The sequence below is a fragment of the Acrocarpospora catenulata genome (assembly GCF_018476525.1).
GTDB classification, from domain to species: domain Bacteria; phylum Actinomycetota; class Actinomycetes; order Streptosporangiales; family Streptosporangiaceae; genus Acrocarpospora; species Acrocarpospora catenulata.
Genome location: NZ_JAHCST010000026.1, coordinates 1 through 56,423, shown reverse-complemented (window position 1 = coordinate 56,423; position 56,423 = coordinate 1). Strand labels below are relative to the sequence as shown.

The 56,423-nt window shown below is 70.7% G+C and carries 55 protein-coding genes, 1 rRNA gene and 1 pseudogene (1 of these 57 running past the window's edge); 19 read left to right on the top strand and 38 right to left on the bottom strand.

Translation table 11 applies throughout. The features are described 5' to 3' along the window. Together KIP79_RS25105 and KIP79_RS25100 are read left to right on the top strand one after the other, a co-directional pair. Positions 1-734, top strand: partial view of a tripartite tricarboxylate transporter permease gene (locus tag KIP79_RS25105; RefSeq protein WP_214107362.1) — the final stretch only. It extends 751 nt beyond the left edge of the window; only the last 734 of its 1,485 coding nucleotides appear in the window; its start codon lies beyond the left edge, outside the window; the stop codon is at positions 732-734. Between the two features lie 51 nt (positions 735-785). Further along, positions 786-1,442: a hypothetical protein gene (locus KIP79_RS25100; protein ID WP_214107361.1), complete on the top strand. Its 657-nt coding sequence runs from the start codon at positions 786-788 to the stop codon at positions 1,440-1,442. Here the strand turns inward: KIP79_RS25100 and KIP79_RS25095 are convergent, their stop codons facing one another. Beyond that, positions 1,443-2,306 (bottom strand): hypothetical protein, encoded by an 864-nt coding sequence (locus KIP79_RS25095; protein ID WP_214107360.1) that lies wholly within the window; start codon positions 2,304-2,306, stop codon positions 1,443-1,445. A 46-nt stretch (positions 2,307-2,352) separates the two neighbouring features. Here KIP79_RS25095 and KIP79_RS25090 point away from each other — a divergent pair, with 46 nt between their 5' ends. From KIP79_RS25090 to KIP79_RS47320, 3 genes and pseudogenes are all read left to right on the top strand, one after another. After that, the gene (locus KIP79_RS25090) at positions 2,353-2,709 is read left to right on the top strand and encodes a hypothetical protein (RefSeq protein ID WP_214107359.1); all 357 of its coding nucleotides are present in this window, start codon (positions 2,353-2,355) and stop codon (positions 2,707-2,709) included. After that, positions 2,709-3,218 carry a GNAT family N-acetyltransferase gene (locus tag KIP79_RS25085; RefSeq protein WP_214107358.1) on the top strand — a complete coding sequence of 170 codons (510 nt, stop codon included), beginning with the start codon at positions 2,709-2,711 and terminating at the stop codon, positions 3,216-3,218. Before KIP79_RS25090 ends, KIP79_RS25085 begins: the two co-directional genes overlap by 1 nt. 36 nt (positions 3,219-3,254) lie before the next feature. Further along, a pseudogene (locus KIP79_RS47320) lies at positions 3,255-3,701 on the top strand (Clp protease N-terminal domain-containing protein); the annotation flags it as partial. A gap of 237 nt (positions 3,702-3,938) precedes the next feature. Here KIP79_RS47320 and KIP79_RS25075 read toward each other — a convergent pair. Next, positions 3,939-4,973, bottom strand: coding sequence for a GNAT family N-acetyltransferase (locus tag KIP79_RS25075; RefSeq protein WP_214107356.1), 1,035 nt, complete (start codon positions 4,971-4,973; stop codon positions 3,939-3,941). A 168-nt stretch (positions 4,974-5,141) separates the two neighbouring features. Here KIP79_RS25075 and KIP79_RS25070 point away from each other — a divergent pair, with 168 nt between their 5' ends. Then, on the top strand, positions 5,142-6,533 hold the full coding sequence (locus tag KIP79_RS25070) for an NAD(P)/FAD-dependent oxidoreductase (RefSeq protein WP_214107355.1): 1,392 nt from the start codon (positions 5,142-5,144) through the stop codon (positions 6,531-6,533). Further along, the gene (locus tag KIP79_RS25065) at positions 6,534-8,132 is read left to right on the top strand and encodes an amidohydrolase (protein WP_214107354.1); all 1,599 of its coding nucleotides are present in this window, start codon (positions 6,534-6,536) and stop codon (positions 8,130-8,132) included. 50 nt (positions 8,133-8,182) lie between these two features. Here the strand turns inward: KIP79_RS25065 and KIP79_RS25060 are convergent, their stop codons facing one another. The 11 genes from KIP79_RS25060 to uvrA all read right to left on the bottom strand — a co-directional run bounded on the left by KIP79_RS25060 (position 8,183) and on the right by uvrA (position 20,539). Next, positions 8,183-8,530: an RNA polymerase-binding protein RbpA gene (locus KIP79_RS25060; RefSeq protein WP_214107353.1), complete on the bottom strand. Its 348-nt coding sequence runs from the start codon at positions 8,528-8,530 to the stop codon at positions 8,183-8,185. A 70-nt stretch (positions 8,531-8,600) separates the two neighbouring features. Beyond that, positions 8,601-8,831 (bottom strand): preprotein translocase subunit SecG, encoded by a 231-nt coding sequence (secG, locus tag KIP79_RS25055; RefSeq protein ID WP_214107352.1) that lies wholly within the window; start codon positions 8,829-8,831, stop codon positions 8,601-8,603. A 107-nt stretch (positions 8,832-8,938) separates the two neighbouring features. Continuing rightward, on the bottom strand, positions 8,939-9,718 hold the full coding sequence (gene tpiA / locus KIP79_RS25050) for a triose-phosphate isomerase (RefSeq protein WP_214107351.1): 780 nt from the start codon (positions 9,716-9,718) through the stop codon (positions 8,939-8,941). Beyond that, positions 9,708-10,907, bottom strand: coding sequence for a phosphoglycerate kinase (locus KIP79_RS25045; protein WP_214107350.1), 1,200 nt, complete (start codon positions 10,905-10,907; stop codon positions 9,708-9,710). The genes tpiA and KIP79_RS25045 overlap by 11 nt, the downstream gene beginning before the upstream one ends. Beyond that, entirely contained in the window at positions 10,907-11,911 is a 1,005-nt protein-coding gene (gap, locus tag KIP79_RS25040; protein WP_214107349.1) for a type I glyceraldehyde-3-phosphate dehydrogenase, read from the bottom strand. Before gap ends, KIP79_RS25045 begins: the two co-directional genes overlap by 1 nt. A 180-nt stretch (positions 11,912-12,091) precedes the next feature. Next, entirely contained in the window at positions 12,092-13,072 is a 981-nt protein-coding gene (gene whiA / locus KIP79_RS25035; protein ID WP_155351629.1) for a DNA-binding protein WhiA, read from the bottom strand. Positions 13,073-13,171: 99 nt separating this feature from the next. Next, positions 13,172-14,116 (bottom strand): gluconeogenesis factor YvcK family protein, encoded by a 945-nt coding sequence (locus KIP79_RS25030; protein ID WP_308169878.1) that lies wholly within the window; start codon positions 14,114-14,116, stop codon positions 13,172-13,174. Next, the gene (gene rapZ / locus KIP79_RS25025) at positions 14,113-15,000 is read right to left on the bottom strand and encodes an RNase adapter RapZ (protein ID WP_214107348.1); all 888 of its coding nucleotides are present in this window, start codon (positions 14,998-15,000) and stop codon (positions 14,113-14,115) included. Before rapZ ends, KIP79_RS25030 begins: the two co-directional genes overlap by 4 nt. Beyond that, positions 15,000-16,898, bottom strand: coding sequence for an excinuclease ABC subunit UvrC (gene uvrC / locus KIP79_RS25020; RefSeq protein WP_214107347.1), 1,899 nt, complete (start codon positions 16,896-16,898; stop codon positions 15,000-15,002). The genes rapZ and uvrC overlap by 1 nt, the downstream gene beginning before the upstream one ends. 111 nt (positions 16,899-17,009) lie before the next feature. Continuing rightward, positions 17,010-17,564 carry a Rieske (2Fe-2S) protein gene (locus KIP79_RS25015; RefSeq protein WP_250213782.1) on the bottom strand — a complete coding sequence of 185 codons (555 nt, stop codon included), beginning with the start codon at positions 17,562-17,564 and terminating at the stop codon, positions 17,010-17,012. A 134-nt stretch (positions 17,565-17,698) separates the two neighbouring features. Next, positions 17,699-20,539 carry an excinuclease ABC subunit UvrA gene (gene uvrA / locus KIP79_RS25010; RefSeq protein ID WP_214107345.1) on the bottom strand — a complete coding sequence of 947 codons (2,841 nt, stop codon included), beginning with the start codon at positions 20,537-20,539 and terminating at the stop codon, positions 17,699-17,701. Positions 20,540-20,735: 196 nt separating this feature from the next. Here uvrA and KIP79_RS25005 point away from each other — a divergent pair, with 196 nt between their 5' ends. The 3 genes from KIP79_RS25005 (at position 20,736) to KIP79_RS24995 (ending at position 23,025) form a co-directional block, all read left to right on the top strand. Beyond that, entirely contained in the window at positions 20,736-21,512 is a 777-nt protein-coding gene (locus tag KIP79_RS25005) for a maleylpyruvate isomerase family mycothiol-dependent enzyme (protein ID WP_214107344.1), read from the top strand. A 190-nt stretch (positions 21,513-21,702) separates the two neighbouring features. Next, the gene (locus KIP79_RS25000) at positions 21,703-22,272 is read left to right on the top strand and encodes a hypothetical protein (RefSeq protein ID WP_214107343.1); all 570 of its coding nucleotides are present in this window, start codon (positions 21,703-21,705) and stop codon (positions 22,270-22,272) included. A gap of 114 nt (positions 22,273-22,386) precedes the next feature. Continuing rightward, a complete protein-coding gene (locus tag KIP79_RS24995) occupies positions 22,387-23,025 on the top strand; it encodes an MBL fold metallo-hydrolase (protein ID WP_214107342.1) in 639 nt (212 codons plus the stop codon). A gap of 49 nt (positions 23,026-23,074) precedes the next feature. Here KIP79_RS24995 and pssA read toward each other — a convergent pair whose 3' ends face one another. The 13 genes from pssA to KIP79_RS24930 all read right to left on the bottom strand — a co-directional run bounded on the left by pssA (position 23,075) and on the right by KIP79_RS24930 (position 36,845). Beyond that, positions 23,075-23,911 (bottom strand): CDP-diacylglycerol--serine O-phosphatidyltransferase, encoded by an 837-nt coding sequence (gene pssA, locus KIP79_RS24990; protein WP_250213781.1) that lies wholly within the window; start codon positions 23,909-23,911, stop codon positions 23,075-23,077. Next, the gene (locus KIP79_RS24985) at positions 23,898-24,536 is read right to left on the bottom strand and encodes a phosphatidylserine decarboxylase (RefSeq protein WP_308169877.1); all 639 of its coding nucleotides are present in this window, start codon (positions 24,534-24,536) and stop codon (positions 23,898-23,900) included. Before KIP79_RS24985 ends, pssA begins: the two co-directional genes overlap by 14 nt. A gap of 159 nt (positions 24,537-24,695) precedes the next feature. Continuing rightward, positions 24,696-25,673 (bottom strand): TerC family protein, encoded by a 978-nt coding sequence (locus tag KIP79_RS24980; protein WP_372453666.1) that lies wholly within the window; start codon positions 25,671-25,673, stop codon positions 24,696-24,698. A 234-nt stretch (positions 25,674-25,907) separates the two neighbouring features. Further along, entirely contained in the window at positions 25,908-26,972 is a 1,065-nt protein-coding gene (locus tag KIP79_RS24975) for a glycosyltransferase (protein ID WP_214107341.1), read from the bottom strand. Beyond that, entirely contained in the window at positions 26,969-28,564 is a 1,596-nt protein-coding gene (murJ, locus tag KIP79_RS24970; RefSeq protein WP_214107340.1) for a murein biosynthesis integral membrane protein MurJ, read from the bottom strand. Before murJ ends, KIP79_RS24975 begins: the two co-directional genes overlap by 4 nt. 1 nt (position 28,565) lies before the next feature. After that, positions 28,566-29,432, bottom strand: a complete 867-nt coding sequence (locus tag KIP79_RS24965) for a hypothetical protein (RefSeq protein WP_214107339.1) — start codon at positions 29,430-29,432, stop codon at positions 28,566-28,568. A 26-nt stretch (positions 29,433-29,458) separates the two neighbouring features. After that, complete coding sequence (locus tag KIP79_RS24960; RefSeq protein WP_214107338.1) at positions 29,459-30,436, bottom strand: copper transporter; 978 nt, start codon at positions 30,434-30,436, stop codon at positions 29,459-29,461. Beyond that, on the bottom strand, positions 30,433-31,629 hold the full coding sequence (gene steA / locus KIP79_RS24955) for a putative cytokinetic ring protein SteA (RefSeq protein ID WP_214107337.1): 1,197 nt from the start codon (positions 31,627-31,629) through the stop codon (positions 30,433-30,435). Before steA ends, KIP79_RS24960 begins: the two co-directional genes overlap by 4 nt. An 88-nt stretch (positions 31,630-31,717) precedes the next feature. Further along, on the bottom strand, positions 31,718-33,436 hold the full coding sequence (gene recN, locus KIP79_RS24950; protein ID WP_214107336.1) for a DNA repair protein RecN: 1,719 nt from the start codon (positions 33,434-33,436) through the stop codon (positions 31,718-31,720). Between the two features lie 113 nt (positions 33,437-33,549). Beyond that, positions 33,550-34,458 (bottom strand): NAD kinase, encoded by a 909-nt coding sequence (locus KIP79_RS24945; protein WP_214107335.1) that lies wholly within the window; start codon positions 34,456-34,458, stop codon positions 33,550-33,552. After that, the gene (locus tag KIP79_RS24940; RefSeq protein ID WP_214107334.1) at positions 34,455-35,273 is read right to left on the bottom strand and encodes a TlyA family RNA methyltransferase; all 819 of its coding nucleotides are present in this window, start codon (positions 35,271-35,273) and stop codon (positions 34,455-34,457) included. The genes KIP79_RS24945 and KIP79_RS24940 overlap by 4 nt, the downstream gene beginning before the upstream one ends. A gap of 52 nt (positions 35,274-35,325) precedes the next feature. Further along, positions 35,326-35,832 (bottom strand): hypothetical protein, encoded by a 507-nt coding sequence (locus KIP79_RS24935; RefSeq protein WP_214107333.1) that lies wholly within the window; start codon positions 35,830-35,832, stop codon positions 35,326-35,328. After that, complete coding sequence (locus tag KIP79_RS24930; RefSeq protein ID WP_214107332.1) at positions 35,829-36,845, bottom strand: phasin family protein; 1,017 nt, start codon at positions 36,843-36,845, stop codon at positions 35,829-35,831. The genes KIP79_RS24935 and KIP79_RS24930 overlap by 4 nt, the downstream gene beginning before the upstream one ends. Positions 36,846-36,967: 122 nt before the next feature. Here KIP79_RS24930 and KIP79_RS24925 point away from each other — a divergent pair, with 122 nt between their 5' ends. Beyond that, the gene (locus tag KIP79_RS24925; protein ID WP_214107331.1) at positions 36,968-37,315 is read left to right on the top strand and encodes an SCP2 sterol-binding domain-containing protein; all 348 of its coding nucleotides are present in this window, start codon (positions 36,968-36,970) and stop codon (positions 37,313-37,315) included. Between the two features lie 57 nt (positions 37,316-37,372). Here the strand turns inward: KIP79_RS24925 and KIP79_RS24920 are convergent, their stop codons facing one another. Then, entirely contained in the window at positions 37,373-38,368 is a 996-nt protein-coding gene (locus KIP79_RS24920) for an HAD-IIA family hydrolase (RefSeq protein WP_214107330.1), read from the bottom strand. Beyond that, the gene (locus tag KIP79_RS24915) at positions 38,365-38,784 is read right to left on the bottom strand and encodes a tetratricopeptide repeat protein (RefSeq protein ID WP_214107329.1); all 420 of its coding nucleotides are present in this window, start codon (positions 38,782-38,784) and stop codon (positions 38,365-38,367) included. The genes KIP79_RS24920 and KIP79_RS24915 overlap by 4 nt, the downstream gene beginning before the upstream one ends. Before the next feature lie 87 nt (positions 38,785-38,871). Between KIP79_RS24915 and KIP79_RS24910 the strand changes: the two genes are divergently transcribed. Further along, the gene (locus KIP79_RS24910; protein WP_250213780.1) at positions 38,872-40,113 is read left to right on the top strand and encodes a DUF1015 family protein; all 1,242 of its coding nucleotides are present in this window, start codon (positions 38,872-38,874) and stop codon (positions 40,111-40,113) included. 93 nt (positions 40,114-40,206) lie between these two features. Further along, on the top strand, positions 40,207-41,151 hold the full coding sequence (locus KIP79_RS24905; protein ID WP_308169876.1) for an MBL fold metallo-hydrolase: 945 nt from the start codon (positions 40,207-40,209) through the stop codon (positions 41,149-41,151). A 13-nt stretch (positions 41,152-41,164) separates the two neighbouring features. Here KIP79_RS24905 and KIP79_RS24900 read toward each other — a convergent pair whose 3' ends face one another. From KIP79_RS24900 to KIP79_RS49630, 4 genes are all read right to left on the bottom strand, one after another. Then, positions 41,165-42,724: an acyl-CoA synthetase gene (locus tag KIP79_RS24900; protein WP_214107327.1), complete on the bottom strand. Its 1,560-nt coding sequence runs from the start codon at positions 42,722-42,724 to the stop codon at positions 41,165-41,167. Between the two features lie 12 nt (positions 42,725-42,736). After that, positions 42,737-44,077 carry an MFS transporter gene (locus KIP79_RS24895; protein ID WP_250213779.1) on the bottom strand — a complete coding sequence of 447 codons (1,341 nt, stop codon included), beginning with the start codon at positions 44,075-44,077 and terminating at the stop codon, positions 42,737-42,739. A 145-nt stretch (positions 44,078-44,222) separates the two neighbouring features. Further along, on the bottom strand, positions 44,223-44,591 hold the full coding sequence (locus tag KIP79_RS49635; protein ID WP_308169875.1) for an amidohydrolase family protein: 369 nt from the start codon (positions 44,589-44,591) through the stop codon (positions 44,223-44,225). Further along, positions 44,540-44,884: an amidohydrolase family protein gene (locus KIP79_RS49630; protein ID WP_308169874.1), complete on the bottom strand. Its 345-nt coding sequence runs from the start codon at positions 44,882-44,884 to the stop codon at positions 44,540-44,542. The genes KIP79_RS49635 and KIP79_RS49630 overlap by 52 nt, the downstream gene beginning before the upstream one ends. A gap of 84 nt (positions 44,885-44,968) precedes the next feature. Here KIP79_RS49630 and KIP79_RS24885 point away from each other — a divergent pair, with 84 nt between their 5' ends. Further along, the gene (locus KIP79_RS24885) at positions 44,969-45,802 is read left to right on the top strand and encodes a PaaX family transcriptional regulator (RefSeq protein ID WP_308169873.1); all 834 of its coding nucleotides are present in this window, start codon (positions 44,969-44,971) and stop codon (positions 45,800-45,802) included. 75 nt (positions 45,803-45,877) lie between these two features. Here the strand turns inward: KIP79_RS24885 and KIP79_RS49625 are convergent, their stop codons facing one another. Next, a complete protein-coding gene (locus KIP79_RS49625; RefSeq protein WP_214107325.1) occupies positions 45,878-47,176 on the bottom strand; it encodes an extracellular catalytic domain type 1 short-chain-length polyhydroxyalkanoate depolymerase in 1,299 nt (432 codons plus the stop codon). Positions 47,177-47,429: 253 nt separating this feature from the next. On the opposite strand from KIP79_RS49625, the gene KIP79_RS24875 reads away from it, so the two are divergent. Continuing rightward, positions 47,430-47,897, top strand: a complete 468-nt coding sequence (locus tag KIP79_RS24875; RefSeq protein ID WP_308169872.1) for a MarR family winged helix-turn-helix transcriptional regulator — start codon at positions 47,430-47,432, stop codon at positions 47,895-47,897. A 118-nt stretch (positions 47,898-48,015) separates the two neighbouring features. On the opposite strand, the gene KIP79_RS24870 is transcribed toward KIP79_RS24875, so the two are convergent. Beyond that, a complete protein-coding gene (locus tag KIP79_RS24870; protein WP_214107324.1) occupies positions 48,016-49,086 on the bottom strand; it encodes a tetratricopeptide repeat protein in 1,071 nt (356 codons plus the stop codon). Here KIP79_RS24870 and KIP79_RS24865 point away from each other — a divergent pair. Next, positions 49,075-50,562, top strand: a complete 1,488-nt coding sequence (locus KIP79_RS24865; protein ID WP_214107323.1) for a hypothetical protein — start codon at positions 49,075-49,077, stop codon at positions 50,560-50,562. The genes KIP79_RS24870 and KIP79_RS24865 overlap by 12 nt on opposite strands. A 320-nt stretch (positions 50,563-50,882) precedes the next feature. Here the strand turns inward: KIP79_RS24865 and KIP79_RS24860 are convergent, their stop codons facing one another. Then, entirely contained in the window at positions 50,883-51,890 is a 1,008-nt protein-coding gene (locus KIP79_RS24860) for a class I SAM-dependent methyltransferase (protein WP_214107322.1), read from the bottom strand. Positions 51,891-52,023: 133 nt separating this feature from the next. Between KIP79_RS24860 and KIP79_RS24855 the strand changes: the two genes are divergently transcribed. Then, complete coding sequence (locus KIP79_RS24855; RefSeq protein WP_214107321.1) at positions 52,024-52,704, top strand: winged helix-turn-helix transcriptional regulator; 681 nt, start codon at positions 52,024-52,026, stop codon at positions 52,702-52,704. On the opposite strand, the gene KIP79_RS24850 is transcribed toward KIP79_RS24855, so the two are convergent. Next, the gene (locus tag KIP79_RS24850) at positions 52,650-53,087 is read right to left on the bottom strand and encodes a MerR family transcriptional regulator (protein WP_214107320.1); all 438 of its coding nucleotides are present in this window, start codon (positions 53,085-53,087) and stop codon (positions 52,650-52,652) included. The genes KIP79_RS24855 and KIP79_RS24850 overlap by 55 nt on opposite strands. 169 nt (positions 53,088-53,256) lie before the next feature. Here KIP79_RS24850 and KIP79_RS24845 point away from each other — a divergent pair, with 169 nt between their 5' ends. Together KIP79_RS24845 and KIP79_RS24840 are read left to right on the top strand one after the other, a co-directional pair. Next, positions 53,257-54,201 carry an NAD-dependent epimerase/dehydratase family protein gene (locus tag KIP79_RS24845; RefSeq protein WP_214107319.1) on the top strand — a complete coding sequence of 315 codons (945 nt, stop codon included), beginning with the start codon at positions 53,257-53,259 and terminating at the stop codon, positions 54,199-54,201. Positions 54,202-54,207: 6 nt separating this feature from the next. Next, positions 54,208-55,104 carry an RNA polymerase sigma-70 factor gene (locus KIP79_RS24840; RefSeq protein ID WP_214107318.1) on the top strand — a complete coding sequence of 299 codons (897 nt, stop codon included), beginning with the start codon at positions 54,208-54,210 and terminating at the stop codon, positions 55,102-55,104. Positions 55,105-55,570: 466 nt separating this feature from the next. Here the strand turns inward: KIP79_RS24840 and KIP79_RS49620 are convergent, their stop codons facing one another. Together KIP79_RS49620 and rrf are read right to left on the bottom strand one after the other, a co-directional pair. Then, positions 55,571-55,873, bottom strand: coding sequence for a mycothiol transferase (locus tag KIP79_RS49620; RefSeq protein ID WP_214107317.1), 303 nt, complete (start codon positions 55,871-55,873; stop codon positions 55,571-55,573). Between the two features lie 434 nt (positions 55,874-56,307). Then, a 5S ribosomal RNA gene (rrf, locus tag KIP79_RS24830) occupies positions 56,308-56,423 on the bottom strand.

Sequence of the window (56,423 nt, the reverse complement as noted above, 5' to 3'; positions counted from 1 at the left end):
CCCCCTGGCTGCGCGGCACCGCCCTCGGCTTCCCCTTCGGCGCTCTTCCGGGCGGCGGCGCCGAGATCCCCACCTTCCTCTCGTACGCCGCCGAGAAGCGCCTGGCCAAGGGCCCTGCCAAGGAGGAGTTCGGCAAGGGCGCCATCGAGGGCGTCGCCGGTCCTGAGGCCGCCAACAACGCCTCCGCCGCCGGCACCCTGGTCCCCCTGCTCACCCTCGGCCTGCCCACCTCCGCCACCGCCGCCATCATGCTGGCCGCCTTCCAGCAGTACGGCCTGCAACCCGGCCCCCAGCTCTTCGACCACAACCCGGCCCTGGTCTGGGGCATGGTCGCCTCCCTGTTCATCGGCAACACCATGCTCCTGGTCCTCAACCTGCCCCTGGCCCCGCTCTGGGCCCAGGTGCTCCGGGTCCCCCGCCCCTACCTGTACGCCGGGATCGTGCTGTTCGCCGCCCTGGGCGTCTACGCCCTGAACAACTCCTGGATCGACCTGATCCTGCTCTACCTGCTGGGCCTGCTCGGCTTCGCGATGCGCCGCTTCGGCCTTCCGGTGGCCCCCGCGGTCATCGGCCTGATCCTGGGCCCGATGGCCGAAATCCAGCTCCGCCGCGCCCTGGCCATCGGCGCCGGCGACGTCACCGTCCTGGTCACCAGCCCGGTCGCCGCCGTCCTGCTCTCCTGCTCCGCGCTGGCCCTGTTCATCCCTCTGCTCAGAAGGCTACGAAGCCGATGAAACTCCCGTATCAATAGACTCAGAAGGCACTGCTCACTATTGTCGCACCTCGTGATCAAACGACTGATCTTGGTTCCGGCCGTCACCGCCCTGACCGTTCTCTGCCAGTTCGCGCCCGCGGCGGCGGCCCCCGTCTATCCGCCCCTCACCACGGCCGAGATCAAGGCCGCCCTGCTCACGACTGCGAACCTCGGCTCCGGGTACAAGGCCAAGCGGGCCCGGACCTCGCTGACCATCCCCGTCAAGTCGGGGTTCTCGGACGCGGCGTGCAACAAGGCGCTCAAGGCCTACGACACGATCACCAAGGGCCGTCCGACGACCACGGTCAACTTCCTGGACGACGCGCACTTCAGCGCGCTCGGCCAGTCGATCCTCACGGGCACCCCCGCCCGCCTGAACGCCGTCGCCAACGGCGCGAAGGCCATCGCGCTCTCCTGTCACGGCCGCAGCCCGGCGGACGCGTCCGTCGGCACCGCGATCACCAGGAAGTCCGCGCCCAAGCTCGGCGACAGCACCATCGCGTTCCGGATGACCGGTATCCCCGAGTTCGAGGGCGTCACCTACCACGGGATCTTCATCCGGTACCGCTCCGCCCTGGTCGTCATCCAGCACGTCAGCAAGGACGACGGCGGGGACTGGCCGCTGACGCTCGCCACCGCCAAGAAGGCCGCCGCCAAGCTGAAGGCGGTCTACGCCAAGCGCGGCTGACTACTCAGAAGGTCCAGGTGAAGCCGCCTGTCGGGCGGCGGTGTCGGCGTGGGTGCGGGCGGCCTCGGCGGCGCGGCGGGAGCGGGACTCGTCCCGGGCCGCGGTGTCGGCGCGTTTGGCCGCCGCCGTGAGTTTCTCCCGCGCTCCGGCGAGCCTGATCTGCAGCTCGGCCAGCTCGGTCTCCAGTCCGGTCACCTCCTCCGCCCGCCGATCCCTGTCCCGCGCCGCCGAGGCCAGTTCCGCCGCCCAGTCCGCGTGGGCGGCCTCCGCCTCCACAGCGGTGCGCTCGGCCGCGGCGGCGGCTTCGGTCAGTTCGCGCCTGCGGCGTTCGCGCGCCTCGGCGAGGTCGGGGGTGCGTCTGGGCCGGGGGGCCGCCGGTGCCGTACGGGCGACGGGGGCCGGAGTGAAGCCACTGTAGGCCAGGGCCGTGGTGAGGGTCGCGTCGCGGAGCAGGTCGGCCGCGGCGGGGTCGACCACAGCGGCGTCCAGCGTCTGCTCCACCTCGGTGAGGGCGCCCAGCGGCTGGCCGTTGCGGGCGGCGAGGTCGGCGACCAGGCGGGCCACCCGGGAGGTGAGCGCGGCGCGCCGGGACGACAGCGCCGACAGGGCCTTGGCGTCGTGGTTCTCCCACGCCTGGCGGAGATCCTCGCCGAGTGTCAGGAGTTCGGCCAGTTCGGGGGGATCCTCCCGGACGAGCTGGTTGACCGCCCAGGCGACCACGGTGGGGCGCCGTAGCTTGCCGATCTCCTTGGCCAGGGCGGGGTCACCGGCCGTTTTCGCCTGCTTGGCCAGGGCGGTTCTGGCGGCGACGAACTCGCCGGGCGGCAGGCCGTACAGGGTGCGGGTGGCGTCATCGAGATCCACGCCCGACATATACCCACTCGCGATATATCTCTGGCAGATTGAGGGTATGGCGGAACCTTCCTTTCCCCGTGAGGACCTGCGTGCCACCGTGGCGGCCCGGCGCGATCTCGGGCCCGAGTACGAGTCGGCCCTCACCGAGTCCTTCCTGGACCGCGTCGAGGCCACCATCGCGGCCCGGGTCGCCGCCGAGGCCGACCAGCGCATGCCCAACGCCAAGGAGCGGGCCCGCGAGGAGCGCGCGGACAGCAACCGCGCCCTCGGCCTGGCCCTCGGCTCGCTCGGCATCGCCGTCCCGCTGACCGCCGCGACCGCGTACACCGCGGGCATGCCCGGCCTGATCGTGACCTGGGGCGGCATCGTCATGGTCAACCTGGCCTACGCGCTCGGGCGGCGCCGCCGCTGATGCCCGTGCTCACGGGCGACGGGCTGACCCTGCGTCCTATCCACGCCGAGGACGCGCCCTGGTTGCTCGGGCACTGGAGCGACCCGGACGTGCGGCGGTTCCTGTTCGACGGGGAGCCGGTCGACGAGCGGCTGGTCCTGGAGATCGTCGCCGACAGCGAGGAGGACTTCAGGGCCTACGGCTACGGTCTCTGGCTGGTCCTCCTCGAAAGCACCCCTGTCGGGGTCTGCGGTTTGCGGGCGACCGACGACGCCCAGGCCGAGCTCCTTTACAGTGTAGATCCGAAGTACTGGGGGCAGGGCGTGGCCGATGCGGCGGTCCGTACCGTCCTGGACTACGGTCTCGGCACGCTGCGCCTCCCGGAGGTGATCGCCGAGCTGGACGAGGGCAACCAGGCCTCCGAACGGGTGGCCAGGGCGGCGGGCATGATGTTCCAGCGGGAGCACCCGGGACCGCACGGCATTCTCAAGCGGTTTGTGCTGAGCGCGGCGGGCGATTCTGACGCATAGTGGGAGACGTGACTCCCCGGTGATGGAGGTCCCCCCGTGTTCGAGCGTTTCACCGATCGTGCCCGCCGTGTCGTGGTGCTGGCCCAGGAGGAGGCCCGCCTGCTGCGGCATGACTACATCGGGACCGAGCACATCCTGCTCGGCCTGCTCCGCGAGCAGGACGGGGTGGCCGCGCTGGCCCTGCGGGAGCTCAGCATCGATCTGGAGGCGGTTCGGGAGCAGGTGCGGGAGAGGGTCGGCACCGGCAGGAACGAGCCGCAGGGGCACATCCCGTTCACTCCCCGGGCCAAGAAGGTGCTGGAGTTCTCGCTGCGCGAGGCGCTCCACCTGAGCCACAACTACATCGGCACCGAGCACATCCTGCTCGGTCTGATGCGGGAGGGCGGGGGCGTGGCCGCCCAGGTGCTGGAGGCCCAGGGCGCCGAGCCGACGGCCGTGCGGAGCCAGGTGATGCGGCTGCTCCTCCAGGAGCGGGGCCCCGACGATGTCCCGGCCTCCCGCTTCGATCCGATCACCGAGACGATCAGCCGCCGGGTCTCCGGGTTCACCGGCCAACTGGACAAGATCCAGGAGATGCTGGAGTCGCTCCACCGCCGGCTGGACGCGATGGGCGCCCCGCCCGACCCCGGGGTCCAGGAGCCTCCGGCGGAGCAGGCGAGCTGATCATCCTGGTTCAGGGCCCCCTGAGCTGCCCCGAACCAGGATGGCTCAGCGGCGAGGTCACGTCGGGGAGACCTCGGCCATCACCCCTACGGCGATCCGTGCCTCCAGCACACCGGGGTCCTCGGTGTACCCGAGCACAGCGCCCAGGGAGATCAAAAGTCTACGCATCCGGATGTTATCGGACAGAAGGGTCGCGCGAACCTCCGCGTAGCCGAGATCCCGCGCCTCCGTCAGCAGCATGCGCGCCAGCGCGGTGCCAAGACCGCGCCCCTGCCAGCGGTCTTCCACCAGGAAGGCGACCTCGGCGATGCCGGGATCGGGGGTGAACATCAGCGTGGCGAGACCCACCACCTGCCCGTCCCGCCCCGCCACCAGCGAGTGCCCCCGGTTGCGGTCGCAGAGCCGGTCGAAGACGCGCGGCGGCAGCGACGGCATCGAGGTGAAGTAGCGGAACCTGCGGGACTCCGGCGAGCAGCGCTCGTGCAGGTCGCGCACGGCCTCCCGGTAGAGCAGGTTGAGCGGCTTGACCTGCACCTCCACCCCGTCCGAGAGGCGTACGGAACGTTCGGTGGCGACCGGGTCGGCGGGCGGCTGGGCCAGCCGGACCAGCGCGGCGGCGCGGGCGGCCTCGGTGAGCGTGAACGGCAGGCCGCCGCGGCGCAGCTGGATGGCCCGCCGGGGCGCCACCGGCACGGTCAGCAGCGTGGGGTCGGGCAGCTCGCCCGGGCCGCGGACGCCGAACACCCAGCGGGCGCTGTCGGCGCGGAGCAGCTCGCGCAGGATCTCGGGCAGCCGCCACGGCATCGCGCGCAACCGCGAGGCCAGCAGCAGCACCCGGGTGGGCTCGTCGGTGAGCTCGTGCGCGGTGGCCGGGACCACCTGCACCCGCCGTCCCCCCGCGGCCTCCAGCGCCTCCTTCACGGCCTCCGGCGCGGCGGGGATGTCGGCGACGAACTCGTCCACCGTGCCGTCGGTGTCGGGCTGGACGGAGAGCCCCAGTATGTTCCCGCCCTTTTCGGCCAGTGCCTGCGCCAGCGAGGCCAACCGGCCCGGCCGCTCGTCCACCGTGGTCCGGATCCGCAAGAATCCCATTCGTCAAGCTCCCTCCGTCTGCGTCCTAGATTGCCGCAGAACTGTTACACGGGGGTGAGCCAGTCGTTTCGGCGACAACAACTACGCTTCTCGCGGTGAGTGGAGATGTTCACCGCGAGTTTCGTCGCCTGATGCGGAACCAGTGACGGATAGAGCAGGATTAGGGCCATGAATGCTCCGCTCACGCCTGGTTTCGTCAACGGTGAAGTGTCCTTTTGGTACAGAGAACAGGGCATACCGACACCGGCCGCGCCGCTCCCCGGTGACCGGCAGGCGGACGTCGCGATCGTGGGCGGCGGGTACACCGGCCTCTGGACCGCCTACTACCTGAAGAAGGCCGACCCCGCGCTCCGCGTCGCCGTGCTGGAGAAGGAGTTCGCCGGGTTCGGCGCCTCAGGACGGAACGGCGGCTGGCTGGCGGGCCTGCTCCCGGGCAGCCCCGCCCGGTACGCGCACCGCCACGGCGCCGAGGCCGCCATCAGGTTCCAGCGCGCGATGTTCGACGGCGTGGACGAGGTACTCAGGGTGGCCGCGACCGAGGGCATCGACGCGGACCTGGTCAAGGGCGGCCTGTTCAACGTGGCCCGCACCCCCGCCCAGGCGGCAAGGCTCCGCGCCGAGGTGGCCGAGCAGCGCGCCTGGGGCTGGACGCCCGGGGACGTGGACCTGCTCACCACGGACGAGATGAACGCCCGCCTGCGGGTCGCCGGGGCCCTGGCGGCCTCCTGGAGCCCGCACTGCGCCCGCGTGCAGCCGGCGAAACTGGCCAGAGGGCTGGCGAGAGCGGTACGTGACCTGGGCGTTGAGATCTACGAGGGCACGCCGGTCACCACCATCGCCCCGGGGCGGGCGATCACCCCCACCGGGACCGTACGGGCCGAGATCGTGTTGCGCTGCACCGAGGGCTTCACCGCCGAGGTTCCGGGACACCACAGGGACTGGCTCCCGATGAACAGCTCGATGATCGTCACCGAGCCGCTGACCTGCTGGGACGAGATCGGCTGGGACGGCCGCGAGCTGCTCGGCGACATGGCGCACTACTACATGTACGCCCAGCGCACCGCCGACGACCGCATCGCCTTCGGCGGCAGGGGCCGCCCCTACCTGTACGGCTCCCGCGTCGACGACCGCGGCCACACCCACGACTGGACGGTGGCCGCGCTCTGGCAGCTGCTCACCGCGTTCTTCCCGGCGGCGGCCGGAGCCAGGGTGGACCACGCCTGGTCGGGCGTGCTGGGAGTGCCACGCGACTGGTGCGCCACGGTCGGCCTGGACCGGGCGAGCGGGCTCGGCTGGGCGGGCGGCTACACCGGCCACGGCGTGGCCGCCGCCAACCTGGCCGGGCGCACGCTGAGCGATCTGGCCCTCGGCCGGGACACCCCGCACACCGCGCTGCCCTGGGTGGACCGGCGGGTCCGGCGCTGGGAGCCGGAACCCCTGCGGTGGCTGGGGGTGCACGCGATGTACCGTCTCTACCGGTTCGCCGACGCCCGAGAGGCGTCCGGCACGCCGCGCACGTCCGTACTCGCCCGCATCGCCGACATGATCACAGGACACTGAATGACCGACTTGTTGTTCCGCGGAGGCCGCGCCTTCACCCCGGACGGCTTCGCCGAAGCGGTGCTGGTCCGCGACGGCCTGATCGCCGCCGTGGGCGCGGAAGCCGACCTGGCACGGCTGGCGCCCGCCGCCGAGCCGTACGACCTGGACGGCGGCCTGCTCACCCCGGGCTTCACCGACGCCCACATCCACCCGGTGCAGGCGGGCCTGGAACGGGCTCGGTGCGAGCTGTCGGAGATCTTCGGCCTGGACGCCTACCTGGCCAAAATCGCCGACTACGCCACGAAAAATCCTGATAAAGAGTGGATTGATGGCGGTGGGTGGGACATGGCGGCCTTCCCCGGCGGGCTGCCGCACCGGTCGCAGTTGGACTTCCTGGACCGTCCCGCGTATCTGATCCAGCGGGACCACCACGCCGCCTGGGTCAACACCCGGGCCCTGGAACGCGCCGGGATCACCCGGGACACCCCCGACCCGGCCGACGGCCGCATCGAACGCGACCCCGACGGCACCCCCACCGGCGTGCTCCACGAGGGCGCCATGGACCTGGTCGGCCTGCTCACCCCCCGCCCCACCCCCGCCGACCTCACCGCCGCCCTGCTCAACGCCCAGGCCCACCTGTTCTCACTGGGCATCACCGGCTGGCAGGACGCCATCGTGGGCTCCTACGCGGGCTCCGACGACCAGCTCCCCGCCTACCTGGCCGCCGCCGGTGACGGCACCCTGAAGGCCCGCGTGGTGGGCGCCCTCTGGTGGGACCGCGCCCAGGGCGGCGAGCAGATCGCCTCCCTGGCCGAACGCCGCGCCGCCGCCGAGGGCCTGGACCGCTTCCGCGCCACCGCCGTGAAGATCATGCAGGACGGCATCGCCGAGAACTTCACCGCCGCCGTCATCGAGCCCTACTGCCACTGCGGCGGAACCGGCCTGTCCTACGTCGAACCCGAACTGCTCAACGGCTACGTCAAGCAACTCGACACGCTCGGCTTCCAGGTGCACTTCCACGCCATCGGCGAGCGCGCCGTCCGCGAGGCACTGGACGCCCTCACCGGCACCGACCCCGCCAACCGGCACCACGTCGCGCACCTGCAGATCATCACCCCCGAGGACCTGCCGCGCTTCGCCGCCCTGGGCGTCACCGCCAACCTCCAGGCGCTCTGGGCCACCCACCACGCCCAGATGGACGAGCTCTGCATCCCCTACCTGGGCTCGCCGCGCGCCGAATGGCAGTACCCGTTCGCCGACCTGGTCGCCCGCGGCACCCGGCTGGCGGCCGGCTCGGACTGGCCGGTCTCCTCGGCCGACCCGTTCCAGGCCATGCACGTGGCCGTCAACCGCACCGAGCCGCCCAGCTCCCACCACGCCGACTACCCGACCGCCGGACAGCCGTTCCTGCCCGGGCAGGCGATCGACCTGCGGACCATCCTCACCGCGTACACGGCGGGCTCGGCCTGGCTGAACAGCTCCCCCGCCGGGGTGCTGGAACCCGGCCGTCCGGCCGACCTGGCCGTGCTGGACCGGGACCCGTTCGCCCTCGACCCGGGCGAGATCTGGACCACCAAGGTCCGGGCCACCTTCGTGGACGGGGAGCAGGTGCACTGAAGGCCCCCGTCCCAGCTGTGGGACGGGGGCCTTTGGGCCCTGTTACGGGATCAGTAGATCGGGCGCGAGGAGGAGCGCAGCCGCTCCAGCGCCTCGGCGAGGATCTGGGCGCCGTCGTTGTCGCTCCGGCGCTCCTTCACGTACGCGAGGTGGGTCTTGTACGGCTCGTTGCGCGGCGGAGCGGGCGGGTTGGCCTCGTCCTGACCGGCCGGCAGGCCGCACCGCGGGCAGTCCCAGAACTCGGGCACGGCCGCGTCGCTGGCGAAGCTGGGGCGCGTCTCGTGCATGTTCGCGCACCAGAACGAGACCCGCACTCGGGGGGCCGCCTCGCCTCGCTCGGCCTCGCCCATCGGGCCGGCGCCGACTCGGCTGCCACGGATCGCGTTGCCACTACCCACGGATGAACTCCTCGCTCGATCGCCCCGCGGAACACGGGGGAAAATGAACCTATGCCACTCCAGTGACCCGCTACGGCTTCAGCAGCAACCCGAGCGCGATGATGCACACGAACCACACGACACCCGTGATGATCGTGAGGCGGTCGAGGTTGCGTTCCACGACGGACGAGCCACCGAACGAGGACGCGAAGCCACCGCCGAACATGTCCGTCAGGCCGCCGCCCTTGCCCTTGTGGAGCAGGACGAGCAGAACCATGAGCAGGCTCGACAGAATGAGCGCGATGGAAATTCCGATAGTCACGGTAGACCTATCCCGGTAGCGCCTGTGCGGCAATGACGATTCGACGATTCAATCTTGCCCTACGAGGGTACGACCTGTTGTCAAGTCGCACCCCCAAAACGGGCGAGCTAGCCCGACATCTCACCGAAACGGCAAATCTTCACGAACTCGCCCGGGTCCAGGCTGGCCCCGCCGACGAGCGCGCCGTCGACGTCGGGCTTGGCCATGATCCCCGCGATGTTGTCGGACTTGACCGATCCTCCGTACAGGATACGGACGGCCTCGGCCACCGCGTCACCGTACTTCTCGGCGAGGCGCGTCCGGATGGCCCCGCAGACCTCCTGCGCGTCCTCCGGCGTCGCCACCTCTCCGGTGCCGATCGCCCAGACCGGCTCGTACGCGACGACGATCGACCCGGCCTGCTCGGCGGGCACCCCTTCCAGGGCACCGTCCAGCTGGCCGAGAGTGTACTCCACCTGCTGCCCCGCCTGCCGGATGGGCAGGCCCTCGCCCACGCAGAGGATGGGCGTGACGCCGTGCCGGTAGGCGGCCTTCACCTTGGCGTTGACCAGGGCGTCGTCCTCGGCGTGGTACTGCCGGCGCTCGGAGTGTCCGATGGCCGTGAAGGTGCAGCCCAGCTTGGCCAGCTGGGCGCCGGAGATCTCCCCGGTGTAGGCGCCGGCGTCGTACTGGGACACGTCCTGCGCGCCGTAGACGATGCGCAGCTTGTCGCCGTCCACCAGGGTCTGCACGCTGCGCAGGTCGGTGAACGGCGGCAGCACCGCGACCTCGACCTTGTCGAAGTCCTTGTCGGTCAGCGAGAACGCCAGCTCCTGAACCAGCTTGATGGCCTCAAGGTGGTTCTTGTTCATCTTCCAGTTGCCGGCGATGAGCGGCTTACGCCCCATCCTCGTCCTCCAGGGCGGCCAGACCGGGGAGCGTCTTGCCCTCGAGGTACTCGAGGGAGGCGCCGCCACCGGTGGAAATGTGCGAGAACCCGTCCTCAGGGAGCCCCAGCTGCCGGACGGCCGCGGCCGAGTCGCCGCCGCCGACCACGGTGAACGCGTCCGACGCGATCAGGGCCTCGGCCACCGCGCGGGTGCCCCCCGAGAAGGCGTCGAACTCGAACACGCCCATCGGGCCGTTCCAGAAGACCGTGGCCGCGTCGGCCAGCTTGGCCGCGAACAGCTCACGGGTGCGCGGGCCGATGTCCAGGCCCTCCCGGTCGGCCGGGATGGCGGTGGCGTCCACCACCTCGAAGTCGGCGTCGGGGGCGAAGGTGGTGGCGGCCAGCACGTCCACCGGCAGCACCAGGTCCACGCCGCGCTCCCCGGCCTCGGCCAGGAAGCCGCGGACCTTGTCCAGCTGGTCCTCCTGGAGCAGGCTGTTGCCCACCTCGTAGCCCTGGGCCGCCAGGAAGGTGTAGGCCATGCCGCCGCCGATGAGCAGCCGGTCCACCTTGGTGAGCAGGTTGGCGATGACCCCGAGCTTGTCGGAGACCTTCGCCCCGCCGAGCACCACCACGTACGGCCTGGCCGGGTCCTCGGTGAGCTTCTTCAGCACCTCGACCTCGGCCGCGATCAGCCCGCCCACCGCGTGCGGCAGCAGCCGCGGCACGTCGTAGACCGAGGCGTGCCTGCGGTGCACGGCGCCGAAGCCGTCCCCCACGTACAGGTCGGCCAGGGCGGCCAGCTTGCCGGCGAACAGGGCCCGCTCGGCGTCGTCCTTGGACTCCTCGCCGGGCTCGAAGCGGAGGTTCTCCAGCAGCGCCACCTGGCCGTCGCCCACGGCCGACACGGCGGCCTGGGCGGACTCGCCGATCACGTCGGTGGCGAAGGCCACCTCCTCGCCGAGCAGCTCCGAAAGCCGCCGGGCCACGGGGGCCAGCGAGTACTTCGGATTCGGCGAGCCCTTCGGACGGCCCAGGTGGGCGCAGACGATCACCTTCGCGCCGCGCCCCGTCAGGTTCCTGATGGTCGGGACGGAGGCCCTGATCCGGCCGTCATCGGTGATCGTCTCCCCGTCCAGGGGGACGTTCAGGTCGGCGCGCACCAGCACCCGCCGACCCTTCACGTCGAGTTCGTCGAGACCACGCATCAGAGTGAGGCACCCACGTACTCGATGAGGTCCACCAGACGGTTGGAGTAACCCCACTCGTTGTCGTACCAGCCGACGACCTTGGCCTGGTTGCCGATGACCTTGGTCAGGCCGGCGTCGAAGATGCAGGAGGAGGGGTCGGTGACGATGTCGGCGGAGACGATCTCGTCCTCGGTGTAGCTGAGGTAGCCCTTCAGCGCGCCCTCGGCGGCCGCCTTGAACGCCGCGTTGACCTCCTCGACGGTGGCCTCGCGCTTGAGCTCCACGGTCAGGTCGGTGGCCGAGCCGGTGGGGATCGGCACGCGCAGCGCGTAGCCGTCCAGCTTGCCCTTCAGCTCGGGCAGCACCAGGCCGATGGCCTTGGCCGCGCCGGTGGAGGTGGGCACGATGTTCAGCGCCGCGGCCCGGGCCCGGCGCAGGTCGGCGTGCGGGCCGTCCTGCAGGTTCTGGTCCTGGGTATAGGCGTGGATCGTGGTCATCAGGCCCTTCTCGATGCCGAAGGTGTCGTTCAGCACCTTCCCGAGCGGGGCCAGGCAGTTGGTGGTGCAGGAGGCGTTGGAGATGACCGTGTGGTTGGCGGGGTCGTAGGTCTCGTGGTTCACGCCCATCACGACCGTGACGTCCTCGTTCTTGGCCGGGGCGGAGATGATGACCTTCTTGGCCCCGTTCTCCGCGTGCACCTTGGCCTTGTTGGCGTCGGTGAAGAAGCCGGTGGACTCCACGACCACGTCCACACCCAGGTCGCCCCAGGGCAGCTTGGCGGGGTCGCGCTCGGCGAACGCCTTGATGGCCTTGCCGTCCACGGTGATCTCGTCCGCCGACGCCTTCACCTCGTACGGCAGCCGACCGAGGATGCTGTCGTACTTCAGAAGGTGGGCGAGCGTGACGTTGTCGGTCAGGTCGTTGACCGCGACGATCTCGATGTCCTTGCCGCTGGCGGCCGCCGCGCGCCAGAAGTTGCGGCCGATACGGCCGAAGCCGTTCACGCCTACGCGGATGCTCACGTGATCCGATCTCCTCGTACGTCGTTACGTGACTGAAACCTCGGTGCTGACCCTATCGGACTCAAATTGGTTTAGACCAAGCGAGGGTCCCACAGGTCGAGACGACACAAAATCGACGCCAAATCGAAGGTTTCGGTGTAAAGCGTCCGTTGTGGCAGGACCAGCACACGCCCTGTTCGATCACCCGGAGAGCATGTCGGCGGTGAGATTCGCCTCAGTGTTGGGCAGGCCCAGATCCTGGGCGCGTTTGTCGGCCATGGCCAGCAGCCGCCGGATGCGCCCGGCGATGGCGTCCTTGGTCAGCGGCGGGTCGGCGATCTGGCCGAGCTCCTCCAGGGACGCCTGCTTGTGCTCCACCCGCAGCCGCCCGGCCACCACCAGGTGCTCCGGCGCGTCGTCGCCGAGGATCTCCAGCGCCCGCTGCACCCGGGCCCCGGCCGCCACCGCCGCCCGGGCCGAGCGGCGCAGGTTGGCGTCGTCGAAGTTGGCCAGCCGGTTGGCGGTGGCCCGCACCTCCCGGCGCATCCGCCGCTCCTCCCAGGCCAGCACGCTGTCGTGCGCGCCGAGCCGGGTGAGCAGCGCGCTGATCGCGTCGCCGTCCCTGACCACCACCCGGTCCACCCCGCGCACCTCGCGGGCCTTGGCGTGGATCTTCAGGCGGCGGGCCGAGCCGACCAGCGCCAGCGCCGCCTCCGGGCCCGGGCAGGTCACTTCCAGGGACATCGACCTGCCGGGCTCGGTGAGCGAGCCGTGCGCCAGGAACGCCCCGCGCCAGGCCGCCTCGGCGTCGCAGGTGGCCCCGGAGACCACCTGGCGGGGCAGCCCGCGGACCGGGCGGCCGTGGTTGTCGATCAGGCCGGTCTGGCGGGCCAGCGCCTCGCCGTCCTTGTAGACGCGGACCACGTACCGGGAGCCCTTGCGCAGCCCGGCGGGGGCCAGCACGAGCACCTCGGCCTTGTGGCCGAAGACCTCGCCGATGTCCTTGATCAGGCGGCGCGCGGTGACGTTGGTGTCCAGCTCGGCCTCGATCACGATCCGGCCGCCGACCAGGTGCAGCCCGCTGGCGAAGCGGAGCAGCGTGGAGACCTCGGCCTTACGGCAGCAGGGCTTCAGCACCGGCAATCGGCTGAGCTCATCCTTAACCACACCTGTCATAGCCATCGCGCAAAGTCCTCCCCCAAACAGACAATGAAGCCTATTCGCCGCACCTACGGCGCGGCGGGCTCCGGCGTCAGTCTCTCGCACCCCGGCCTGGGGGGATCACCGCTTCTCACGGAAAATCTCGTCCAGGACCGTGGCAAGACGGGGTCCATCGTGCCTCGGGGAACCGTCAGAAGCCCCCACATCCCCCAAAACCAACCTCCCGCCCAGGGCGAGCGCGGCCTTCTCCAGGTCGGCCACGTCGTCGGCGACCGAGGTGTCGGCCAGCACCGCGTCGATGAGTAACGCGGGGGCGTGCTGGCGGAGCACCTCCAGATGTTTCTGCGGGGAGAAGCCGTCGGTCTCGCCCGGCTGGGGGGCCAGGTTGAGGATGACCAGGCGGCGGGCGCTGGTCGCGTACAGCGCGCGGGCCAGCTCGGGGACCTTCAGGTGCGGCAGCACGCTGGTGAACCAGGAGCCCGGGCCGAACACCACCCAGTCGGCGTCCATGATCGTCTGGATCACCTCCGGGGAGACCGGCGGATCCGGCGGCACCAGCGAGATCGACCGCACCCGGCCCGGGGTGAGCGCGCAGGCCACCTGCCCGCGGACGGTGGTGATCACCCCGTCCAGCTCCACCTCGGCCTGGATGTCCAGCGGCACCGCGGCCATCGGCAGCACCCGGCCGTGCGCGCCGAGCAGCCGCCCGATCCACGCCAGCGCCTGGACGGGATCGTCCATCAGCTCCCAGAGCGCCACGATCAGCAGGTTGCCCACCGCGTGGCCGTGCAGGTCCCCCTCGCTGCGGAACCGGTGCTGCACCACCCGGCTCCAGGTCTGTCCCCACTCGTCGTCCCCGCACAGCGCGGCCAGCGCCATCCGCAGGTCCCCCGGGGGGAGCACGCCCAGTTCCCGTCTGAGCCGCCCGCTCGATCCGCCGTCGTCGGCCACCGTGACGACCGCCGTCAGATCGGCGGTGACCCTCCGGAGCGCCGACAACGACGCGTGCAGCCCGTGGCCGCCCCCCAGCGCGACCACTCTGGCGGCTGGGGCACGTTCACTCACTCCCGACCCACATCCCGGTGGCTCACCTGTACCTCCATGCCGCGCTCCCGCAGCCTCGCGCCCAGTTGCTCCGCCATGGCGACACTCCGGTGCCGCCCCCCCGTGCAGCCCACGGCCAGCATGGCGTAGCTCTTGCCCTCGCGGTTGTACCCCGCGGCCACGACGCCAAGGACTTCCTCGTAGCCGTCGAGGAACTCTTTTGCACCGGGCTGTCCCAGAACGTACTCCCGAACGGGGGCATCCAGCCCACTCATTGGGCGAAGTTCCGGGACCCAGTGCGGATTGGGCAGGAATCGGCAGTCCACCACCAGGTCGGCGTCGACGGGCAGACCGTACTTGAAGCCGAAGGAGACCACGCTGAGCTTGAGGCCCGGGCGGTGCTCGCCGCCGAAGAAGGAGATGATCTTGTTGCGCAGCTCGTGCACGTTGAGCGTGGAGGTGTCGATCACCAGGTCGGCGTTGGCCCGGACCTCGCGGAGGATGCCGCGCTCGCGGTCGATGCCGTCCACCAGGCGGCCGTCGGCCTGGAGCGGGTGCGGGCGGCGCACGTTCTCAAACCGGCGCACCAGGGCCTCGTCGCTGGCCTCCAGGAAGACCACCCGGACCCCGACGCCCCGCCCGTCCAGCTCGCCGATGGCCGCGTTCAGGTCGGAGGTGAAGGCCAGCGAGCGCACGTCCACCACCGCCGCCACCTTGTCGGCGGCCAGCTTGACCCGGCCGGCCTCCTCGGCCAGCGAGAACAGCAGGCCGGGCGGCAGGTTGTCGATCACGAACCAGCCGAGGTCCTCCAGCGCCTTGGCGGCCGTGCTCCGACCGGCCCCGGACATGCCGGTGACCACGACGAATCCGGGCTCACTCGTGGACTCGACACCGGGCTGGCTCATCAGCTCTCCCCCCGCAACGCCGCCACGATCGCCTCGGCGGTGGCCGGGCCGATGCCGGGAACCTCGCAGATCTCCTCGGCGGTGGCGTCACTCAACCGTTTCACGGAACCGAAGTGTCGCAGAAGCGCCTGGCGCCGCGCTGGCCCGAGGCCGGGAACCTCATCCAACGCGCTCTCCTTGAGGGTTCTGGACCTCTTCGCCCTATGGTAGGTGATCGCGAACCGATGCGCCTCGTCACGGACCCGTTGCAGCAGGTAAAGTCCCTCACTGGCGCGGGGCAGGATGACCGGCTGGTCGTCGCCGGGCAGCCAGACCTCCTCCAGGCGCTTGGCCAGGCCGCAGACCGCCACGTCGTCCACTCCCAGCTCGTCCAGCGCCCGCTGGGCGGCCGCGGCCTGCGCGGGGCCGCCGTCCACCACCACCAGGTTCGGCGGGTAGGCGAACTTGCGCGGGCGGCCGGTCTCCGGGTCGATGGGCTCGCCCACCGGCTCCCCGCCCAGCTCCCCGGTGGCGCTGCGCTCCTCCAGGTAGCGGCGGAAGCGGCGCAGGATCACCTCGTGGATGGAGGCCACGTCGCCCTCGGCGGCCTTGATCTGGAAGCGCCGGTACTCGCTCTTGCGGGCCAGCCCGTCCTCGAAGACCACCATGGAGGCCACCACGTTGGTGCCCTGGATGTGCGAGACGTCGTAGCACTCGATGCGCAGTGGGGCCTGGTCCAGGGCGAGCGCGTCGGCGATCTCCTGGAGCGCCTTGCTCCGGCTGGTCAGGTCGCTGGAGCGGCGGAGCTTGTGCTGGGTGAGCGCCTCCTTGGCGTTCCGCTCCACGGTCTCCATCAGCGCCTTCTTGTCGCCGCGCTGCGGCACCCGCAGATCCACCCGGCTCCCGCGCTGCTCGCCGAGCAGCTCCACCACGGCGTCGTGGTCCGGCGGCAGAGCCGGGACCAGGATCTCCCGGGGGATCTCGGCCTCGCTGTACATCTGGATCAGGAAGTGCTCCACCAGGCCGCCGACGCCGTTCTCCTCGACCTTGTCCACCACCCAGCCGCGCTGGCCCCTGATCCGGCCGCCGCGCACGTAGAAGACCTGCACGGCGGCCTCCAGCTGGTCCTCCGCGAGGGCGATCACGTCGCAGTCGGTGGCGTCGCCGAGCACCACGGCCTGCTTCTCCAGCGCCTTCTGCAGGGCCTGGATGTCGTCCCTGAGCCGGGCCGCCCGCTCGTACTCCTGGACGGCGGCGGCCTCCCGCATCTGGAGCTCCAGGCGCTTGATGAACCGGCTGGTGTTGCCGGCCATGAAGTCGCAGAAGTCCTCGGCCAGGGCGCGGTGCTCCTCCTCGGTGACCCGGCCGACGCAGGGGGCCGAACACTTCTCGATGTAGCCGAGCAGGCAGGGCCGGCCGATCTGCCCGGCCCGCTTGAACACCCCCGCCGAGCAGGACCGGATCGGGAACACCCGGAGCAGCAGGTCCACCGTCTCCCGGATCGCCCAGGCATGCGAGTACGGCCCGAAGTAGCGCGTGCCCTTCCTCTTGGCCCCGCGCATCACCTGGACCCGGGGGAAGTCCTCCCCCATGGTGACCGCCAGGTACGGATACGACTTGTCGTCCCGGTACTTGACGTTGAAGTGCGGGTCGAACTCCTTGATCCAGGAGTACTCCAGCTGGAGCGCCTCCACCTCGGTGCGGACCACCGTCCAGTCCACCCGGGCGGCGGTGGTCAGCATCGACTGCGTCCGGAAGTGCAGACTCGCGAAATCCGCGAAGTACGAGTTGAGCCGCTGCCGCAGGCTCTTGGCCTTGCCCACGTAGATCACCCGGCCGCCGGGATCCCGGAACCGGTAGACACCGGGCGACTCGGGAATCGATCCGGGCGCAGGTCGATAAGTTGCCGGATCTGCCACGCCACAAAGCCTAGTGGCCGCCTCCGACAATCTGGGGCGCGCTCGGAACCGAGGGGGGCGTTACGCCGAGCCGGAGGCCCGCGAGCGGGCCCCCGGCCGGCAGGAAGAGGATCAGGCGAGGGTGATGCTGTCGCCGGAGACGGTGAGCGGGATCTCCCGGAGCGGGCCCTTGGCGGGGCCGCCGGCCACCGAGCCGTCCGTGATCTTGAACTTGCTGCCGTGGCAGGGGCAGTTGATGGTGCCGTTGGAGATGCTGCCCACCGTGCAGCCCTGGTGGGTGCAGACCGCCGTGAACGCCTTGAACTGGCCCGCGGACGGCTGGGTGATCACGATCTGGTCGGACTCAAAGATCTTGCCGCTGCCCTCCGGGATGTCGGCGGTCTTGGCGAAGGCGTTGGCCGCGGGCGCGTCACCCCCGCCGTCACCGGCCGCGGTCGCCTCCTCGGTGGGCTCGGCCGCCTGGGTCGGCTCGGTGCCACCGGCGGGCGGGTCCTGGCCGGGCGGGTCGGCCGGGTCCACACCCGCGGTCCCCCCGCCCGAGTTGTAACCGGTGCACGCGGTCAGCGCGACGGCCAGGCCCGCCCCGCCCACACCAAGCACGACGGCCCGCCGGCTCGGCGCCAGGGGCCGCGCCTCGGCTGGGTCGGCGGTTTCGACGGTCGGCAAGGAGTTATCCATGGTTCGCCCTCCGCTGGGGGTCTGTATGCCTGTAAGTACGGCTGCGAGGCCGACAAGGGTTCAGCATGCCCCAACAATCACCGGGCGAGTATGGACAATTACCGATTCGCCGGACCTCCGGATCACAACCCGAAGATCTTGCGGAGGAACGTCCCGGTGTGGCTGCCCTCGACCAGCGCGACCTCCTCCGGTGTGCCGGTGGCCACCACCTTGCCGCCCCGGGAGCCGCCCTCGGGACCCATGTCGATCACCCAGTCCGCGGTCTTGATCACGTCCAGGTTGTGCTCGATCACGATGACCGTGTTGCCGTTGTCCACCAGCCGGTTGAGCACCCCCAGCAGCCGCCGGATGTCCTCGAAATGCAGCCCGGTGGTGGGCTCGTCCAGCACGTAGATGGTCCGCCCGGTGGAGCGGCGCTGCAGCTCGGAGGCGAGCTTGACCCGCTGGGCCTCGCCGCCGGAGAGCGTGGTGGCCGGCTGGCCGAGCCGCACGTAGCCGAGGCCGACGTCGTTGAGGGTCACCAGGTGGCGGCGGATGGCCGGGATGGCCTCGAAGAAGTGGCTGGCCTCCTCGATGGGCATGTCCAGCACCTCGGCGATGGTCTTGCCCTTGTAGTGCACCTCCAGGGTCTCCCGGTTGTACCTGGCCCCGTGGCAGACCTCGCACGGCACGTACACGTCCGGCAGGAAGTTCATCTCGATCTTGATGGTGCCGTCGCCCGAGCAGGCCTCGCACCGGCCGCCCTTGACGTTGAAGCTGAACCGCCCCGGCTGGTAGCCCCGGATCTTCGCCTCGGTGGTCTGCGCGAACAGCTTCCTGATGTGGTCGAAGACGCCGGTGTAGGTGGCCGGGTTGGAGCGCGGGGTGCGCCCGATCGGCGACTGGTCGACGTGCACCACCTTGTCCAGCAGGTCCATGCCGACCACCCGGGCGTGCCGCCCCGGCACCGTGCGGGCGTTGTGCAGCTCCTTGGCCAGCGAGTTGTACAGGATGTCGTTGACCAGCGTGGACTTGCCCGACCCCGACACCCCGGTGACGGCGGTGAAGACCCCCAGCGGGAAGTCCACGTCCACCCCGGTCAGGTTGTGCTGCCTGGCGCCCTTGACGGTCAGCTGGCGCTTGCGGTCCCGCCTGCGCCGGATGAGCGGCACGTCGATGGCCCGGCGGCCGGACAGGTAGGCCCCCGTCAGCGACTGCTCGCTGGCCAGCAGCTCGGCCACGGTGCCGGAGACGACCACCTGGCCGCCGTGCTCGCCGGCGCCGGGACCGATGTCCACGACCCAGTCGGCGGCGGCGATGGTGTCCTCGTCGTGCTCCACCACGATCAGCGTGTTGCCCATGTCGCGCAGCCGGATCAGGGTCTCCAGCAGCCGATGGTTGTCCCGCTGGTGCAGGCCGATGGAGGGCTCGTCCAGCACGTAGAGCACGCCCACCAGGCCGGAGCCGATCTGGGTGGCCAGCCGGATGCGCTGGGCCTCGCCGCCGGCCAGGGTGCCGGCCGCCCGGTCCAGGGTGAGGTAGTCCAGGCCGACGTCAAGCAGGAAGCCGAGCCTGGCGTTGATCTCCTTGACCACCCGCTCGGCGATGTGCATGTCCCGCTCGGAGAGCTGGAACCCGGCCAGGAACTCGGCGCACTCGCCGATGGACAGGGCGGAGACCTCGGCGATGGAGGCCCCGCCCACGGTGACCGCCAGCGAGACCGGCTTGAGGCGCCTGCCCTTGCAGGCCGGGCAGGGCACCTCGCGCATGTAGCCTTCGAACTTCTCCCGGGTGGCGTCGCTCTCCGACTCGGCGTGCCGCCGCTGCACCCAGGTGATCGCGCCCTCGAAGTTGGTGTAGTACGAGCGCTCCCGGCCGTACCGGTTGTGGTAGCGGATGTGCACCTGCTCGTCGTGGCCGTGCAGCAGGGAGCGCTGGGCCTGCTTGGAGAGCTGGTCCCACCGGGTGTCCAGGGTGAAGCCGAGGGCGTTGCCCAGGCCCTCGATGAGCTTCTCGAAGTAGTCGCTGGTGTGCCCGCCGGCCCAGGGCGAGATGGCGCCCTCGCGCAGGGTGCGCTCCGGGTCGGGCACGATCAGCTCGGGGTCGACCTCCATCCGGGTGCCCAGGCCCGTGCACTCCGGGCAGGCGCCGAACGGCGAGTTGAACGAGAACGAGCGGGGTTCCAGCTCCTCGAAGGACAGGTCGTCGTAGGGGCAGTAGAGGTGCTCGGAGTAGAACCGCTCCCGGTTGGGGTCACCGGTGTCCAGGTCGACGAAGTCGAGGGTGATGGTGCCGCCGGAGAGCAGGAGCGCCGTCTCCACCGAGTCGGTGAGCCGCCGCCGCGCGTTCTCCTTGACCGACAGCCGGTCGACGATGACCTCGATGTCGTGCTTCTCGTACTTCTTGAGCGCCGGGGGTTCCTCCAGCCGGACGATCGTGCCGTCCACCCTGGCCCGGGCGAAGCCCTTGGTGGTGAGCTCGCGGAACAGCTCCGCGTACTCCCCCTTGCGGCCGCGGATGACGGGGGCGAGCACCTGGAAGCGGGTGCCCTCGGGGAGCTCCAGCACCCGGTCGACGATCTGCTGCGGGGTCTGCCTGGCGATCGGCCGCTCGCACTTCGGGCAGTGCGGCTTGCCGATCCTGGCCCAGAGCAGGCGCAGGTAGTCGTAGACCTCGGTGATCGTGCCGACCGTGGAGCGGGGGTTGCGGCTGGTCGACTTCTGGTCGATGGAGACCGCAGGGGAGAGGCCCTCGATGAAATCCACGTCCGGCTTGTCCATCTGGCCGAGGAACTGCCGCGCGTACGCCGACAGGGACTCCACGTAGCGCCGCTGGCCCTCGGCGAAGATGGTGTCGAAGGCCAGGCTGGACTTGCCGGAGCCGGACAGCCCGGTGAAAACGATCAGAGCATCTCGCGGCAGATCCAGCGAGACGTCCTTGAGGTTGTGTTCACGTGCGCCACGCACGATAAGGCGGTCAGCCACGGCGATCCCGAAAGTTCGATTTGCGATGACAGGAGGTGCACGGGCAGGCTACCCACGCCCACCGACATTTTTCCGAGGGCACTTTTCCGGGGGGTCGGACCACCCTCCGCAGATCCCAGGGTAGATGCAGCGCCGGACCGTCGGCGGACATTCCCCGGTACCGCCCCCGCCACCTCCCATCTGCGAAGATCGGCTTATGTCCATGCTCCCGCTGTTCCAGACCCGGCTGGCGGAATCCACCGATCGCCTGCTGACCACCGTGGCCGCGCTGACCGACGACGACCTGCGGGCGCCGTCCCGGTTGCCCGGCTGGACCCGGGGCCATGTGGTCAGCCACCTGGCCCGCAACGCCGACAGCCTGGTCAACCTGCTGAACTGGGCCCGTACGGGGATACCCACACCGCAGTACGCCAGCCCGGAGGACCGGGTCGCGGGCATCGAGGCGGGGGCGCCCCGCCCCGCCAAGGAACAGCTGCTCGATCTTGAGGACAGCGCGGCCAGGTTCGCCGCCCTGGCGGCCGAGCTGACCGAGAGCGACTGGACGGTCCGGGTGTCGGGCGCCAATCCGCCGGACCACCCCGCCTGGTACGTGCTCCGCCGCCGCCAGCGCGAGGTGGAGATCCACCACGGCGACCTGGGCTGCGGCTACGACTGGCCGGACTGGCCGGAGGACTTCGTGCTCTGGGACTTCTACGACACCATGCGCTCCTGGCGGCCGGGGTCGGCGGTGCTCGGCGAGATCGTCGTGCACACCGGGGAGGACCGGATCGCCGGGGAGACCTGGAGCGGCCTGGGCGAGGGACCCACGGTGGAGGGCACCCGCCGGGACCTGTTCGCCTGGCTGACCGGCCGGGCCGGCGGGGACCGGCTGAGCGCCGACGGTCCGCTGCCCACCCTGCCGCCCTGGCCGTACGGCAGCGCCCCGGCCGGCCTGCCGTCCCGGATCCCGGAGGAGTGGCCGCCCGCGATCTGAGGTGATCCAGTTCAGCCCGCTTCTGAACGCTTCATGATCGCCTAGCCACGCCGAGCGGGCGTCCCCGCAGTTGACGACCTTGACCGGCCGCCTCCCAGGCGCCCGGCCCATGGGCACCCGGGTTGAGCGCCCTCTCTCTGCCAGGTACGGAGATATCCCAACCAATCCCCTTACCTGGCGAGGAGTGTGGATGGCAGCCGACGACAAACCCCTGGCACCGGTGCGCGCCCTCCGGTTCGCCCTCCCGGCGGCGCTGGCCGTCACCCTGGTCTGGGCGGGCGCCATCGCCGCCACCTTCTACCTGCATCCGGGCGGTGGCCTGCACCTCACCGCCCGGTTCGGCCACCTGCTGGCGCTGGCCGCCGGCTTCGGCGCGGTGGTCGTCATCGACGCCTGCGGCCTGCTCTTCCTCACCGGCCGGCAGGGCGCCGCGCAGACCATGCGGGTGGTGGCCGCCGCCGACCCGATCGTCTGGCTCGGATACGCCGGCCTGGTGGTCACCGGGGCGCTGCTCAAACCCGACCTGAGCTCCACGCTGACCTGGCTGAAGCTGGGCGCGGTGCTGGTCACCGGCCTCAACGGGGTGCACGCCCGGCTGCTCACCCGGGAGTTGTCCGCGCTGCCCGGCGACCCGTCCTTCCGCGACCTGCGCCCGTTCCAGCGAGCCCGCCTGCTGCTGTCCGGTACGGTCTCGCAGGCGGCGTGGTGGACGGCGATCGTGGTCGGCTTCTGGCACAACCTGCCGCCTGGATACCAATGAGAAAGTCGTGATCTGGACAGCCGCACCGGTGAGTTGCCCGACGGAGTTCATGCGGCTGGTCGGGGACGGGTTTCTCGTTAGTAGCGTAGGCCTTATCGCTATTGAGGGAGAGGCATGAGCTACACGGGAGACGTCGCCAAGGGCGGGCCCGCTGACGTGCGCGAGCTGGACGGGCTGACCATCGCCAAGCTCGAGGTCGGCGACTTCGGGAACAACGCGTACCTGCTGCGGTGCACCGAGACCGGCGACGGGCTGCTCATCGACGCGGCGGCCGAGGCCGACCGGCTGCTCGAGCTGATCGGGGACCGGCCGATCAGCACGATCGTCACCACCCACCAGCACGCCGACCACTGGCAGGCGCTGAAGGAGGTGGCCGAGGCCACCGGGGCGACCGTGGTGGCCCACCCGCTGGACGCGGCGGCGCTGCCGGTGCCGGTCCGGCCGGTGGAGCACGGCGAGCGCGTCCCGTTCGGCGTGCTCAGCCTGGAGGTGGTGCACCTGCGCGGCCACACGCCCGGCTCGATCGCCCTCCACTACCCGGGGCACATCTTCACCGGCGACTCGCTGTTCCCCGGCGGGGTGGGCAACACGCAGAAGGACCCGGAGCGCTTCAACCGGCTCTTCACCGACGTGGTGGAGCGCATCTTCGACGTCTATCCGGACGAGACCTGGGTCTACCCGGGCCACGGCAAGGACACCACGCTCGGCGCGGAGCGGCCGTCCCTGCCGGAGTGGAAAGCCCGGGGCTGGTAAGCGAAACGGCGAAACGGGGAGGGGTTTCCGCAACCCCTCCCCGAGGGTTTCACAGCGCCCGGCGGTCTCTGCGCTGGGCGCGCTTGAACATCAGCACCCGGAGCGGGATCGCCGACACGATGGCGATCTGCATGATCGCGCCGACCTGGATGAGCTCGTCACCCCCGGCCAGCCCGGCCGCCCAGATGGTGAGGCAGGCGACGTTGATCATCATCCAGCCGAGCACCACCGCGGCCAGGTTCCCCTTGGGCTTGGGGTACTCGATGCGGCTGACCATCAGCCAGGCGATCGCGAAGATCCCGGCGATGGTCCAGACCGAGGGCTGGAAGAGCAGCACCACCGAGACCACGGTCATGGCGCCCATCGGGATGGGCAGCCCCATGAAGTCGCCGCTCCTGGTTTTCACGCAGGCGAACCTGGCCAGCCGGATCACCCCGGCCAGCAGCACCGAGCCGGCCGCGGCGAGCACCAGCCAGAGCGGCAGATGGCCGTCGAAGCCGCCCCAGATGACCACCATGAAGGCGGGGGCGAAGCCGAAGCTGATCACGTCGGCCAGGTTGTCCAGTTCGGCGCCCATGGCCGAGGCGCGGAAGCGCCGGGCCACCAGGCCGTCGAACAGGTCGCAGGTGGCGCCGATGAGCAGCAGCACCACGGCGGTGCCGAAGAAACGCGGGTCGGGCACGAACTTGCCGACCGACTTGAGCTGGTCGATGGCCGAGTAGGCGAGCACCACCACGGCCAGGAAGCCGGACAGCGCGTTGCCGAGCGAGAGCGAGTCGGCCGCGGAGAGGCGGAACGCCTTGCCGACCGGGCCGCGCGGCTCTTCTGTCGCCTCGTCGATCGACCAGTCGGTCGTGCCCGTCGCCCCGAGATCAGGCGCGGTCAATGCGGGTCACCCCAGCCACCGTCTTGTCGCCGACCGTGACAGCGGGCTCGATCCCCTCCGGGAGGTAGACGTCCACCCGCGAGCCGAGCCGGATCAGGCCGACCCGGTCGCCCTGGGCCACCTTGGCCCCGGGCGGCAGGTAGGGAATGATGCGGCGGGCCACCGCGCCCGCGATCTGCACCATCTCGATGTCCCCGAGCGCGGTGTCGAAGTGCCAGACCACCCGCTCGTTCTTGTCGCTGTCCTTGTTGAACGCCGGCACGAACCCGCCTGGCACATGCTCCACCGAGGCCACCGTCCCGGCCGCGGGGGCGCGGTTGACGTGCACGTTGAGCGGGCTCATGAAGATCGCTACACGGGTTCTGCCGTCATCCCACGGGTCGATGCTCTGCACGACGCCGTCAGCGGGCGACAGGATCCGGCCGATTCCCGGGGTGCGCTCAGGGTCACGGAAGAACCAGAGCATGCCGCCGGTGAGTGCGGCCAGCGGGACCGCCGCGAGCGCCCACTTGCCGGACCGCCGGGTGAGGGCTGCCGACACGGCCGCCGCGGCGGCGGTCGGAGCCAGCCACGGAGACACCCCACGCGCCAGCCGGAACGCGCGGGACCTATCAGTATCGTTCACTGGGAGCCTTTGTACTCTTTTGCTTACTTGGGACCGGAATGCGACTTAACTAGCTATGTTACCGATCCACCTGCTTTTTACACGGGCAATCGAGACAAGCAAAGCGCCTCCGGGAGCGGTACGCCAGTGCCCAAGCGCTCCGGCCCGTCGCCGGCGGCCCTACGGCTGCTCGACCTCCGCGGAGGTGGCCGGCGCGTCCCGGCGGGACTTGAGCAGGCTGAGCACCGTGGTCACGGTCATGGTCAAGATGATGACACCCAGGGACACCCAGATCGGGATCTCCGGGGCCCAGGACACCGAGTCGTGGGCCGCCTCCAGTACCAGCTTGACACCGATGAACCCGAGGATGAACGCCAGGCCGTAGCTGATGTAGACCAGCCGCTGGAGCAGCCCGCCGAGCAGGAAGTACAGCTGGCGCAGGCCCATCAGGGCGAAGGCGTTGGCGGTGAAGACGATGAACGGGTCCTTGGTGAGGCCGAAGATGGCGGGGATGGAGTCGAGCGCGAAGAGCAGGTCGGTGGTGCCGATGGCGATCATCACGATCAGCATCGGGGTGACCATGCGCCGGCCGTCCACCTTCACGGTCATCTTGGAGCCCACGTAGTGCTGCGTGGTGGGGAAGGCCCGGCGCGACCAGCGGAGCAGGATGTTCTCGTTGAAGTCCTCCTCCGACTTGTTGTGGTCCCGGATCAGCGTGTACGCCGTGTAGACCAGGAAGACCCCGAACACGTAGAACAGCCAGTGGAACTGGTTGAGCGCGGCGGCCCCGATGGCGATGAAGAACCCACGCATCACCAGCGCTATCAGGATGCCGATCAGCAGCACCTTGTGTTGGTACACCTTCGGCACCGAGAACCGCGACATGATGATGAAGAAAATGAACAGGTTGTCGACGCTCAGGCTGTATTCGGTGAGATACCCGGCGAAGAACTCCCCGGACGGGGTGGGCCCGGCGAAGATCAGCAGCCCGACCCCGAAGAGCACGGCCAGGGAGACGTAGAAGCTGACCCAGAATCCGGCCTGGCGGAAGGTGAACTCCTTGGGTTCACCGCGGTCCACGATCCACAGGTCGACGGCGAGGACGATGAGCATACCGATGATGACGGCGGCCCAGCCCCAAACGGAAACGTTCAACATAGTCAGCCCTCCGGCGCGCGCGACGAACACACTGCCGGAGGTCTCTCCCGCCCGGCCCGCGCGGCTCAGCCGCCCGAACACGAACCGACGGCCCCGGGCTCAAAAGCCGTGATGACGGGACCGTCGCGAAGGGATACTCCCCCCCAACCTGCTTCAGTATAGAGATCCCCATGAGGATTACCTAACCCTGGGGGCCAGGTTCTTCAGCGGATCCAGGTACGAAAACCGGGGAAATCACCGTTTCATTCCCGCTTGGTAAGCGGTGAGTACAGCCTGTACCGCGTCTTCCTCGTCCGGCAGCGTGCGCGCCCGCTCCCTGGCCGCCTCGCCCAGCCGCCCGGCCAGTTCGGGATCGGCCAGCACCCGCGCGACCGCGTCCCGGAGCGCCGCGGCGTCCCCCGGGGGCACCAGCAGCGCCGCTTCCCCCACCATGCCGGGAATGCCGCCTACCTGGGTGGCCACGATGGGCGCCCCGGCCCGCAGCGCCTCCTGCACGGTCAGCGGCTGCCCCTCCCACCGGCTCGGCACCACGAAGACCGCCGCGACCCGCAGCAGGTCCCCCACATCGGCCCGGTCCCCCAGCAGCCGCACCGGCAGCCCTTCGGCCGCGATCCGGGCCGCCAGCTCCTCCCGCAGCGGCCCCTCCCCTGCCACCGCGAACAGCGGCTCAGGCAGGTACGGCCCGGCCGCCGCCGCCAGCAGCGTCTCCAGGCCCTTCTGCTGCGCCAGCCGGGCCACGGTCAGCACGAGGGGCCGGTCCCCGAACTCCGCCCGGATCTCGTCGAGGGATCGCCCGCTCGCCCCGAGCGGCGGCGCGGGCACCACGGCCGCCGCCACCTGCCGCGCCCCCAGCGCCCGCATCCGGGCCCCCAGGTCGGGCGACACCACCAGAATCCGGTCCGCCCCGCGCGCCACCACCGGCTCCAGCCCCCGGTAGACGGCGCCGACGAAGCCCCCGGCCGTCAGCGCGTTGTGCAGGGTGACCACCAGGCGGGCCCGGGACCGGCCCAGGGCGGCCAGCGCCCCGGCCCGCAGCCCGTGGGCGTGCACGACGTCGGCGGATCCGGCGATCCGGCGCAAGGCCAGCACGGTACGGAGATCGTTGACCGGATGCGGCCGATCGGAGACCGGGACGGCGGCGAACCGCGCGCCGGCCCCCGTGAAATTAAAGGCCGCCTCGGTCTGCGGGGGCCCTGCCACCACCACCCGGTGCCCCTCCGCCGTGAGACCGGCGGCGAGGCCGCGGACGTGGCGGCCGACGCCGCCCGCGCTGGTGCCGAGGACCAGGACGATGTTCACGAGGACGGGGCCTTTCGCAGACGGGCCAGCAGAGTGCGCAGGTCGTGGCTGTCGACCATGGCCGTGACCAGGCCCCCGGCGGCCGCCGCGACCAGCCCGGCGACGGCTGTCGCCAGCACGCTCCACCAGAACTCCCCCGGGCCCAGGATCAGGACCACGCCGTACCCGGCCAGGCAGGCCGCGCCGCCGCCGAGCACGGCGGCCAGGCCCGCCCGCCCCGCCCCCGACAGGGCGGCGGGGCCGCGGGCGCGGCGCACCGACAGCAGCAGAAGAACGCCGCCGACGGTCATGCCGACGGCCTGGCCGAGGGCGAGCCCCGCCAGCTTCCAGCCGTCGGGAAAGGCGAGCGCGAAGGCGGTCTGGGCGGCGATGACGACCAGCCAGCCGGTGACCATGTCGCGGGCGGCCGGGCGGCCCAGGCCGGTGGCGTACAGGACCCGGCTGAGGTGGGCGGTCAGTCCGAAACCGAGCAAACCGGGGGCGAACAGGGCGATGGCGCGGGCGAACTCGGTGACCGGGACGTCGGTCTTGGCCCCCTGGAGGAAGACGGCGGCGACCGGCAGGGCGGTGGCGGCCAGCACTCCGGCCGCCAGCCCGGAGATCAGCAGGATCACCCGAGTGGTGCGCGCGGCCAGTTCCGCGAAACCCTCACGGTCGGCGGCACGGGCCGACAGTTCCGGGAACGCGCTGGTCGCCAGGGGCACGGCCAGCACCGCGTAGGGCACCATGTAGATCGCCCAGGCGTAGTTGTAGGCCGTCAGCTGCCCCGAGCCCGCGTCGTTGGCCAGCCGGACCACCACCGCCATGGCCACCTGCTGGGCCACCAGCGCACTCAGCCCGGCCAGCGCCAGCGTCCTGACCTGGGCCGCCACCCCCTCGGGAAAGCGCAGCGCGGGACGCCAGCGCAGCCCCAGCCGGGCGATGGGTCCGAGCACGGTCACCACCAGCGCGAGCACTCCGAGCGTGGTTCCCCCCGACAACGCCAGCTCGGCCGCCCCCGGCACCCGGCCCGGCTCGATCACCCCGCCGCTGAGCGGGACGAACGCCAGGTAGGCGCCGATGACCACGACGCTGGACACCAGCGGCGCCAGCGCGGGCCCCGCGAAACGCCGGTGCGCCTGGAGCACTCCGTACAGGACGACGGCGATGCCGTACAGGGCGATCTGGGGGGCGAAGACGACGAGCATCCGGGCGGCGGTAGCGGTGAGCGCGGCGGCGTCGCACGAGCCGACCCGGTCGCCGACGAAGAGACCCACCACCGGCCCGGCCAGCACGGCGGTCAGCGCGCTGAGCGGGACCAGCAGCACCAGCACCCAGGTGAGCAGGGCGGAGGCGATCCGGCTGACCTCCTCCCTGGAGGTGCGCCCGGCCAGCACGGGGACGACCATGCCCGCCAGCGCGCCCCCGGCCACGATCTCGAAGATCAGGTTGGGGATCTGGTTGGCCGTGTAGTACGCCGTGCTCAGGCAGGCGGTCCCCACCGTCTTGGCGAAGACCAGCTGCTTGCCGAAGCCGGTGACCCGGCTCAGGACCGTGATGACGCCGATGAGCACCGCGGCCCCGGCGACGCCCTGTCCGAGCCGCCTGAGCAAACTACGCCTCGGGGGCCGGGCGGCGGCCGAGCAGGTCCAGCCGGTTGAGCACCGGGTTGTTCGCGATGACCTTGGTGAAGCTGACCTTCTCCGAGGCGGCGGTCAGCCCGGCCACCGCGGCGAAGGCCGCCAGCCGGGCCGGGCGGCTCGTCCCGGTGGCGGTCAGCCCGAGCAGCGCCCCCAGCGCGTTCGCGCCCGCGTCGCCCAGCATGGCCCGCTCGGCCAGGTCCTCCGGCAGCAGCGCCGCCGCCGCGCCCAGCGGGATCGCGACCAGCGCGGCCTGGGCCGGGCGGTCCCGGTAGACGGCGGCGGCCAGCAGCGGCGTGCCGGCCAGCAGGCCGACCTTGATGGCGCGGCCGGGACGCAGGTCGAACAGGTTGGCCAGGTTGGCGCTGCCGGCGATGAGCGCGCCGTCCAGCACCACGTCGGCGGGGCGGGCCGACTCACGGGCCAGCGCCGCCGAGGCCAGGCCGACCAGGCCGATGCCGACGATCTTGATCGCGCCGCTGGTCACCTCCCGGCGGGCCAGCGCCGACAGGTGCCCCTTGAAGCCCTTGGCGGTGGTGGTGCCGTAGATGTCGTCGTACCCGCCGAGCACGCCGCTGCCGACCCCGGCCAGCGCGGCGGCGGCCCGCACCCGCGGCGGCAGGGCGGGGGTGAGCGCGGCGGCGGCGCCGACGCCGGCCACCAGCGCGGGCCCCTCCAGCAGGGTGACCGGCTCGAACCGGTGGTTGGTGCGCGTCCAGGTCTTCTCGTCGCCGAGCGGCGGGCGGCGCCGGAACGCCGAGTACGCGGCCCGCGCCGCGACCGCGCCGATCGCCGCGCCGGTGATGGCCGCCAACCAGGAGCGATTAGCCACAGCGCGCATCCTTCACGTCAGGGGGATCATTCTGGTCAGCCGCCGGTCTCCGCCGGGCTGGGCGAGGCGTCGGCGGGCACCACGGGCGGCGGCTCGAACGCCGACGCCCCGCTGCCGATACCGTATGCCCCCGAACGGCCGGTCTGCTGCTCCCGCAGAGCGTAGACCACCACGACCCGGCCCGCGGGCATATCGAGGGTGTCCACACTCGATACGTGTGAGGCCTCGCCCGAGTCGAGCAGCGCCTCGATCACGCCACCCGTCGCGGAGGCGCTGGTGTTCCCGGCCAGCACGGTGCCCAGGCCGCCGTTGTCCAGCGCCCCGGCCACCGAGACGACCGCGCCGTTCTGCGCCTGCGCCGCCTCCCCCTCGTACGGCGTGGTGGGCGCCACCAGGACCGCCAGGGTGGCCCGCTTGCCGGGATCGTCGGACACGGTAATGAAACCGCCGTCCTGGAAGACGTCCAGCACCGAGGAGGCGGCCACGTTGACCGTGCCGGCGTTCACCGGCATGTTGGTCACCAGGGCGCTGGCCAGCACCTGGCCCGCCTTGTCGTACGGGGAGGCGCCCTCGCGGAAGATGGTGCCGGCCGGAGCCAGCTGGGTGGCCAGCCCGTCCACCACCGCCGTCTGCTCGGGGGCGAGGAACTTCTCGGTCAGCGCCACCCGGCCGGTGTAGAACGCCCCCGCCTGCTCCAGCACCTCCCGCACCTCGTCGCGCAGGCCGCTGGGCGCGCCCGGCGCCTCCACCACGACCACCCGCGCGCCGGCCAGGTCGCCGTTGACCAGCTCGTGCGTGGCGCCGGTGACGAAGGAGGAGTTGCCGTCCTGCTGGGACTGCAGGACGGCGATCTGGTCGCGCAGCCCCAGGTTCTCCTTCCTGATGGTGTCCGCCGCCACCTGGGTCGAGCTGATGATCGGGTCCTGCAGCACGGTGCTGCCGAGCACGATGCCCACCGTCAGAGCCAGGAAGATCGCGACGATGGAGACGAGGTGATACCGAAAATCGATCACGAGAAGAGTCCGACCACCCAGAAGATGAAGCCGTTCCACGTGTCCTGCGCCCCGTCCAGCCAGATCTTGCCGACCGGCGCGACGAAGACCACCACCCCGATCGTGATGATCGTGGTGGCGACCAGGAGCAGCAGCGACGCGGTGGAGATGCGGCTGCGGTAGAGCCTGCTGACGCCCTTGGCGTCGACGAGTTTGCTGCCCAGCCGGAGCCGGGTGAGAAACGTGCTGGCCATGCCGGCCCGGCCCTTGTCCAGGAACTCGACCAGGGTCGCGTGGGTGCCGACCGCGACGATCAGCGAGGCGCCCGTCTCGTCGGCCAGCAACATCGCGATGTCCTCACTGGTGGCGGCGGCCGGGAAGAGCACCGCGTCGCGGCCGAGCCGGTGCACCCGCTCCAGGCCGGGGGCGTGGCCGTCCCGGTAGGCGTGCACCACCAGCTCGGCGCCGCAGGTGAGCGCCCGGTCGGAGACCGAGTCGAAGTCGCCGACGATCACGTCCGGCCGGTACCCGGCCTCCAGCAGCGCGTCCGCGCCGCCGTCCACGCCCACCATGACCGGCCGATACTCCCGGATGTACGGCCGGAGCGCGGCCAGGTCCTCCTTGTAGTGGTAGCCGCGGACCACGATCAGCACGTGCCGCCCGTCCATCCGCGTGGCGATCTCGGGCACCCCGACGCCGTCGATGAGCAGGTCGCGCTCGCGGCGCACGTACTCCATCGTGTTGACGGTGAACGCCTCGATCTGCACCGAGAGCCCGGCCCTGGCCTCGGTCATCGCGGCCAGGACCGACTCGTCGGTGGCGACCTCGCCCTTCCCGGCCGGTTCCTCGTCCAGGTAGACCACGCCGTCGCAGACCCGGACCAGGTCGCCGTCGCGGACCCGCTCGAACAGCTCAGGGGTGGCGTTGTCGACCAGCGTGACGCCCGCCTCCAGGAGGATCTGCGGGCCGAGGTTCGGATAGCGCCCGCTGATGCTGGTGGCCACGTTGACCACCACGGACGCACCGCATGCCACCAACGCCTCCGCGCTCACCCGGTCGACGTCGACGTGATCGATAATCGCGATTTCCCCAGGCTTGAGGCGCTTGGTCAGCCTCTTGGTGCGCCGGTCGATTCTCACCACTGCCGTCACCCCGGGAAGGTCGTTGACCTTCCTGCGGCGGAGGCCCGGAAGCTTCACGCTCGGGACCTTCATCGTGACCATCCTGCCAGAGTGAACGACCACCCAGGCCCGACACCCCGGCACGTGTCAGCATTGTCACAACACCGAGGCCTACGGCGTGTCAGCCGACCGCCTTGGCGGCGGCGGCGATGGAGAGCAGCTCTTCGGCGTGCGCTCTGCCCAGCTCGGAGTCCTCCAAACCGGCCAGCATGCGGGACAGTTCGCGGGCCCTGCCCTCCCGGTCCAGGGTCAGCACGCCGCTGCGCACCACGCTGCCGTCGCTCGCCTTCTCCACCACCAGGTGCTGGTCGGCGAAGGCCGCCACCTGCGGCAGGTGGGTGACCACGATCACCTGCGCGGTGCGGGCCAGCTTGGCCAGACGGCGGCCGATCTCGACCGCGGCCTTGCCGCCCACCCCGGCGTCCACCTCGTCGAACACGAACGTGGGCACCGGGTCGGCGCCCGCGAAGACCACCTCGATGGCCAGCATCACCCGGCTCAGCTCGCCGCCGGAGGCGCCCTTGCTCAGCGGCAGCGGCGGGGAGGCCGGGTGGGGGGCCATGCGCAGCTCCACCTCGTCCACCCCGTGCGGGCCGAACTCGGGGCTGCGGGTGATCTCGACGCTCACCCGGGCGTGCGGCATGGCCAGCGCGGTCAGCTCCTCGGTCACCGCCACGCCGAAGCGCTCGGCGGTGGCGGCGCGGATCCGGGTCAGTTCGGCGGCCAGCTCGCCCAGCCGCTCGGTGAGCTCGTCGTGCTCCCTGGCCAGCTCCTCGACCCGCTCGTCGTCGCCGTCCAGCTCGGTCAGCCGGGCCGCCGAGCGCCTGGCCCAGTCCAGCACCTCCGCCACGTCCAGCCCGTACTTACGGGTCAGGCCGGTGAGCAGGGCGCGGCGCTCCTGCACGGCGGCCAGCCGGGCGGGGTCGGCCTCCACCGACTCGGCGTAGGCGGCCAGCTCGGTGGCCACGTCGTTGATCAGGTAGCCGGCCTCGGCCAGCCGGTCGGCCAGCCCGCCGAGCACCGGGTCGAAGTCGCGCACCGACTCCACGGCGGAGCGGGCGTGCCCGAGCAGGGAGACCGCGTCCTGGGCGGCCTCCGGGCCGGACATGGGGTCGCCGAGCAGCGCGGTGTGCGCGGTGGTGGCGGCGGTGCGCAGCGCGTCGGCGTGGGACAGCCGCTCGGCCTCCTCCTTGAGCTCCGCGTCCTCCCCCGCCCGGGGTTCGGCCTTCTCGATCTCGGTGAGACCGAACCGGAGCACGTCGGCCTCCTGGGCCCGCTCGCGCGCCTTGGTGGTCAGCTCGGCCAGTAACTCGCCGACCTGCCGGTGCCGCTTGTACGCCTGCTCGTACGCCCTGAGGGGTTTGACCAGCTCGTCTCCCGCGTACCTGTCCAGGGCGGCGCGCTGGCGGCCCGGCTGGAGCAGCCGCTGCTGGTCCATCTGGCCGTGCACGGCCACCAGGTCGTCGGCCAGGTAGGTGAGTGTCCCGACCGGGACGGTGCGCCCGCCCAGCCAGGCCCGGGAGCGGCCTTCGGCGGAGACGGTGCGGGAGATGATGAGCTCGCCGTCCTCCACCTCGCCGCCGATGTCGAAGACCTGCTGGGCGGCCCTGCCCTTCGGGTCGACCACCAGCGTTCCCTCGACGGTCGCCTTCTCCGAGCCCGGGCGCACCCGGGCCGGGTCGGCCCGCCCGCCGAACAGCAGCCCCAGGCCGGTCACCACCATGGTCTTCCCGGCGCCTGTCTCGCCCGTGACGACGGTGAACCCCGGCGACAGCTCCAGAACGGCCTCGTCGATGACGCCAAGCCCCTGGATGCGGACCTCCTCGACCCTCGGCCGCACTGGTCCCTCCCGTTACAGCTGCGATGTCGGTTGAGATCCTACGCGCAACTCGCCAAGATTTTCGAGTCCGCCCAAGGTCAGTGGTTCCTGGCGTGGCCTTCTGGTGGTTGCTTTCAGTGGTTCCTGACGCGGCCGCGCCAGCCTTCCACCGGCAGGCCGAACTTGGCCACCAGGCGGTCGGTGAACTCCGCGCCGGTGGTGTCCACGCCGAGCAGGCGGGCCAGCCGTACCGGGATCTCGCCGCGGCGCACCTCCACCCGGGCCCCCGCGGGCAGGTCGAAGCGGCGGCGGCCGTCGCACCACAGCACGCCCGCGCTGGTCCCCGGCAGGATCTCCACCGCCAGCCGGGCCCGTGGGGAGATCACCATCGGCCGGGCGAAGAGCGCGTGCGCGCTGTTGGGCACCAGCAGCAGGGCGTCCACCTCCGGCCAGACCACCGGTCCCCCGGCCGAGAACGCGTACGCGGTGGACCCGGTGGTGGTGGCGCAGATCACGCCGTCGCAGCCCCAGCGGGAGAGCGGGCGGCCGTCGATCTCGGCCACCACCTCCAGCATGCGGTCCCGCTTCTCCACCGACGCCTCGTTGAGCGCCCAGGTCTCGGCCAGGACCGTGCCGTTGAGCCGGACCACCACGTCGATGGTCATCCGTTCCTCGACCTCGTAGTGGCCGGCCACCACCCGGTCCACGACCTCCTTGAGGTCCTCCACCTCGGCCTCGGCCAGGAAGCCGACGTGACCCAGGTTCACACCGAGCAGCGGCACCCCGGTGGGGCGGACCAGCTCGGCGGCGCGGAGCAGGGTGCCGTCCCCGCCGAGCACGATCATGAGCTCGGCGTCGGTGGCGACCTCCTTGGTGGCCGGCACCACCTCCACGCCGCTCTCCCCCACCGTGTCGGCCTCGTCGGCCACCACCCGCACGTGCAGGCCCTCGCCGAGCAGCCGGTGGATCACCAGCCGGGCGCTCTCCACGGCGGCCGGGCGGCCGGTGTGCGTCGTGATCAGGACGGTCCGCCGGGTGGTCACCGCGGCCCCTCCGCGACCGCGCGGCCGACTTCCTTCTCCAGGTCCTCGACCGCCGGATGGCCCTCGCCCTTGCCGAGCCAGATCAGGTACTCCACGTTTCCCGACGGGCCGGGCAGCGGGCTGGCGGTCACGCCCTTCACCGTGAGTCCCAGGCTGTGGGCGGCGGCCGCGACCTCGCTGACGGCCTCGGCCCGCAGCGCCGGGTCGCGGACCACGCCGCCCGTGCCGACCTTGCCCTTGCCCACCTCGAACTGGGGCTTGACCAGCATGACCAGCTCGCCGCCTTCGGCGAGGCAGCCGGTCAGCGCGGGCAGCACCAGGCGGAGCGAGATGAACGACAGGTCGCCGACGATCAGCGACGGCGGCTCGCCGGCCAGCTCCGGGGTCTCGGGGGTGAGGTCGCGGACGTTCGTGCGCTCCAGCACGGTCACCCGCGCGTCCGTCCGCAGCGACCAGGCCAGCTGGCCGTAGCCGACGTCCACGGCCAGCACGTGCGCGGCGCCGTGACGGAGCAGCACGTCGGTGAAGCCGCCGGTGGAGGCGCCCGCGTCCAGGCAGCGGCGCCCCTCCACGGCGAAGCCGAACGCCTTGAGGGCGCCGAGCAGCTTGTGCGCCCCCCTGGACACGTAGTCAGGCCCGCCCGGGTCCTCGGCCACCACGATCGCGGACGCGGTGTCCACCTGGGTGGCCGCCTTGCCCGCGACCTGGCCGCCGACAGACACCCGGCCCGCCTCGATGAGCTGGGCGGCCTGCTCCCGGGAGCGGGCCAGCTTCCGCCGGACCAGTTCGCTGTCCAACCGCCGCCGCTGGGTCATCGCGCCGCCCCCACCCTCGGTGCGGGCGGCGCGTGAAGGTCACCGCTCGCGTTCACGTACGCTCGTCCACCGACGCGAGCGTGCTCTCCAGCTCACCGAGAACCTCCTCGTAGACACCCACATGCTCCCCGACGGGCCGCTCAGCCAGCCCCTCCAGCCGCGCCACCGCCGCCGCGACCCGATCGCCTCCCGAGGTACGCCCTGGCCCGCTCGCGGGTTCACCACCGGCGTTCTCGTACGCCTCACGCGGCGCCGGGGCCGGCGAAGCCACCGGGACCCCGGACTCCGGGACAGCCGAACCATCCCCGGCCACCTGGGTAGCCGGGTCCGCCGAACCATCTCCGAACTCCGGGACGGCCGTGGCGGCCGGACCATTCCCAGGCTCCTGGGTCGCCACGTTCGCCGAACCATCCCCGGGCTCCGGTTGGGGAGCCGGGGATGGGCGCATGCCGCGGAAGCCGGTTTTCGGGCGTTCCGGCTGCATGTTGCGGAGGAACGCCAGGCCGGCGCTGGTCGCGGTGCGTTCCGCGCCGGCCTGGTCAGAACCCCGTTCTGTCATTTGCCCCCTCCGGTGGCCCTGCTATTCGCGCCTCGGCCGCTCCTGGCGCTCACTGTGCTTTTGGTGCTTCCCGCGGACTTGGCATTCACCGTGCTTCCCGTGCCTTTGCTGCTCTTGGCGCGGGTCGCGATCTGGCCGGTGATCGCCTTCCTGGCGGGCGTCCTGGCCGCCGCGATCTTGCCAGTGGTGGCCTTCTTCGCCGCCGTCGTCGTCCTGGTGGTCCTGGTGGTCCTGGTGGTCGCAGTGGTGCTCTTGGTGATGCCGGTGGTCCTCGTGGTCTTGCCGGTCGCCGCCGTGCCCGGCCTGCTCGCCGTACGGCTCCGGGCGGCGGCGCCCTTCACGCTAGTCGCCCTGACGCTATCGGAAGCGCGCTTCGCGGGGGACTTCGCGGTGGCCGTCCTGACCTTGCTGGTGATGCCGGGACGGGTGGCGGCGGCCGCCGCGACCCTGGTGGCGGTCGTCTTGGTGGTGCGCTTGGTGCCCGGGGTGGTCTTGCTCTTGGCGGCCGTCAGCTTGGACGGTCCCGTGGTCCTGGATGGTTTGGCGGGCTTCGCAGCCTTGATGGTTTTCGTCGACTTGGCGGTCTTCGCGGACTTGATGGTCTTGGCCGCCTTCTCGGCCTTGAGTGTGGACTTGGTCGCCGCTTTCTTGCCCGCAGGCTTCTTGCCGGCGGCCGTCCTGGACTTGGGCTTGGTGCCGTTGCTTGCCGCGAGGCGAGATTCCAGTTCCTCGACCCGGTCCTGGAGGCGGTCGACCTTCTCCGCGCGTACGAGATCGAGGACCAGCAGTACCCGGTCCACCTCGGTGCGGATCATCTTGCGGAGTTGCTCCCGATTGGCCCTGCCGACCGCGACGAGCTCGTCGACCAGCTGGCCGGCCTGCGCGGACACCTGTCCGAGGCTCGCGTCCCTGGAGGCGAGCAGGTCCCGGACGGCCACCTGGGCCTTGGATTTGGTAACCTCCGTGAGGCCGGTGGCCACCTGAACGTACCCTCGTAGTGCTTCGAACACCATGCGAACCCCCCTTGTCCCTGACACGCCCCCACGTGCCAGATTTCGCGTAGTACTCAGGTGGAACGCTACCGTCCGTAGGTGGAGAGGCATTTGACCGGTCCGGACAAATGAGGGGTGGACGCATGGCGACCGTCGAGGAATGCCGGGCGGCGCTGGAAAAACTCGTCGAGCAGTTCGACGAGATCAGTGATGAGGACCGCGCCAGGCATATCGTCGAGCGGCGGCTCTCGTGCCGGGTCACCGACCTCGACGTCACCTTCTACGGACGCATCCACCCCAACGGCCTGGACCCGTTCAAGGACGCGCCGCCGGAGAACGGACGCCCGGCCGAGGTCCGGCTCACCATCGGCAGCGACGACCTCATCGCGCTGGTCAACGGCGACCTCGACATGGGCCGGGCCCTCCTCGGCGGCCGCGTCAAAATCGACGCCAGCCTCGGCGACCTCCTCCGGCTGCGCCGCCTGCTCTGACGGCCGCCCCCGACGGGTGGCGGCCGTTCCCACAGCCCGTGCGCCAGCGAGGCTGCGTTAGTTCTGCGGCAGTACCCCCAGCACCGGCTTGACCGCGTCCTCGTCCGCCGTGTGCCCGCCCACCGCCGACCAGGTGGCCGCGCAGGCCGCGCGCAGGGCGTCCATGGGGACGCCGTCCCCCGTGAGCACGAGGCGGTGCTCCGCCCAGGCCGCCGTCCAACCGCCACAGTGCCAGCCGTCCCCGGCCTGGCCTACCTCCGCCGCGGGGGCGTGCAGGCCGGACAGGTCGGCGGCGATGTGGGTGGGCCGGTGTTGGGGCGGCGCGGTGAGCAGGTCGAGCGGGGTGGCGACGCCGGTGAGCACGAGCAGGCTGTCCACGCCCGCCCGGGTGGCCCCTTCGATGTCGGTGTCCAGCCGGTCGCCGACCACCAGCGGCCGCTGCGCCCCGGTACGGATGACCGACTCCCGGTGCAGCGGAGGCTCCGGCTTGCCCGCCACGACCGGCGAAACCCCGGTGGCGGCGGCGATCACCCGGGTCATCGACCCGTTTCCGGGAAGCTCACCGCGATCGGTCGGCATCGTGGTGTCGGCGTTGGCGGCCACGAACCAGGCCCCCCGGCGGACCGCGAGCGTCCCCTCGGCCAGCAGCCCGTACGAGATGCCGTCCCAGATGCCCTGGACGACGGCGGCGGGTTCGTCGCGGGCGGTGGTGACCGGGCGCAGGCCGAAGGCGCGCAGCGCGCTGCGCAGGCCCGTGCCGCCCACCACCAGCACCGGCGACCCGGCGGGCACGTGCTCGGCGATCAGGCGTGCGGCGGCCTGGGCCGAGGTGACCACGTCCTCGGGGGCGGCGGGCACGCCCAGGTGGGTGAGATGCTCGGCGATGGCCGCCGGGGTGCGGGAGGCGTTGTTGGTGACGTAGGCCAGCCGCACCGAGCGTTCGCGGGCCGCGCGGAGCGCCTCGGGGGCACCGGGGACCGCGTGCCGCCCGAGGTAGACGACGCCGTCGAGGTCGAGCAGGAGGGTGTCGTACCGGTCGATCAGCTGGGTCACGCCCGCCTCGCGTCCAGGGTCGCCCGGATCTGGGTCAGCGCGGAGACGTAGTGCCGCAGGTCGGGGCGCATCGCCACGGCCATCGCCAGCGGCTCCTGGGCGCCCTCGATGTCGCCGGTGCGCCACAGAGCCATGCCGAGGCCGTAGTAGGCGTAGTCCTCCGACGGATTGCTCTCCACGATCCACCGGAAACTGGACGCCGCCTCCTCGTACCGCTTGGAGTTGAACTGGGCCCTGGCCAGCGCCTCGCGGATGCTGCGGGACTCCGGTTCGGCGCCGGCGGCCCGCTCCAGCAGTGCCGCCGCCGCGGCCGGGCTGCCCTCCTCCAGGAGTTTCACGCCCCGCTGATACCAGTCGTAGACGTCGCCGACGGGGCCGCCTGGGGAATCGGCGGCGCCGCCATGTGCTTGCACCATTGTGTGGGGCCTCCTGCGAAGCGAGTTGCTGAGGGACCGGGCACCGCACCGGTGGGGAGTCCGGGCCTTTATGGCAGCATGCCCGGTATGGAGAGTTCTGAACGGGCGGGACTGGTGCTGCGCCCGTTCCACGGCGTGCGTTTCGCCACCGCTGACGTGGCTGACGTCACGTCCCCACCGTACGACCTGATTTCCCCCGACGATGTCCGGCATCTTCTGGACCTCCACCCCAACAACGTGGTCCGGCTGATCCTTCCCGGCGCGGGGCACTACGGCGACGCCCGGGCGCTTCTCGGCGAATGGCTCGACTCCGGCGTGCTGCGCGTTGATCCGGAACCGGCCGTCTACGTGTACGAGCAGAGTGGCGCCGGTTTCTTCCAGCGTGGCCTGATCGGCGCGGTGGGCGTCGGGTCCGGTGCGGTGCTTCCCCACGAGAACGTCATGCCCGGTCCTGTGGCTGATCGCCTGGCTCTGACCCGGAGCACCGAGGCCAACCTGGAACCCATCTTCCTGCTGTACGCGGGCGGCGGGCCGGCCTCCGGTCTGGTGGACTCGGTCGCCGCCGAACGGCCGGCGCTGGTCGACGGGCACTCCCACGACGGCACGCGCCACCGCCTCTGGGCGATCATCGACCCGGGCGAAATCGCCGTGATCGCCGCCGACCTGCGGGACCGGCAGGCGCTCATCGCCGACGGCCACCACCGCTATGCCAGCTATGAGGCACTCCGCGTCGAACATGGCCTCCCGGGGCCGTGGGACCGTGGGCTCGCGCTCCTGGTGGACTCCACGGTCTATCCTCCGTCCCTGAAGGCCATCCACCGCGTCATCCCCGCGCTTCCGCTGGAGGAGGCGGTGGCTCGCGCCAAAGGATCCTGGCAGGTCCACGAGTTTCCGGCGCTGGACGACGCCCTCGCCGGTCTGGCCACCGCTCAGGGGCCGGCCTTTGTCCTGGCCGGCGACGGCAACGCCCATCTGCTCACCGATCCCGACCCCCTCCAGGTCGGCCACGCCATGCCGAAGGACCGCTCGCCCGCGTGGCGGGCCCTGAGCACCTCGATCCTCGACGAGTTCCTCCTCCCGAAGGTCTGGGGACTCGACGACAGCGAGCAGAACGTCCTCATCGTCCACCACGACGCCGAAGCCGCCGTACGTCTCGCCCAACGCCACGGCGGCACAGCCGTCCTCCTCAACCCCCTGAACGCCGACGAAGTCTTCACCGTCGCCACCAACGGCGAACGGGTCCCCCGCAAGTCCACCTCCTTCGCCCCGAAACCAGCCACCGGCCTGATACTCCGCACCTTCACGGCAGACCGCCCCCTGGACGCCTGAAACACCTGCCCCGTCCTCGGCACGGGGGGCCGTTTGGGTGTGAGGTGAGGGGTGGGCTTGGTTCCGGGGGTTGGGGGCTCTTAGGCTCGCTGCGTGGATACTGTGCGGGCGCTCGGTGGGGATGTGTATGAGATCGATACTCGGATGGCGGGGTATTCGGGGATTACTGCCGGCTATTTGATTCTGGGGTCGCGGCCGTGTCTGGTGGAGACGGGGACCGCGACCTCGGCGCCGGTGGTGCGGGATGCGCTCGCGTCGTTGGGGGTGGGGGCCGGGGACCTTGCCACTGTGGTGGTGACGCATATTCATCTCGATCATGCGGGCGGGGTGGGGGACATCGCGGGGATGTTTCCGGCGGCGGAGATCGTGGTGCATGAGAAGGGGGCAAGGCATCTGGTTGATCCGTCGCGGTTGATGGCCAGCGCGAAAATGGTGTGGGGGGACAAGCTGGATGTGCTCTTCGGGTCGCTGGCGCCTACCGATGCGGCCCGGATTCGGGCTCTTGGCGATACCGGTGCCATCGATCTCGGTGATGGGCGGACGCTGAGCAGCCACTACTCCCCTGGGCACGCCAAACACCACGTCGGGTTGATCGACTCGTTCACCGGCGATCTGTATGTCGGGGACGCCGCCGGGGTCTACATGCCGGAGACCGGTGATCTGCGGCCCGCGACGCCTCCGCCGGACTTCGACCTCGACGTGGCTCTCGCGTCTATTGCCCTCTTCCAAGACCTTGGGCCTGAACGGCTGCTCTTCAGCCACTACGGGCCGGTCGACGATGTGACTTCCATCCTCGACCGTTCTGCTGAGGAACTTCGGATCTGGGTGGATCTGACGAAGCAGGCTCGGTCTGAAGGGCTGGACCTGGATCATGCGGTCGCCATGGTCCGGGATCGGACGAAGGACCGGTACGGGGCTCTGCAGAATGCGGACGAGCGGGCCGAACACTTCGAAATGCTCAGCGGAGCGCCGTCGAACGTGGCCGGCATCCTGCACTGGCTGGACCGGATCAGCCCGCCGGGGCCTGACCACCCCTGACCGCTCGGCCGGGTCAGCCGGGTCCCCCGTCGCCGATGGGAGCATCGACCGGCGACGAGGGGACCGGGAGCGGCCTGGCGCGAAGGTCGGGTTTGCGGATCTTTCCGGACCCGGTTCTGGGCAGGGCGGCCACGATGTCGACGTACACGGGGATCTTGTACTTGGCGAGCCTGGGGCGAAGGAACGCGCGCAGTTCGTCAGGGGTGAGGACGCAACCCTCGCGGGGCACCACGAAGGCCCTGCCGACCTCCCCCCAGGTCTGGTCGGGCACGCCGACCACGGCGGCCTCCGCCACCGCCGGGTGCTCGAAGAGCACAGCCTCCACCTGAGCCGGGTAGACGTTCTCCCCGCCCGAGATGTACATGTCCTTCACCCGGTCGACGATGTACAGGTGCCCCTCCTCGTCGAGGGTGGCGACGTCCCCGGAGCGGAACCAGCCGCCCTCGGTCAGCGCGGCGGCGGTCGCCTCCGGGTTCCGCCAGTAGCCGGGCGTCACGTTCGGCCCCCGGATGAGTACCTCGCCCGGCTCGCCCGCCGCCGCGGGGGTGAGATCGGCCCGGACCACGCGCACGTCGGCGAAGAACACCGGCACCCCGGCCGACCCCACCTTGCGCGCGCTCTCGCTCGCCTCCAGGAAGGTCGCCCCCGGCGAGGTCTCCGTCAGCCCGTACCCCTGGCAGAAGACCAGGCCCCGCTCCTGGTAAGCGCGGATCAGCGGGACCGGAACGGCCACTCCCCCGGCCATCAGGGTGCGCACCGAGGACAGGTCGGCGGACGCCCACCGGGGTGACCGGGCGAGCGCGGCGAACATCGCGGTGACGCCGAACATCCAGGTGACGCGGTGCTTCTCGATGAGGTCGTAGCAGCGGTCCACGTCCCAGGACGGCATGATGACCGACCTGCCGCCTTTGAGGAAGGTCGGCAGGAGGGTCTGGTTCAACGCCGCGACGTGGAAGAGCGGCGCGCTGACCAGCGTGACCTCGGTGCTCGTCACGTCGATGCCGGCCAGCACGTTGAAGCAGTTCCAGACCAGGTTGGCGTGGCTGAGCATGGCGCCCTTGGGGGCTCCCGTGGTGCCCGAGGTGTAGAGGATGAGGGCGAGGGCGTCGAGCGTCACCGGAAGGTCGATCGGCGTGGGATCGCCCTCCGACAGCCAGGTCTGGTACTCCCGCTCGCCCGGCCTGGGCGGTCCCAGCGCCACCACCGTGCGCGGCGCGGGAAGCTCGCGCGCCGCCGCGGCGCACTCCGGCGCGTAGATCAGGACGGCGGCGCCCGAGTCGGCCAGCATGTACGCGATCTCGGGGACGGCCAGCCGCGCGTTGATCGGAACGAAGACGCCGCCGAGCAGGTGGGTGGCGAACATGGTCTCGGCGAAGGCGATGTGGTTGGGGCCGAGGTAGGCGACCCGGTCCCCGGCCCGCACGCCCGCCTCGCGCAGCCGTGCCGCGAGCCGCGCCGTACGCTCGTGGAACTCGGCGTAGCTGACCGACCGATCCTCGAAGACGAACGCGGCCCGGTCAGGGTTCATCCGGGCCCGTCGGAACGGCCAGCCGCCCAGTCCGGCGTTGCGCATCCGGGACTCCCGTCAGGCGGCCGGCGTCCCGGCGCCGCGACCGGAGGCCGCCGCGGGTGCGGCCGAGGTCAGATCGTGGCTGCTGGTCTCGCGCAGCGCCAGGACGCAGACCACGGTCAGCAGGCAGCAGCCCGCGATGATCACCGAGATCATGGTCGTCCCGCCGCCGCCCGACGCCGCGTCCAGCTGGGCGAAGAACAGCGGCCCCAGACCCGCGCCGAGACCGGCGAGCTGGTAACCCAGCGAGGCTCCCGTGTACCTGCTCCTGGTGGCGAACAGTTCCGGATACAGCGCCGCGAGCGGGCCGTACATCAACGGGTGGATGACCGCCTGGCCCAGCACGAGCGCGAGGGTCAGCACGGCCGTGCTGCCGGTGTTCACCATCGGGAACAGGACGAAGCCGAACCCGGCCATGAGCAGCGCGCCGGCCAGCACGACCGGGCGGCGGCCCACCCGGTCCGACAGGGCCGACCACCCGATGATGCCCAGCACCGCCAGTGCCGAGGAGATGGTGAGGCCGTTCAGTACGGCCTGCCGTGGAAAGCCGGCGCGTACGCCGTAGGCGATGAGATAGGTGGTGAGCGTGCCCTGGGCCACGAAGGCCGACAGTCCGACGCCCACCCCGAGCAGCAGGGCCTTCGGGCGGTCGCGGACCACCTCGAGCAGCGGCGTCCGGGCGGGGCGGTCCCCGGCGGCCTCGAACACCGGGGTCTCCCGCACCCGCAGCCGGACGAACAGCCCGACCGCCAGCAGGACGACGCTGATCAGGAACGGGACCCGCCAGCCCCAGCTCAGGAAGGCCGACTCGTCCAGGACGGCGGCCGTGCCGGTGAGCACTCCCGTGGACAGGACCATGCCGAAGGGGGCGCCGGCGTTGGTGAAGCTCGCCCACAGACCGCGCCGGCCGGTCGCGTGCTCGGCGGCCAGCAGGACGGCGCCGCCCCACTCGCCGCCGATCGCGATCCCCTGCACGATCCGGAGCGCGACCAAGGCGATGGGGGCGAGGACGCCGATCTGCCCGTACGTGGGAAGCAGGCCGATGAGGAAGCTGGCGGCCCCCATCAGGACCATGGTCAGCACCAGCATGCGCTTGCGTCCGAGCCGGTCGCCGAAGTGGCCGAAGACGACTCCGCCCAACGGCCTGGCGAGGTAGCCCGTGGCGAACGTGCCGAAGCTGGCGACCGTCGCCGCGAGCGGGTCGAGGTCGGAGAAGAAGACCTTGTTGAACACCACGGCCGAGGCGGTGGCGTACAGCAGGAAGTCGTAGTACTCGATGACGCTTCCCACGAAGCCGGCGGCCACCGCGCGGCGGAGCTGGATCTGGGCGGGGGATCTGACCGGCGGGTTCGGCATGTCCGGGCTCCTCGTCCTGCACGAGTGGTCGCCCCGGAGGTTAGGCATATTTGTAACGGACGTCAATAGTTTGCCCAAAGTGGGGGTGGCCGGAGCCGGTGTCCTGGTCCTCGCAGGGCTCCTGACCAGGACTTTCCTTCCGCGCCTAGGTGGTGGGCCGTGGAAACATTCGGGCGCCGAGCCCGAGCAGGCGTACGGCGTTGCCTTTGAGGATCTTGGCGCGGACCTCGGGCCTGATGTCGAGTGCCGCGAAGTCGGCGAGCCAGCGGTCCGGGGTGATGACCGGGTAGTCGGACCCGAAGAGCACCTTGTCCTGCAGGAGCGTGTTCGCGTACCGGACGAGCTGCGGCGGGAAGTATCTGGGCGACCACCCGGACAGGTCGATGTGCACCTGCGGCTTGTGCGTGGCGACGGCCAGCGCCTCGTCCTGCCAGGGAAAGGAGGGGTGGGCCAGGATGATCTTCAGCTCGGGGAAGTCCACGGCGACGTCGTCCACCAGCACGGATCGACGCACCCGAAGGGGATCAGCACGTCCGCGTGCGCGGCGCAGCTCTCGGCGATCTCCTCGCTGGAGATGCGCGGGTGGCCGGTGGCGTGCTCGGCGTCGACGGTGAACACCACCGCCGCCATCCTCCGCGCCCGGTAGTAGGCGGCGATCTCGGGAACGGCCGGCCTCGGGTGCTCCTTGAAATACGCCGCCGAGGCTTCGAGCAGTTCGGGACTGAGCGAGGCGTGCCCCGCGGCGGAAACCTCGGCGTGCGTGTGCACGTCGATCGCGACCAGTTCGTCGACGTCCATGGACGGCATGTCGGCTCCCACGCTCGAATCTATGGCACTAATGTAACCACGGTCAAAGTTCTGCATCACATCGAGAGCGTCTACCCTGCTGCTGTGATCCACGGCGGCGAAGAGGAGCAGACGGCCACGTCCGTGCGCCCGCAGTCCCTGATGTTCAGCTTTCTCGGCATCTACGCGCTCCACCGCGACGTCGCCATCTACTCCGGCAGCGTCATCGACGTGTTCGCGCGCCTCGGCGTCTCCGAGGAGGCGGTAAGGTCGACGCTCGCCCGCATGGTGAAGCGGAACCTGCTGGAACGGCATCGGCGGGGACGGAAGGTGTACTTCGGGCTCACCCCGCGCGCCGTGGAGGTGCTGGAGGACGGGCGGCGGCGGGTGTGGGAGACCGGTGCGGTCAACCGCGACTGGGACGGCACCTGGACGCTCGTCGCGTTCTCGCTGCCGGACAGCCGCCGCGGCACCCGGCACGACCTGCGCTCCCGCCTCACCTGGAACGGATTCGGCCTGCTGCACAGCGGGCTGTGGATCGCGCCGGGCGTCAAGGACGTCACCAGCGTGCTCGCCTCCCTGGAACTGGGCGACCACGTGACCGTGCTGACCGCCAGGGCGTTCCAGCCGACCGAGGCGGCCGACCTGGTCAGGAAGGCATTCGACATCGAGCAGATCGCCCGGCGCTACCAGGCCTTCCTCACCCAGTGGGACACCTCCCGGCCACCGCCCGGCACGCCGGACGACCTCGCGCGGCAGCTGTTCCTGCACACCGACTGGCTGCAGCTCGTCCGGCAGGATCCCCACCTGCCGGCCGAGCACCTGCCCGAGGACTGGCCGGCGATCCGGGCCGAGCGGACCTTCCACAGGCTCGCCGGAGAGTACGACGCGTCGGCCGCCAGGCTGGCCGCCGACGTCCTGGACCAGCTGACCGTCTGACCCGGGCGTCGGCCGGTGTTTCCCGGGCGGACTCGGCCGCGGGTCCGTGCCACCCACGGCCGAGGTTCCGGAGAGTTAGGCGCAGACCGTGCCGTTCAGGGTGAACCGGGTCGGGGCGACGTTACTGCCGCTGTAGGTGCCCTGGAACCCGAAGTCGGTCTGGCCGCCCGCGGGGATGGCAGCGTTGTAGGAGAGGTTGCGCGCGGTGACCTGGTTGCCGGACTGGGTGACGGTGGCGTTCCAGGCGTTGGTGACCTGCTGGTTGCCCGCCCAGGTCCAGGTGACGGTCCAGCCGTTGACGATGGAGGCGCCGGTGTTCGCGACTGTGATGTTGGCCGTGAAGCCGTTGTTCCAGGAGTTGGGGACGTAGGTGACCCGGCACGTGGTACCCGGCGGGTTCGACGGGCTGGGGCTGGGAGACGGGGACGGGGACGGGGAGGGGCTGGGGTTGCCGCCGGTGAGGCCGAAGAACTGGATGGCCTGGGCGGCCATGCCGCCCGCCGGGAGCGTGTGGCCCGCCCCCTGGATGCTGTACGCCTCGACCCGCACCGTGCCAGAACTGTCGGTGTAGCGGCGGCGGTTCCAGCCGGACTGCGGCGTGTCCGAACTCGTGGGCGTCTGGCTCAGGCCGTGCACGTTCGTCCACTGCTTGATCTCCTCCTCCAGTTCGGAGTAGGCGACCACGGTGTCGTTGGTGCCGTGCCAGAGCTGCATGCGCGGCCACGGTCCGCGGTAGCTGGGATTGGCGTTACGCACCCGGTCGCCCCATTGCTGGGCGGAGATGCCCACACACGGGGCGGAGTTGCCTCCCGGCTGGTAGGCCGCCTCGTTGGGGAAGCAGGTGAAGGGGACTCCCATGAAGGCCGCGCCCGCCTTGACCACCTCAGGATAGAGAGCGGCCATGGCGTTGGTCATCATTCCGCCCGAGGAGGCGCCGGTCATGAACACCCGGTTCGGGTCACCGCGGTACTGCTGCTGGGCGTAGGTCACCATGGACATGAGCGACACCGGGTCGGTCTGGCCGCCCCGCACCTTCGACGCGTCGGACCAGTTGTCGAAACAGTTGGACTTCTTGTTCGACGCCGACGGGAAGATCACGATGAAGCCGTACCGGTCGGCCAGCGAAGCGAACTCGGTGGAGGAGTAGAAGCCGGGGCCCGAACCTCCGCAGGTGTGCAGGGCCATGACGATCGCCGCGTTCTGCGGGGCGTTGTTCGGCACGTACACGTACATGCGCAGGTTTCCGGGGTTGGCGCCGAAGTTGGTCACCTCGGTCAGGGTGGCCGCGACGGCGGGGGGCGTGAATACCAGGCTCACGACGGCGCACATTACCGCGACGCAGACGCCGGTGAGCGTCGCGACTAATCGCTTCATCCGCTTCTCCTCTGCTTGGATTACGGCGTTTTCCACTGATCGGGGCACCGGGCAGGGAGCCGCCGGATCTAAGGTTCCTTACGTCAGCCGGTATAGAAGCGCCTTCCACAGGCGTCAAGGAAGGGCGGGAGCAGGTGAGACCACGTCCGCCGGAAGCGGATACGTTTCCGCTGGGTATCAATTTACTTGTTATCAATTACCTTGATATCGACGGCGAAACTTACATTTCGCGATCGCGCGGTATGGTCGTCGGGTGACCCCCTCCCCCACCCCTTCGGCCGCCCGGCCGACGACACCCGCACCGCGTCTGAGCTACCTGGTGTTCCGGCTGGAACGCCACATCCGCGCCCACCTGGACGACGCGCTGGCTCGGCACGGCGTCACTACGACGGAGTACATGGCCCTCAGCGAACTGCGGACCCGCGAGGGGGTGTCCTCGGCGGAGCTGGCCCGCATCGCCTTCGTCACACCGCAGGCCATGAACCTCATCATCCTCGACCTCGAACGGCGGCGGCTGATCCGCCGCGACCCCCATCCGGACGGTGGCCGGGTGCGCTGCGCCCGGCTCACCGCCGAGGGACGATCGGTGCTGCGGAAATGCGACCGGTCGCTCGACGACATCGAGTCGGTCATGCTCACGGGGGTCGACGACACGACCCGCGAGACGCTGGCGGCCGGGCTGACCGTGTGCGCGCGGGCCCTGCGCTTCGGCACGCACTGATAAGAGCGGGACCACGACGTTCACCGTCGTGGTCCCGGTTGTGCTCTTTCCGCGGCTCTTCCGCGGTTCTTATCGCGATGCGGACCGCCTGGCGGCGTCCATCGCGGGGAGGCCCTTCCTAGGAGGCTTCGCCGCGCCCGCCCTTCGAGGTGTCGGTGGGGGCGTCGCCGAAATCGGGCTCGATGAAGGCCGGGCCCAAGGTGGTGGAGGAGTCGGAGGTTTTCTCCACCGAGTCGGACGACTTCTCCGGCTTGGTGTTGGTCTCCGCCTCCGGCTTGGTGTCGGTCTCCGCGGGAGGCTCGTCGGAGCCTTCTAGGTCCGAGGACTCGGCGGATTCGGGGTGTTCCGAGGCGGGAGTCGTACCGGCGGAGGTTGGTGATTCGTCGGTGGCGTCCGGCTTGGATGAGGCGGTGAGGTCCTCGTCGTCCTCATCGTCGTCGTCATCCTCCTCGTCATCTTCGTCACCGTCATCTTCGTCACCGTCGTCGTCCTCATCGTCGTCGTCGCCGAGGGCGGTGAGCTCGGAGGGCTCGTCGGGCTTCTTGGAAGCCAGGAGGTCGTCGAGGTCTGGGGAGTCGAACTCCTCGTCCTCGTCCTCCTCGATGTCCTCGATGAGGGCGCCGGTGAGTTCCGCGTAGCGTTCGGCGGCGTCGGTTTGGCCGTCTTCGTCGAAGGCCATGGCGCGGCCGAACCAGTCGGTGGCGGCGGCCTCGTGGCCCGCGTCCGACAGGGCGTCGGCGTAGGCGAAGGCGAGCCGGGCCGACCAGGGCTTCGGCTGCGGGTCGCGGAGTTCCGGAATGCGCTGAAGCGTGATCACGGCCGCGTCGTGCTGGCCGAGGTCGCGGCGGGCGCCCGACTCGACGATCGCGAGCTCGATGCGCCCGGCCCGGTCGAGCCGCTCGGCCTCCTTGGACTTGACCAGGTCAAGCGCCCGCTCCGGCCGTCCGAGGCCACGCTCGCTGTCGGCCATGATCGGGAGATACTCGTCGGAGCCGGTCATCCGCCGGGCCGCCCGCAGGTCGCCGAGGGCCTCCGCGTACTGCCCCGCCCGGTAGGCGGCGATTCCGGCCGCCTCGCGTACGACGCCGATCCTGGCCGCGAACCTCCGGGCTACCTTGGCGTGTTCGTAGGCGCGCTCCGGCTCGTCCTGCTCCAGGGCACGTGCGGTGGCCACCAGGTGGCTGGCCACCAGGTCGGCGAGGTCACCCGGAAGCGAGCGCAGTTCGTCGCGGGTCTCGCGGTCCAGCTCGTCGGGGGTGATGTCCGGCTCCAGCGGCGGCAGTTGCTCCCGCTCCTTGGCCGGCGCCTCCTCCTTCCCATACCGGGTACGGCTGCCGCCCTCTTCCCTGCTGAACGGCCGAACCCCCTCACGCTCCTCGAACGGACGCCGGGGACGGTCGCCACGCTCCTCGAACGATCGGCGGGGCCGGTCCCCCTGGGGGTGACGCGGGCGGTCATCGCGGTCCCTGCCGCGGTCGTCCCGGTCGCGGTACGGGCGCTGCGGCCGGTCGTTGAAGGACCGCTCGCCACGATCGTCCCGGGAAGGACGGCCGCCGCGGTCCTCCCGCTGGCCATACCGCCCGCCGAAACCGCCACCACGCGAACCTTCCCGGTCCCCGTACGAACGCCGGTCGTTGAAGGAACCCCGGTCCCCACGGTCGTCGAAGGACCGACGGGGACGGTCGCCACCGTCACCGAACGAACGCTGAGGCCGATCCCCACGGTCACCGTAGGAACGGCGAGGCCCACCGCGATCATCGCGAGAGCCCGACTGGCCACCACGGAACGAATCCCGATCACCGTAGGTGCGCTGCGGCCGGTCCCCACGATCGCCGAACGACCGCTCACCACGGTCACCACGGTCGTCGAAAGACCGACGAGGACGGTCACCGCCGTCACCGAACGAACGCTGAGGCCGATCCCCACGGTCACCGTAGGAACGACGAGGCCCACCGCGATCGTCACGGGAGCCCGACTGGCCACCACGGAACGAATCCCGATCACCGTAGGTGCGCTGCGGCCGGTCCCCACGATCGCCGAACGACCGCTCACCACGGTCACCACGGTCGTCGAAAGACCGACGAGGACGATCGCCGCCGTCACCGAACGAGCGCTGAGGCCGGTCCCCACGGTCACCGTAGGAACGACGAGGCCCGCCACGATCGTCACGGGAGCCCGACTGGCCACCACGGAACGAATCCCGATCACCGTAGGTACGCTGCGGCCGGTCGCCACCGTCGCCGAACGAGCGTTGGGGGCGGTCCCCCCGGTCGTTGAACGGACGGCGGGGACGGTCGCCACCGTCGCCGAACGAACGCTGAGGCCGGTCCCCACGGTCACCGTAGGAACGACGAGGCCCGCCACGATCGTCACGGGAGCCGGACTGACCGCCACGGAACGAATCCCGATCACCGTAAGTGCGCTGCGGCCGGTCACCGCGATCGCCGAACGACCGCTCACCACGGTCGTTGAACGGACGGCGGGGACGGTCTCCCCGGTCGTTGAAGGGACGGCCGGGGCCGTCGCCGTCGCGGAACGGGCGGCCGCCGCGGTCGTCCCGGTCGCGCGAGCCGTACCGGCCGCCGAAGCCTCCGCGGTCATCGCCACGGGCGCCGCCTTCGCGGGCCCGGAACGGGCGTGCGCCACGGTCGTCGCGGTCGCGTGAGCCGTACCGACCGGACGCGTCCCGGTAACCCCCTCGGCTGTCGCCGCGCTCTCCCGGCCCGCCGCTCCCGGCCTGGCCGCTGTTGTCCTCGCCACGGCCCGCGCCGTCACGCCCGTCTTCTCTGTTCACTTCTGTCCTCTGTTGCTCGCTCACCGCGTACGGCTCGGCGTCCCGTTTCGGAGGCGGCTGCGCGGTTTCGGGCGGTATCTCGGCTCGCGTCCTAGCTCCGACGCGACGAAGGCCACCCTCTCCCTAGCTGGCTACTGGGGTGGCCCGGCTTCGTCCAGCCTAGCAACTCACCGCCACTGTGCGAGCCCCTGTCACGGCTTACGGCCGTAGGTGACGGCATGCATGGGCGTGATGCGGAACCACCCCAACTCGGTGAACCCGTGTCGCTCCAGCAGTTCGTCGTACGCCTCCCGGGGCAGCAACTGGTCCCCGATCTGCGCCTCGAAGAACTGGATCCCCGACATGATCCGCCCCGGCACCTCGCGGAGCCCCTCGTCAGCCGCGGGGAACGGGAAGTCGGAGATCACCATCCACCCGCCGGGTTCGAGGGCCGCCAGGCTGCGCCGGGCGACCTCGTCGATGTCGCGGCATTCGTGCATGGAGATGTTGTTGAGCACCATGGTGTACCCGTCCCCGGGCTCCATCGTCTCCAGCGAGCTGGTGATCAGCTCGGCCCGCACGCCCTGCGCGTCCAGCAGCGCAGCCGCGCTCTCGATCGAGTGCGCGTCACCGTCCACGCCGGTGAGGCGGCATTCCGGGTACGCCCGCGCGAGCCGTACCAGACCGCGACCGGAGCCGCAGGCCGTCTCCAGTACGCGGCAGCCGGCGGCGAGGCGCTCGGCCAGGCCCGGGATCTGGTCGAGTCCGCCGGGGATGAGGCGTGTGTAGAAGGGGGTGCCGGTGCCGGCGACGCCGTCGATGAACTCCGGGCGGCAGCCGTCCCACCAGAGGCGTTCCCCCGTGCGGAGCACCCGCTCAAAGCGGCCGAACATCTCGTCCTGCTCCATGACCGTGAAGACGCCGCCGACGTAGGCGGGGCTGGTGGTGTCGAGCAGCAGGGTGGCCATGTACGGCTCCAGCCAGTACGTGTCGGCGTAACGGTCGCAGACCTTGGCGGCGTACGCGGCCTGGCACCAGGTGGCCACGTAGTACGGGTCCATGCCGAGCCGCTCGGCCAGCTTCTCGGTGGTGAGGCCGCTCGGGATCTCCGCGAGGGCCGCGATGAGGCCCTGGCGGATGCCGATGGCGATGGTGCGGTGCCCGGCATATCCGGCAAGCTGGGCCAGCAGGGTGGACGCCTGGTCCTGAACAGTGGTCATTGCTCTCGCTCCCTTTTCTCTTGCCCCCGACGCTCGCCCGGGCGAGCGGACGGCCGATAGTGCGAGATCTGAAGCGCAAGTGGTACAGATTCTGGACTGGCCCGTGGTCGTCGCCCGTCCTATCTTTCGGAGAGTGACGGTATATGGCCAGTTCTGCCCGGTGGCCAAGGCGGCCGAGCTCCTCGACCAGCGCTGGATGTTGCTGGTCCTTCGCGAACTGCTGGCCGGGAGCCAGCACTTCAATGAAATTCGCCGCGGGGTTCCCAAGATGTCCCCCACCCTGCTCAGCCAGCGTCTCCGTGAACTGGTACGCGCCGGGGTGGCCGAACGCACTCCCGACAAGCGGTACACGCTCACCCCTGCGGGCAAGGAGCTGGCCCCGATCATCGAGGCGCTCGGCGCCTGGGGCACGCGGTGGGTTCCCGCCCTGGGCGATCCGGACCTGGATCCGCATCTCCTCGTCTGGGATATTCACCGCAGTGTCAACATTACCGCGCTGCCTCCTGGGCGGACCGTGCTCCATCTGATCTTCCGTGACGCGCCGCCGGCGACGCGATACTGGTGGCTGGTCATGACCCGCGACGGTACCGAGATCTGTGACTTCGACCCGGGTTACGAGATCGCTGCCACTCTCGACACGACGCTTCGTACCCTTACCGAAATCTGGCGTGGGGACATCGGCTGGACTCAGGCCCAGAACTCCGGTGTCCTCCAGGTCGCCGCCACTCCCGCCGCCCACCGAGGTCTGCCTACCTGGCTTCAGCTGAGCAAATTCGCCGGGACACCGCGTCCGCTTCCTGTCCACTCGGGCTGATCTCGACTTCTTCGCCGCGCAGAGGTCAGCTGATCGCGGTGTGTGCGGTTGACGTCGATGAGGCGGTCGAGGGCGTCGCGGGCCTGGGAGAGGTCTTCGATGTGCCGGCTGATCCGGTCCCGTTCCTGGAGCAGCCGCTCGAACGCCTCGTCGGAGTTCTGCTCGCTGGGCGATTCGACGCATGGGAGCAGTTCGACGATCATCCGGCTGGAGAGGCCCGCGGCGTACAGGCGCTGGATGAAGGCCACCCGCTCGAGCTCGTTGTCGGTGTAGTGACGCTGGCCGCTGGGGCTGCGTGTGCTGGTGAGCAGGCCCTGCTCCTCGTAGTACCGCAGGGATCGGACACTCACCCCGGCCCGCGATGCCAACTCCCCGATCCGCATCGCACCTCCCGGTGGAAACCTCGGCTGGACGTTTTGGCTCAGATTAGTGCGCATGTCGGCTGGCTTTGCTTCGAGTGCGTCGTCAGGCCTGGCTGTGATCTGCGTTACTGCCGTTCATGGGCTGCGGGGGTGTCTCGTCTCCTGTTGGAGCACAACGAACGGAGACGTCATGAGAATCTTCATCGCCGGAGCGTCCGGCGCGATCGGCAGCCAGCTCGTTCCCCAGCTCGTGGCGCGCGGCCATCAGGTGGTCGGTACGACCCGCTCGGCTGCCAAGACCGGTGTGCTGCGGGCGCTCGGCGCCGAGCCGGTGATCGTCGACGCGCTCGACCCCGACTCGGTGGCCGACGTGGTGGCCAGGGCCGAGCCCGAGGTGATCGTTCATCAGCTCACCGCGCTGAGCGGGCCGACAGACTTTCGGCACATGAAGCGGATGGCGGCCGACACCAACCGGCTGCGCACCGAAGGCACCGACCATCTGCTGGCCGCCGCGCGCGCCGTCGGCGTCGGCAAGTTCGTGGCCCAGAGCAACTCGCTCTGGATGGAGCGCGCCGGCGGGCCGATCGCCGACGAGAACGGCCGGATCGAGCCGAACCCTCCTCCGGACGCCGCCGAGGCGGTGGCCGCGCTGCGTCACCTGGAGGAGGCGGTGACCGGTATCGGCTGGGCCGACGGGATCGCGCTTCGCTACGGTGGCTTCTATGGCCCGGGGACCCACATCAGCGCTGAGCCGGACGCCGTCATGGTCACCCAGATCCGCAAGCGAAAGATCCCGGTCGTCGGCGATGGTGGTGGGGTGTGGTCGATGGTCCACATCGCCGATGCCGCGTCGGCCACGGTCGCTGCCATCGAACGCGGCAAACCCGGGATCTACCACGTCGGCGATGACGAGCCGGCGGCGGTGCGCGACTGGCTGCCGGAACTGGCCCGTGTGCTCGGAGCCAAACCACCGCGCCGCGTACCCGCCTGGCTCGTACGTCTGCTGGTTGGCAAAGGGCCGGTGAACCTGATGACGCAGGCCCGTGGGATCTCCAGCGAGAAGATCAAACGCGATCTGGGCTGGGTGCCGCGGTACCCGACCTGGCGTACGGGTTTCATCGAGGGATTGGGATAGCTCGGTATGTCTGCCGCCGATTTGTACGGCGAGCTGCGGCCTCGGGCGTTCGCTATCGCCTACCGGATGCTCGGCAGCGTCAGCGAAGCCGAGGACGTGGTGCAGGAAGCGTTTCTGCGGATGCATCAGACCCTGCGGCGTGATGAGCGGATCAGCTCGCCGCGGGCGTACATTGCCACGCTGGTCACCCGGCTGGCCATCGACCAGCTTCGCTCGGCGCGGGTCCGGCGGGAGCAGTATGTCGGTGAGTGGCTGCCGGAACCGCTGGTCGCCGGGCCGTCACCGGCCGAGCATGCTGAGACCGCCGACTCGCTGTCGCTGGCGTTTCTGGTGTTGCTGGAGAGCCTGTCGCCGCGGCAGCGGGCCGCGTTTCTGCTGCGGGAGGTGTTCGAGTATCCGTATGACGAGGTCGCCGAGTTCATTGGAAGCGATGTGGACAGCACGCGGCACCTGGTGGCACGGGCTCGCCACCACGTCCGGGAGCGGCGGCCGCGCTACCACGCCTCTCGGCGGCAGCGAGAAGAATTGGCTCAGCGCTTCTTCGCCGCCGCCGGGCAGGGTGATCTGCGAGCTTTGGAGGCGCTGCTGGCGCAGGATGTTTCGCTGCACGTTGACGGCGGCGGCAAGGTGCCGGCGCTGACGCGGCCGGTCGACGGCCGGGAGCGTGTGGCACGGACCTTGTCGGCCGGGATTGCCGCTTTGGCGCGTCGGGGCGTACGTTTCCAGGTCGCCTCGGTCAACGGCCAGCCCGGTCTTGTGGCACTCGACGCACAGGACCGGCTGGTCGGGGTCATGGGCCTTGGCATCGCCGACGGCCGTATCCAGACGATCCACTCCATTGCCAATCCCGACAAGCTGCGCCACGTCGACCGGGTCGTCGAAGTCTCGCGAGCCCAACCCTGACTTGTGTGACCCACCCCTACCGACCTCCGGGACTACTTCCACAAGGCCGGGCCGATGAGGACTGCTTCAACGTGGTGTCGAAGGCCGGACCTCGAGGACTGCTTCCACGTGGTGGCTGATGTCCGTAGCGGGTGGGCGGGCGGGCACTCCGGCCGACCGTGATAGCCGGCCTCTCGCTAGCCGCATCCGCGGCCATCGCGGGCGCGGTGGTCTCTGGCACGGTCTTACGTCGGCCTCCGTACCCGCCCGCCCACCCGCAGCGTTACTCGCCGTACTTCGCTTCTGCCAATCCCTCGAAACCACAACCCCGGCACAAGCCCGAACCGGTCGAAGCCCGGCACTGGCATAAACCGGCCGGATCAGCCCAATCCCGGCGCAAGCCGGACTCAAACGGAGCCCCGCCGCCGGCGTAAGCCGGACCCACCGCTCGAAGCCCCTGCACTGCCATTAACCGGGCCCGACCAGCTCAATCCCGGCTCAGTCCCGGCGCAAGCCAGACCCCGTCGATCAACTCGCGGACGATGTCGGCGTGACCGGCGTGGCGGTTGGTCCCGGCAATCACGTGAATGAGGACCCGGTGCAGGGAGACGGGGTTGCGGTCGGCCGGCCACCAGGCGACCTGACCGGTCGCGTCCAGAGTCAGCTCCTCGATCGTGGCGTCCGAATGGGCCCCGGCGCGGGCGGTAAAGGGCGACGATCTCCTCGCGGGACTCGCCGGGCGGGGAGGTCCAAAGGGAGGGCGGGTGGGACCTCCAGTGGCAACCAGCACAAAACGAAACACCCCCGCCCAGCTCCTACCGACTCCCAGCCGCGGTCAAGCTGACGCCCGGAAATCCCGGGAGGAGTCCGCGGGCGGCGGTGCGGCGTGGACGTCACCACTGAGTGCCGTACCGATCTGGACGATCTCGGCGACCTTCTGACGGGCGAAGGCAAGCCGGGCACGAGCCACTCCGAGATGGAGCCGAGCCCCGGCGCGAGCCGAACCCGGCCGGAGCCCGCCGCCGACACAAGCCCAACCCTGACCGTAACCAGCGCCGGCGCAAGCCGAACCCGCCGGAGGCCCGCCGCCGGCGTAAGCCGGACCCCGACCGGGAGGTCAAAAAGGGAGAGCGGGCGGGACCCCCACCGCAACCAGCACAAACGAAACCACACCCCGGAAATGCGAAAGGCCCTGGTCAAACGACCAGGGCCTTTCGAAAGATTGTCCGGCGGCGTCCTACTCTCCCACACCGTCCCCGGTGCAGTACCATCGGCGCTGGAGGGCTTAACTTCCGGGTTCGGAATGAGACCGGGTGTTTCCCCACCGCTATAACCACCGA

Excerpts from the sequence above, each read along its gene's own strand:
- tpiA (WP_214107351.1), bottom strand. The coding sequence starts at position 9,718 with ATGGGGCGTAAGCCGCTCATCGCCGGCAACTGGAAGATGAACAAGAAC.
- KIP79_RS25090 (WP_214107359.1), top strand. The coding sequence starts at position 2,353 with ATGGCGGAACCTTCCTTTCCCCGTGAGGACCTGCGTGCCACCGTGGCG.
- KIP79_RS24915 (WP_214107329.1), bottom strand. The coding sequence starts at position 38,784 with ATGGTGCAAGCACATGGCGGCGCCGCCGATTCCCCAGGCGGCCCCGTC.
- KIP79_RS24895 (WP_250213779.1), bottom strand. The coding sequence starts at position 44,077 with ATGCCGAACCCGCCGGTCAGATCCCCCGCCCAGATCCAGCTCCGCCGC.
- KIP79_RS24850 (WP_214107320.1), bottom strand. The coding sequence starts at position 53,087 with ATGCGGATCGGGGAGTTGGCATCGCGGGCCGGGGTGAGTGTCCGATCC.
- KIP79_RS24925 (WP_214107331.1), top strand. The coding sequence starts at position 36,968 with ATGGCGACCGTCGAGGAATGCCGGGCGGCGCTGGAAAAACTCGTCGAG.
- KIP79_RS24980 (WP_372453666.1), bottom strand. The coding sequence starts at position 25,673 with ATGTTGAACGTTTCCGTTTGGGGCTGGGCCGCCGTCATCATCGGTATG.
- KIP79_RS25065 (WP_214107354.1), top strand. The coding sequence starts at position 6,534 with ATGACCGACTTGTTGTTCCGCGGAGGCCGCGCCTTCACCCCGGACGGC.
- KIP79_RS24930 (WP_214107332.1), bottom strand. The coding sequence starts at position 36,845 with ATGGTGTTCGAAGCACTACGAGGGTACGTTCAGGTGGCCACCGGCCTC.
- KIP79_RS25005 (WP_214107344.1), top strand. The coding sequence starts at position 20,736 with ATGTCCATGCTCCCGCTGTTCCAGACCCGGCTGGCGGAATCCACCGAT.
- KIP79_RS25070 (WP_214107355.1), top strand. The coding sequence starts at position 5,142 with ATGAATGCTCCGCTCACGCCTGGTTTCGTCAACGGTGAAGTGTCCTTT.
- KIP79_RS24910 (WP_250213780.1), top strand. The coding sequence starts at position 38,872 with ATGGAGAGTTCTGAACGGGCGGGACTGGTGCTGCGCCCGTTCCACGGC.
- KIP79_RS25000 (WP_214107343.1), top strand. The coding sequence starts at position 21,703 with ATGGCAGCCGACGACAAACCCCTGGCACCGGTGCGCGCCCTCCGGTTC.
- steA (WP_214107337.1), bottom strand. The coding sequence starts at position 31,629 with ATGAAGGTCCCGAGCGTGAAGCTTCCGGGCCTCCGCCGCAGGAAGGTC.
- KIP79_RS24935 (WP_214107333.1), bottom strand. The coding sequence starts at position 35,832 with ATGACAGAACGGGGTTCTGACCAGGCCGGCGCGGAACGCACCGCGACC.
- KIP79_RS25075 (WP_214107356.1), bottom strand. The coding sequence starts at position 4,973 with ATGGGATTCTTGCGGATCCGGACCACGGTGGACGAGCGGCCGGGCCGG.
- KIP79_RS25085 (WP_214107358.1), top strand. The coding sequence starts at position 2,709 with ATGCCCGTGCTCACGGGCGACGGGCTGACCCTGCGTCCTATCCACGCC.
- KIP79_RS24995 (WP_214107342.1), top strand. The coding sequence starts at position 22,387 with ATGAGCTACACGGGAGACGTCGCCAAGGGCGGGCCCGCTGACGTGCGC.
- KIP79_RS49625 (WP_214107325.1), bottom strand. The coding sequence starts at position 47,176 with ATGAAGCGATTAGTCGCGACGCTCACCGGCGTCTGCGTCGCGGTAATG.
- KIP79_RS24965 (WP_214107339.1), bottom strand. The coding sequence starts at position 29,432 with ATGCGCGCTGTGGCTAATCGCTCCTGGTTGGCGGCCATCACCGGCGCG.
- KIP79_RS24860 (WP_214107322.1), bottom strand. The coding sequence starts at position 51,890 with ATGACCACTGTTCAGGACCAGGCGTCCACCCTGCTGGCCCAGCTTGCC.
- KIP79_RS24840 (WP_214107318.1), top strand. The coding sequence starts at position 54,208 with ATGTCTGCCGCCGATTTGTACGGCGAGCTGCGGCCTCGGGCGTTCGCT.
- KIP79_RS24940 (WP_214107334.1), bottom strand. The coding sequence starts at position 35,273 with ATGACCCAGCGGCGGCGGTTGGACAGCGAACTGGTCCGGCGGAAGCTG.
- KIP79_RS49630 (WP_308169874.1), bottom strand. The coding sequence starts at position 44,884 with ATGCCGTCCATGGACGTCGACGAACTGGTCGCGATCGACGTGCACACG.
- whiA (WP_155351629.1), bottom strand. The coding sequence starts at position 13,072 with ATGGCTATGACAGGTGTGGTTAAGGATGAGCTCAGCCGATTGCCGGTG.
- KIP79_RS24900 (WP_214107327.1), bottom strand. The coding sequence starts at position 42,724 with ATGCGCAACGCCGGACTGGGCGGCTGGCCGTTCCGACGGGCCCGGATG.
- rapZ (WP_214107348.1), bottom strand. The coding sequence starts at position 15,000 with ATGAGCCAGCCCGGTGTCGAGTCCACGAGTGAGCCCGGATTCGTCGTG.
- KIP79_RS24845 (WP_214107319.1), top strand. The coding sequence starts at position 53,257 with ATGAGAATCTTCATCGCCGGAGCGTCCGGCGCGATCGGCAGCCAGCTC.
- KIP79_RS25045 (WP_214107350.1), bottom strand. The coding sequence starts at position 10,907 with ATGCGTGGTCTCGACGAACTCGACGTGAAGGGTCGGCGGGTGCTGGTG.